This is a genomic window from Arthrobacter sp. zg-Y238 (assembly GCF_024385525.1).
Lineage (GTDB): Bacteria > Actinomycetota > Actinomycetes > Actinomycetales > Micrococcaceae > Arthrobacter_B > Arthrobacter_B jinronghuae.
The window spans coordinates 112861-169827 of record NZ_JANFLU010000011.1; the positions used below are offsets into that span (position 1 = coordinate 112861).

48 protein-coding genes and 3 pseudogenes (2 of these 51 cut by a window edge) are annotated in these 56967 nt (G+C 65.0%); 20 read left to right on the top strand and 31 right to left on the bottom strand.

From position 1 onward, the window contains the following. From NNX38_RS12335 to NNX38_RS12340, 3 genes and pseudogenes are all read right to left on the bottom strand, one after another. A protein-coding gene (locus NNX38_RS12335) for a hypothetical protein (RefSeq protein ID WP_255798268.1) crosses the window boundary here: on the bottom strand, nt 1–241 show its 5' portion. 95 nt of this gene lie to the left of the window's left edge; only the first 241 of its 336 coding nucleotides appear in the window; its start codon is at nt 239–241; the stop codon falls past the left edge of the window. A gap of 633 nt (nt 242–874) precedes the next feature. After that, nucleotides 875–1279: pseudogene (locus NNX38_RS16955) on the bottom strand (DUF6507 family protein); the annotation flags it as partial. Nucleotides 1280–1330: 51 nt separating this feature from the next. Continuing rightward, nucleotides 1331–2461 carry a VIT1/CCC1 family protein gene (locus NNX38_RS12340; protein ID WP_255798269.1) on the bottom strand — a complete coding sequence of 377 codons (1131 nt, stop codon included), beginning with the start codon at nt 2459–2461 and terminating at the stop codon, nt 1331–1333. Between the two features lie 333 nt (nt 2462–2794). Here NNX38_RS12340 and NNX38_RS12345 point away from each other — a divergent pair, with 333 nt between their 5' ends. Next, the gene (locus NNX38_RS12345; RefSeq protein ID WP_255798270.1) at nt 2795–4582 is read left to right on the top strand and encodes a long-chain-fatty-acid--CoA ligase; all 1788 of its coding nucleotides are present in this window, start codon (nt 2795–2797) and stop codon (nt 4580–4582) included. 16 nt (nt 4583–4598) lie between these two features. Next, the gene (locus tag NNX38_RS12350) at nt 4599–5768 is read left to right on the top strand and encodes an AI-2E family transporter (protein ID WP_255798271.1); all 1170 of its coding nucleotides are present in this window, start codon (nt 4599–4601) and stop codon (nt 5766–5768) included. A 7-nt stretch (nt 5769–5775) separates the two neighbouring features. Here NNX38_RS12350 and NNX38_RS12355 read toward each other — a convergent pair whose 3' ends face one another. Beyond that, entirely contained in the window at nt 5776–7308 is a 1533-nt protein-coding gene (locus NNX38_RS12355) for a sodium:solute symporter (protein ID WP_255798272.1), read from the bottom strand. 150 nt (nt 7309–7458) lie between these two features. Between NNX38_RS12355 and NNX38_RS12360 the strand changes: the two genes are divergently transcribed. Then, a complete protein-coding gene (locus tag NNX38_RS12360; RefSeq protein WP_227923078.1) occupies nt 7459–8034 on the top strand; it encodes a helix-turn-helix domain-containing protein in 576 nt (191 codons plus the stop codon). Nucleotides 8035–8058: 24 nt separating this feature from the next. Here NNX38_RS12360 and NNX38_RS12365 read toward each other — a convergent pair whose 3' ends face one another. Beyond that, complete coding sequence (locus NNX38_RS12365) at nt 8059–9756, bottom strand: FAD-dependent monooxygenase (RefSeq protein ID WP_255798273.1); 1698 nt, start codon at nt 9754–9756, stop codon at nt 8059–8061. A gap of 124 nt (nt 9757–9880) precedes the next feature. Between NNX38_RS12365 and speB the strand changes: the two genes are divergently transcribed. The 5 genes and pseudogenes from speB to NNX38_RS12390 form a co-directional block, all read left to right on the top strand. Continuing rightward, entirely contained in the window at nt 9881–10855 is a 975-nt protein-coding gene (gene speB / locus NNX38_RS12370; protein ID WP_255798274.1) for an agmatinase, read from the top strand. After that, a complete protein-coding gene (locus NNX38_RS12375) occupies nt 10845–12527 on the top strand; it encodes a thiamine pyrophosphate-binding protein (protein WP_255798275.1) in 1683 nt (560 codons plus the stop codon). Before speB ends, NNX38_RS12375 begins: the two co-directional genes overlap by 11 nt. A 136-nt stretch (nt 12528–12663) precedes the next feature. After that, complete coding sequence (locus tag NNX38_RS12380; RefSeq protein WP_255798276.1) at nt 12664–13071, top strand: ACT domain-containing protein; 408 nt, start codon at nt 12664–12666, stop codon at nt 13069–13071. Nucleotides 13072–13149: 78 nt separating this feature from the next. Then, entirely contained in the window at nt 13150–13662 is a 513-nt protein-coding gene (locus NNX38_RS12385; RefSeq protein ID WP_255798277.1) for a MarR family winged helix-turn-helix transcriptional regulator, read from the top strand. Beyond that, nucleotides 13659–15311, top strand: a pseudogene (locus NNX38_RS12390) (MDR family MFS transporter); the annotation flags it as partial. The gene NNX38_RS12385 and the pseudogene NNX38_RS12390, both read left to right, overlap by 4 nt. Before the next feature lie 58 nt (nt 15312–15369). Here NNX38_RS12390 and NNX38_RS12395 read toward each other — a convergent pair. The 6 genes from NNX38_RS12395 to NNX38_RS12420 form a co-directional block, all read right to left on the bottom strand. Next, on the bottom strand, nt 15370–16515 hold the full coding sequence (locus NNX38_RS12395; protein WP_255798278.1) for an NAD(P)/FAD-dependent oxidoreductase: 1146 nt from the start codon (nt 16513–16515) through the stop codon (nt 15370–15372). Between the two features lie 43 nt (nt 16516–16558). Next, nucleotides 16559–17290 carry a class I SAM-dependent methyltransferase gene (locus tag NNX38_RS12400; protein WP_255798279.1) on the bottom strand — a complete coding sequence of 244 codons (732 nt, stop codon included), beginning with the start codon at nt 17288–17290 and terminating at the stop codon, nt 16559–16561. Further along, on the bottom strand, nt 17287–18501 hold the full coding sequence (locus NNX38_RS12405) for a type III polyketide synthase (protein WP_255798280.1): 1215 nt from the start codon (nt 18499–18501) through the stop codon (nt 17287–17289). Before NNX38_RS12405 ends, NNX38_RS12400 begins: the two co-directional genes overlap by 4 nt. A 65-nt stretch (nt 18502–18566) precedes the next feature. Then, entirely contained in the window at nt 18567–20237 is a 1671-nt protein-coding gene (locus NNX38_RS12410; RefSeq protein WP_255798281.1) for a RecQ family ATP-dependent DNA helicase, read from the bottom strand. 54 nt (nt 20238–20291) lie between these two features. Next, nucleotides 20292–21071, bottom strand: a complete 780-nt coding sequence (locus NNX38_RS12415; RefSeq protein WP_255798282.1) for a cytochrome c oxidase assembly protein — start codon at nt 21069–21071, stop codon at nt 20292–20294. Next, on the bottom strand, nt 21064–21552 hold the full coding sequence (locus NNX38_RS12420; protein WP_255798283.1) for a DUF2243 domain-containing protein: 489 nt from the start codon (nt 21550–21552) through the stop codon (nt 21064–21066). Before NNX38_RS12420 ends, NNX38_RS12415 begins: the two co-directional genes overlap by 8 nt. 78 nt (nt 21553–21630) lie before the next feature. Here NNX38_RS12420 and NNX38_RS12425 point away from each other — a divergent pair, with 78 nt between their 5' ends. Together NNX38_RS12425 and NNX38_RS12430 are read left to right on the top strand one after the other, a co-directional pair. Further along, on the top strand, nt 21631–21924 hold the full coding sequence (locus NNX38_RS12425) for a DUF503 domain-containing protein (RefSeq protein WP_255798284.1): 294 nt from the start codon (nt 21631–21633) through the stop codon (nt 21922–21924). A 108-nt stretch (nt 21925–22032) separates the two neighbouring features. Then, entirely contained in the window at nt 22033–24462 is a 2430-nt protein-coding gene (locus NNX38_RS12430) for a Tex-like N-terminal domain-containing protein (protein WP_370646467.1), read from the top strand. Nucleotides 24463–24470: 8 nt separating this feature from the next. Here NNX38_RS12430 and NNX38_RS12435 read toward each other — a convergent pair whose 3' ends face one another. From NNX38_RS12435 to NNX38_RS12445, 3 genes and pseudogenes are all read right to left on the bottom strand, one after another. After that, nucleotides 24471–24695: a hypothetical protein gene (locus NNX38_RS12435; RefSeq protein ID WP_229952699.1), complete on the bottom strand. Its 225-nt coding sequence runs from the start codon at nt 24693–24695 to the stop codon at nt 24471–24473. A 19-nt stretch (nt 24696–24714) separates the two neighbouring features. Continuing rightward, entirely contained in the window at nt 24715–25407 is a 693-nt protein-coding gene (locus tag NNX38_RS12440; RefSeq protein ID WP_255798286.1) for an HAD family hydrolase, read from the bottom strand. Between the two features lie 148 nt (nt 25408–25555). Further along, nucleotides 25556–25969, bottom strand: a pseudogene (locus NNX38_RS12445) (very short patch repair endonuclease); the annotation flags it as partial. Nucleotides 25970–26096: 127 nt separating this feature from the next. Here NNX38_RS12445 and NNX38_RS12450 point away from each other — a divergent pair. Further along, a complete protein-coding gene (locus NNX38_RS12450; RefSeq protein ID WP_229952697.1) occupies nt 26097–26333 on the top strand; it encodes a DUF1508 domain-containing protein in 237 nt (78 codons plus the stop codon). Between the two features lie 123 nt (nt 26334–26456). Here the strand turns inward: NNX38_RS12450 and NNX38_RS12455 are convergent, their stop codons facing one another. Then, entirely contained in the window at nt 26457–26600 is a 144-nt protein-coding gene (locus NNX38_RS12455) for a hypothetical protein (RefSeq protein WP_255798287.1), read from the bottom strand. Nucleotides 26601–26794: 194 nt separating this feature from the next. On the opposite strand from NNX38_RS12455, the gene NNX38_RS12460 reads away from it, so the two are divergent. Next, a complete protein-coding gene (locus NNX38_RS12460) occupies nt 26795–28465 on the top strand; it encodes an FAD-binding dehydrogenase (protein ID WP_255798288.1) in 1671 nt (556 codons plus the stop codon). A 78-nt stretch (nt 28466–28543) separates the two neighbouring features. Here NNX38_RS12460 and NNX38_RS12465 read toward each other — a convergent pair whose 3' ends face one another. Next, nucleotides 28544–29077: a hypothetical protein gene (locus tag NNX38_RS12465; protein WP_255798289.1), complete on the bottom strand. Its 534-nt coding sequence runs from the start codon at nt 29075–29077 to the stop codon at nt 28544–28546. Between the two features lie 274 nt (nt 29078–29351). On the opposite strand from NNX38_RS12465, the gene NNX38_RS12470 reads away from it, so the two are divergent. After that, complete coding sequence (locus NNX38_RS12470) at nt 29352–29975, top strand: FMN reductase (RefSeq protein ID WP_255798290.1); 624 nt, start codon at nt 29352–29354, stop codon at nt 29973–29975. A gap of 10 nt (nt 29976–29985) precedes the next feature. On the opposite strand, the gene NNX38_RS12475 is transcribed toward NNX38_RS12470, so the two are convergent. From NNX38_RS12475 to NNX38_RS12485, 3 genes are all read right to left on the bottom strand, one after another. After that, on the bottom strand, nt 29986–30438 hold the full coding sequence (locus tag NNX38_RS12475) for a MarR family winged helix-turn-helix transcriptional regulator (RefSeq protein ID WP_255798291.1): 453 nt from the start codon (nt 30436–30438) through the stop codon (nt 29986–29988). Between the two features lie 108 nt (nt 30439–30546). Then, the gene (locus tag NNX38_RS12480) at nt 30547–30807 is read right to left on the bottom strand and encodes a hypothetical protein (protein ID WP_255798293.1); all 261 of its coding nucleotides are present in this window, start codon (nt 30805–30807) and stop codon (nt 30547–30549) included. Nucleotides 30808–31025: 218 nt separating this feature from the next. Then, complete coding sequence (locus tag NNX38_RS12485) at nt 31026–34343, bottom strand: DEAD/DEAH box helicase (protein WP_255798294.1); 3318 nt, start codon at nt 34341–34343, stop codon at nt 31026–31028. A gap of 261 nt (nt 34344–34604) precedes the next feature. Between NNX38_RS12485 and NNX38_RS12490 the strand changes: the two genes are divergently transcribed. Then, entirely contained in the window at nt 34605–35177 is a 573-nt protein-coding gene (locus NNX38_RS12490) for a GNAT family N-acetyltransferase (RefSeq protein WP_255798295.1), read from the top strand. Here the strand turns inward: NNX38_RS12490 and NNX38_RS12495 are convergent. After that, nucleotides 35174–35947 (bottom strand): alpha/beta fold hydrolase, encoded by a 774-nt coding sequence (locus NNX38_RS12495; RefSeq protein WP_255798296.1) that lies wholly within the window; start codon nt 35945–35947, stop codon nt 35174–35176. The two genes, NNX38_RS12490 and NNX38_RS12495, sit on opposite strands and share 4 nt — an antisense overlap. A 120-nt stretch (nt 35948–36067) precedes the next feature. Further along, nucleotides 36068–37102: a polyphosphate kinase 2 gene (ppk2, locus tag NNX38_RS12500; protein WP_255798297.1), complete on the bottom strand. Its 1035-nt coding sequence runs from the start codon at nt 37100–37102 to the stop codon at nt 36068–36070. 407 nt (nt 37103–37509) lie between these two features. Between ppk2 and NNX38_RS12505 the strand changes: the two genes are divergently transcribed. Then, a complete protein-coding gene (locus NNX38_RS12505) occupies nt 37510–38532 on the top strand; it encodes a DUF1524 domain-containing protein (RefSeq protein ID WP_255798298.1) in 1023 nt (340 codons plus the stop codon). Nucleotides 38533–38601: 69 nt separating this feature from the next. Here NNX38_RS12505 and NNX38_RS12510 read toward each other — a convergent pair whose 3' ends face one another. From NNX38_RS12510 to NNX38_RS12520, 3 genes are all read right to left on the bottom strand, one after another. Beyond that, on the bottom strand, nt 38602–40428 hold the full coding sequence (locus NNX38_RS12510; RefSeq protein WP_255798299.1) for a glycoside hydrolase family 15 protein: 1827 nt from the start codon (nt 40426–40428) through the stop codon (nt 38602–38604). A gap of 23 nt (nt 40429–40451) precedes the next feature. Continuing rightward, complete coding sequence (gluQRS, locus tag NNX38_RS12515) at nt 40452–41369, bottom strand: tRNA glutamyl-Q(34) synthetase GluQRS (RefSeq protein WP_255798300.1); 918 nt, start codon at nt 41367–41369, stop codon at nt 40452–40454. Between the two features lie 458 nt (nt 41370–41827). Then, entirely contained in the window at nt 41828–43201 is a 1374-nt protein-coding gene (locus tag NNX38_RS12520) for an amino acid permease (protein ID WP_255798641.1), read from the bottom strand. Nucleotides 43202–43994: 793 nt separating this feature from the next. On the opposite strand from NNX38_RS12520, the gene NNX38_RS12525 reads away from it, so the two are divergent. After that, the gene (locus NNX38_RS12525) at nt 43995–44579 is read left to right on the top strand and encodes a DUF4352 domain-containing protein (RefSeq protein ID WP_255798301.1); all 585 of its coding nucleotides are present in this window, start codon (nt 43995–43997) and stop codon (nt 44577–44579) included. 94 nt (nt 44580–44673) lie between these two features. Here NNX38_RS12525 and NNX38_RS12530 read toward each other — a convergent pair whose 3' ends face one another. Genes NNX38_RS12530 through NNX38_RS12545 form a run of 4 tightly spaced genes read right to left on the bottom strand, consistent with a single transcriptional unit; the run spans nt 44674 to nt 46477 of the window. Beyond that, nucleotides 44674–45108 (bottom strand): VOC family protein, encoded by a 435-nt coding sequence (locus NNX38_RS12530; RefSeq protein ID WP_255798302.1) that lies wholly within the window; start codon nt 45106–45108, stop codon nt 44674–44676. 9 nt (nt 45109–45117) lie between these two features. Then, a complete protein-coding gene (locus tag NNX38_RS12535; RefSeq protein ID WP_255798303.1) occupies nt 45118–45606 on the bottom strand; it encodes an SRPBCC family protein in 489 nt (162 codons plus the stop codon). Next, a complete protein-coding gene (locus tag NNX38_RS12540) occupies nt 45606–46112 on the bottom strand; it encodes an SRPBCC family protein (RefSeq protein WP_255798304.1) in 507 nt (168 codons plus the stop codon). Before NNX38_RS12540 ends, NNX38_RS12535 begins: the two co-directional genes overlap by 1 nt. Continuing rightward, nucleotides 46109–46477, bottom strand: coding sequence for a helix-turn-helix transcriptional regulator (locus NNX38_RS12545; protein WP_255798642.1), 369 nt, complete (start codon nt 46475–46477; stop codon nt 46109–46111). The genes NNX38_RS12540 and NNX38_RS12545 overlap by 4 nt, the downstream gene beginning before the upstream one ends. Before the next feature lie 170 nt (nt 46478–46647). Here NNX38_RS12545 and NNX38_RS12550 point away from each other — a divergent pair, with 170 nt between their 5' ends. From NNX38_RS12550 to NNX38_RS12565, 4 genes are all read left to right on the top strand, one after another. Further along, complete coding sequence (locus NNX38_RS12550) at nt 46648–47454, top strand: MBL fold metallo-hydrolase (RefSeq protein WP_255798305.1); 807 nt, start codon at nt 46648–46650, stop codon at nt 47452–47454. A gap of 271 nt (nt 47455–47725) precedes the next feature. Next, nucleotides 47726–48877 (top strand): NRAMP family divalent metal transporter, encoded by a 1152-nt coding sequence (locus NNX38_RS12555; RefSeq protein ID WP_370646468.1) that lies wholly within the window; start codon nt 47726–47728, stop codon nt 48875–48877. A gap of 134 nt (nt 48878–49011) precedes the next feature. Then, nucleotides 49012–50229 (top strand): NRAMP family divalent metal transporter, encoded by a 1218-nt coding sequence (locus NNX38_RS12560; protein WP_255798307.1) that lies wholly within the window; start codon nt 49012–49014, stop codon nt 50227–50229. Between the two features lie 29 nt (nt 50230–50258). Then, on the top strand, nt 50259–51095 hold the full coding sequence (locus tag NNX38_RS12565; protein ID WP_255798308.1) for a putative hydro-lyase: 837 nt from the start codon (nt 50259–50261) through the stop codon (nt 51093–51095). Between the two features lie 38 nt (nt 51096–51133). Here NNX38_RS12565 and NNX38_RS12570 read toward each other — a convergent pair whose 3' ends face one another. The 3 genes from NNX38_RS12570 to NNX38_RS12580 all read right to left on the bottom strand — a co-directional run. Then, on the bottom strand, nt 51134–54856 hold the full coding sequence (locus tag NNX38_RS12570) for a P-loop NTPase fold protein (protein WP_255798309.1): 3723 nt from the start codon (nt 54854–54856) through the stop codon (nt 51134–51136). A gap of 240 nt (nt 54857–55096) precedes the next feature. After that, complete coding sequence (locus tag NNX38_RS12575; protein ID WP_255798310.1) at nt 55097–55762, bottom strand: GntR family transcriptional regulator; 666 nt, start codon at nt 55760–55762, stop codon at nt 55097–55099. Between the two features lie 70 nt (nt 55763–55832). Further along, nucleotides 55833–56967, bottom strand: the 3' portion of a protein-coding gene (locus NNX38_RS12580; RefSeq protein WP_255798311.1) for a biotin carboxylase N-terminal domain-containing protein. It continues 608 nt past the right edge of the window; the window shows 1135 of its 1743 coding nt (coding positions 609–1743); its start codon lies off the right edge, out of view — the gene reads right to left on this strand; the stop codon is at nt 55833–55835.

Genomic DNA, 56967 nt, shown 5'->3' on the forward strand with positions numbered 1-56967 from the left:
TTTCCCGCGGCACGGGGAGGGGTTCGGGTGTAACGCCGGCGCCGCCAAAGTCACCGGGCGCCCTATCCGGCAGCGGCTCGAAAGGGATGACTTCGGGCAGCGGCGTCGGCTTGATGTCGATGATTTCGGGCAGCGGCGTCGGTTTGATGTCGATGATTTCGGGCAGCGGCGTCGGTTTGATGTCGATGATTTCGGGCATCTTCGTGATCTCCTGCGGCATTTCGCCGGGAAGACGCTCCAAGTCCGGACCCGAAGGGTCGGCCCAGAAACCGGGGTCTATTCCCGGCCACACGCGGCCCGGGTCGCCTGGATAGGGCGCAGGCTCGGCGATGTTTCCACCCGGGTTGGCCTCTGGGAGGGGCGCCGGCAGCGGATGGAGTACGTTTCCACCCGGGTTGCTTGGGTAATAGGGCGCAGGCTCGGCGATGTGTCCACCCGGGTTGGCCTCTGGGAGGGGCGCCGGCAATGGATGGAGTACGTTTCCTGGACCCGGAAACCACGGCAGATTTCGGACGGGACCGGGCAGGGGATGTCCTGGAATGAGGGGTGGGTTGCCGATGTAGTCGGGAGGAGTGGGGTGTTCATCTCCCGGGGATTTCGGTCCGCAGCAGTCACACCCGGGTTCGCAGCAGTCGGCCGGCGCCTCCGCTGCCGGGCCGGGGGCAGTCGGGGCCGGGGCAGCCGGGGCGGGGGCAACCGGGGCCGGAACTACCGGGCGCACACTTGGTGACGGGGCTGGTGACGGGGCCGGCGCTGGCGCTAGTGCTGGCGCGGGAGCTGGGGCAGGTGTCGGGGCGGGAGTCGCGCTCTTCTCCCACTTGCCGCGGGAGATTGCAGCGGCTCCTGCGCCGATGGCCAGCGGCGCGATGCTCGCTGCCGCTTGCTGGGCATTCGCCACCATCTCCTCGTCGCCCTGGACATATGCGTTCAGGGCCCGCCGGGTTGCCAGGACGGCGTTATCGCTTCGGGTGATTACTGTCTTCGCGCCCGGCATCACCGTCTCTGTAGCGAACGTCGAAAACCCGGCGAGTGCCCCACTCTTGCCGAGTGCGGTTTCAACCCCGTCGATCCGGTCTTGAAGGTCGATGTAAAGACTCTCGTTCTGCAACAGGATGGACTCGGTGTCCGTGATTATCCTGCCTACTGCTGCAGCGTCTATGTCATAGGCGCCCATTTTCTCCCCCTTGTACGGGCCCCGAACCGCAGCAAGAATGCTGCAGTCGCGAGGCGGCGGGAGAGCCGCACTATGACAGTTCCCCCTGAATGTCAGGAAGAACATAACCCGCCGGAAGGAATCCGTACATGGGGAGAACTACCCATGCTTCGTGTCCTAGAGGGCGGTCGTCCCGAAAACCATGCCCAGCAGATACGTGGCGGCGGCTGCACCAAGGCCGATCGCCAGCTGCCGCAGTGCCCGTTTGAGGGGCGACGCACCGGAGAGCAGGCCGACGACGGCGCCGGTCATCAACAGTGCCAGGCCCACCAAGACGCAGGAGAGCACGACGGCGGTCATCCCGGTGAGGCCAAACAGGTAGGGGAGTACCGGAATCACCGCACCGGATGCGAAGAAGCAGAAGCTGGAGGCCGCAGCACCCAGCCCCGTCCCTACGGACTCGTGCTCGTCGCGTTTGTCTTCGGCGTCCGCCTCGGGGTTCAGCGAGAAACTCGGATCGCAGTCGCAGCTGTAAAGGCCCATCCGTTCCGCCGCACGGTGTTCGGCCGCCTCCTTGGTCATGCCGCGTGCCCGGTACACCAGCACCAGCTCGTTGGCGTCAATATCCAGCGACTTCGCGGCCGACAGCGTGATCTGCGTGGGCCGGGAGGCCTCCAGCAGTTCACGCTGGGACCGGACCGAGACATATTCTCCCGCCCCCATGGACAACGCTCCGGCAAGCAGGCCGGCCAGGCCGCTGATGAGGATGAACGTACTGGACACTCCAGTGGCGCCGATGCCCATGATGAGGGCAAGGTTGCTGACGAGCCCGTCATTGGCGCCGAATACCGCCGCACGGAAGTTCCCCGACAGCCGGGTCCGTCCCCGGGTGGCCAGCCCACGGATCACTTCCTCGTGAATCTGTTCATCGGCGGCCATCGCACTGGTGGCATTGGGATCCTGGGCATAGGGGGAGCGGCCCTCGGCGCGCTGCGCCAAGGCCAGCACGAACACCGAGCCGAAACGGCGGGCCAGCAGGCCGAGGACGCGGTTGCGGAAGGAAGCACGTGCCTTGCGCCCGGCGTCGTCGCCCAGCAGCGTGCGCCAGTGTTCTTCGTGGCGGCCCTCAGCCTCGGCCAGTGCCAGGAGGATGTCGCGTTCCTCACCGTCCCGGCGTTCAGCCAGATACCGGTAGGTAGCTGCCTCGGCCTGTTCATCGGCCAGATACTGCCGCCATCGTTTTTTGTCGGCGTTGGAAGGAACGCTGGAATCGCTGAATGCGGGATCCGGCGAGGAAGGGGAATTCACGGTGCTCCTGACAGGGACCGGAAACGGGGGATCCGGTCAGTTCAAAGTAAAAGACAACTCTTCTGACCGAAGGTCTCGCTCGCCCGCGGCCGGATGCCGGCGGGTGGACTGCCGGGACGCCGCGGCGTCCAGTATGTCGACAGGCCTCGGCGGAAACTGAACCATTTGGGCTGACCCATCAAGTCCGCACCGGAGCTACTCCCCTTCGCGTGTCCTAGTCTAGTCGAATCCGGTGGCTGAACCGGTCGGAGATGCGCGATACGCCCGAGCCCGGTTTCGGGCCCTAAGCACCCTGACTTCTTGTCCGTGACGGGCAGGCGCTAGAGTCAGATTGTGAGCAAAAACTTCCCTCTTACGGATCCTGCCCGCCCTTGGACCCGCCACTACAGCGAGGGAGTCCTGGAAGGCTTCAGCCTCCCGGATGAGTCCCTCGTTGACGTGGTGGAGAGCTCGGTCCGCAAATACCGTTCCAAGACCGCCCTGCAGTTTTTCGGTGCCACCACTTCCTACGAGGAACTGGGTGACCAGATCCGTCGTGCGGCGACGGGCTTGATGAAGCTCGGCGTGCGTAAGGGGGACCGGGTGGCACTTGTGCTGCCCAACTCGCCGCAGCACGTGGTGGCGTTCTACGCCGTCCTCCGTCTGGGAGCCGTGGTGGTGGAACACAACCCGCTCTACACGGACAGGGAGCTGCGGCACCAGTTCGAGGACCACGGCGCCACCGTGGCCGTGGTTTGGGACAAGGTTGTGGAGAACGTCCAGAAGCTGCCGGCAGATATTCCGGTGCGCAGCATTGTTTCGGTGGACCTGATCCCGGCCATGCCGCTGATCAACCGGCTGGCGTTGAAGCTCCCCGTTCCCGCCCTGCGCGAGGCGCGGGCAGCCCTTTCCCCTTCCAAGCGTCCGCCCCGCGGGCCGCGGCGCGTGGTGCGGTGGCAGGAACTGCTGGACAACCGCCCGCTGCGCAAACGCCATCCGCGTCCAGAGGCGACGGACCTGGCAGCCATCCAGTACACCAGCGGAACCACCGCCGATCCCAAGGGCGCCATGCTGACGCATGCCAACCTCGTGGCCAATGCGGCACAGGGGCGGGCGTGGGTTCCCGGGCTGAAGCCCGGCAATGAAACCTTCTACGCCGTGCTGCCCATGTTCCATGCCTATGGACTGACCCTGTGCCTTACCACCGCCATGAGCCTGGGTGCCCGGGTGGTGCTGTTCCCCAAGTTCGACGTCGACATGACGCTCAAGGCCATGAAAAAGACCCCGGCCACCTTCCTCCCGGCCGTACCGCCCATTTACGAGCGCCTGGCCGCGGGAGCCAAGGAACAAAACATTTCCCTTCGGGGCGTCCGGTCCGCCATTTCCGGTGCCATGAACCTCCCGCCCCGAACGGTCGAAATCTGGGAAGAGGCCACCGGGGGACTCCTGATCGAGGGCTACGGCCTGACTGAAACATCTCCCATCGCGCTGGGCAACCCGTTCGCCAAGTCGCGGAAACCGGGAACGGTGGGCGTGCCCTTCCCGCTGACAGACATCCGGGTGGTGGATCCCGAGCACCCCTCCGTCGATGTGCCCCAGGGCCACCGGGGCGAACTGCTGATCAAGGGCCCGCAGGTCTTTGCCGGCTACTGGAACAAGCCCCGGGAGACCGAGGCGGTACTGCTCGACGGCGGCTGGTTCCGTACCGGAGACATTGTCACCGTGGACGAGGACCACTTTGTTACCATCGTGGACCGGATCAAGGAGCTGATCATTACCGGCGGCTTCAACGTGTCTCCCTCGGAAGTGGAAAACGCCCTGAAGCGCCACGAATCCGTCGACGACGTCGCCGTCGTCGGCCTGCTCCGTTCCGGCGGCGGCGAGGACGTGGTGGCAGCGGTGGTACCCAAGGCCGGTTCCCGTTTCAACGCGGAGGAACTGCGGGCATTCGTGCGCAAGGAGCTGGCAGCCTATAAGGTGCCCCGCCGGATCGTGGAGATCCAGGAGTTGCCGAAGTCCCTGATCGGCAAGGTCCTGCGACGGCATGTCCGCGACAGCCTGCAGAACGGCAGCGCCGGTACCGTGCAGGCCGACGGCACCGCAGAAACGAATTCCCCTACCGATTCCCAGAGCAAGCCGTGACCAGGAAGAAGCAAACATGAGCGCATCAAGCCCTAACAGGGTTGAACGGGATACCCAGCCGGATCACGCCAGACCCGGACGGTACTGGAGCGGCGCCCTTGGCCATGCCGGGCAGCGCTCCGCCCAGATCCTGCTGATCCTGCTTCTGGTTTCGGTGACGGTCTACGGGCTGCTGCAGGTCACGCTGGTGGTTATTCCCGTGCTGCTGGCATTGATCCTGGGTGCGGCCATCGCTCCGTTCGTGAACTGGCTCCGCCGCAAGGGATGGCCCAGCGCGCTGGCGACAGGCCTGTCCTTCCTGCTGCTGCTCGGGATTTTCGGCGGGTTGGTCACCGGGATCGTATTCGCCATCCGCAGCGAATGGGGCGACCTGGTGGACCAGGCCGTGGCAGGCTTCGACCAGCTCTACGACTTTGTACTTAACGGCCCGCTCCCGATCGACCAGGAGATGCTCGCCAACGCGCGGGACGCCGTTATCGACTTTGCAACCAGCAGCACGGTAAGCAGCGGGGCCATCGCCGGGATCTCCGCGGCCACGACCTTTGCCACCGGGTTCCTGCTGATGGCAGTGGTCCTGTTCTACTTCCTCAAGGACGGGGACCGGATCTGGGCCTTCTTCCTGCGCATGTTCCCCGAGGGCGACCGCCGGGACAAGGCCCGCCTCTCCGGCTTCCGCGTCATGGAGGTCCTCGGCGGGTACATCCGCGGCACCGCCATTGTGGCGCTGGTCGATTCGGTGTGCATCGGTGCGGCGCTGTTCATCCTGCAGGTTCCGCTGGCCCTGCCGCTGACCGTGATTGTGTTTGTCGGCTCGTTCATCCCGCTGGTCGGCGCCACCGCTGCCGGTGTCTTCGCAGCCCTGATCGCACTGGTGGCCAACGGACCGGTTGTTGCCCTGATCGTCGTCGTGGTGATCATTGCGGTGAACCAGCTGGAGGGCAACTTCCTGCAGCCGGTGGTCATGGGCAAGTCCCTGAGCATCCACGCCCTCGTGATCCTGCTGGCCCTGACCGCAGGAACCATCCTCGCCGGCATCGTCGGCGCTATCCTGGCCGTCCCGATCGCCGCCGTGGGCTGGGCCGTGATCAAGGTCTGGACCGGTGAGGACAACGGCGAAGATCTCGACGAGGTGAAGGAAATCCCCGATCCGGAGGACCAGCCGGAAATGGAATCCGCGGAAAAGTAGTACCCGCTTAGACGGCCGGCACCCCTTCCGCCTCGGCGCTGGAGGTGCCGGCCACCCGTTTCTCCCAGGCTGCCCGGACCTCGGGGGCCGTGGGACGGGAGAGCAGCGACACCACGCAGTAGGCAACGGCCGAGGCGGCGAGCCCGTAGTAGATCGGTTCGTTGGCATACACGCCGTCGTACGGGGCGGCCGCCCGGATCTCAAGGTAGATCATGGTTCCGAGGGTCACCACGGTTCCGGCAGCCATGGACACGCCTGCACCCAGTCCGGTGCCGCGCTTCCACACCAGTCCGCCCAGGATGCTCACCAGCAGTCCACCCACCAAAATGTCGTAAGCGATGGTCAGCGCAGCAACCACGTCCTGGACCACGATGGCCACGAGGATTGCGACGACGCCCAGTCCGAGTACCCAGTAGCGGTTGGACGCGATGTCTTCCCCGGCGTCGTCTCCGGTCTCCGGTTGGGTGCCGGCGCTCCGGTCGGTGGAACTGCCGGAACCACGGCGGAACCATCCGCGGACGAAGGGGACGACGTCGGTACGAGCCACGGTGGCTGCAGCAATCAGCGCCCCCGAGGCAGTGGACATCATGGCGGCGACTGCAGCGGCCAGGACGAGGCCGCCGATGCCAACCGGCAGCAGGTTCATTGCGACGTCGGCGTAGACATCGTCCTGGGACTCCACTGCGGAAAGAGCGACGCTGGCGCCCATGCCGATCAGTGCCCCAGCCACGCCGTAGAGGATGCAGTAGATCCCGGCCGCGGTGCCGCCCCAGCGGGCTATCAGCGGGGTGCGTGCCGTAAAGACCCGCTGCCAGATATCCTGGCCGATCAGCAGGCCCAGCGTGTAGACCACGAAATAGGTGATGATGCTCTGCGCGCCGATACCGGTGATGCTGAAGAATTCCGCTCCGGCACGCTCCCGGATACCGTCAAGGCCCCCGGCGGCGGAGAGCGTAAAGGGCAGCATCAGGGCGAAGACGCCGATGGTCTTGATGATGAACTGCGCCATGTCGGCGAGCGTGATGGACCACATTCCGCCGATGGTGGAGTAGATGAGGACGACGGCGCCGCCCACGGCGATGGCCAGCCACCGCTCAAAGCCGAAGAGGACCACGAAAATGGTGGCATAGGCGCCGGTGGAGGTGGCACAGAGCATCAGCGTGTAGGCCAGCATCACGATCGAGGAAACCTTGGTGGATTCGGTCCCGTAGCGCAGGGACAGCATCTGCGACACGGTGTAGATCCGCAGTTTCTGCAACGTGGAGGCAAAGAGCAGGCTGAGGAGCAGGACTCCGGTGCCGATGGCGACCACCAGCCACATGCCGGAGATGCCGTACTTGTATCCGAGCCCCACCCCGCCGACGGTGGAGGCCCCGCCGAGGACGACGGCGGCCATGGTGCCGGTGTAAAACAGCGGCCCCAGGCGTCGGCCGGCCACCAGATAGTCGCTGACGTTCTTGGTGCGGGACTTGCCCCACCAACCGAAACCCAGCATTGCCAGCAGGTAAAGGACCACGATGGTCCCGTTGATGTATTCCATTGCAGTCCTCGAGCTAGGGAACCGGCCTTGAATTGCCTGACAGGCAACAAGTGTTTACTGAAACTAGTGTGCTTTCAGTCACGCCGTCAATTTAGCCGCCTCGCAATACCACCGCATTACGTGCATGTTTCCCTCGGTATGCTCGTAAGCATGAAGGCCTTGCCCGTAGAACCGACCAACGCTCCCGTGGCGATTGGGGTGCGGATCCGCTCCGCACGCCAGGCCCGGCATCTGACCATTGAGCAGGTGGCTGAAGCCACCGGCCTCACCAAGGGGTTCCTTAGCCGGGTGGAGCGGGACCTGACCTCTCCGTCAGTGGCTTCCCTGCTGACCCTGTGCCAGGTGCTTTCCATTTCCATCGGCGACCTTTTTGCCGCGCCGGAAACCAATGTGACGCGCCTGGCCGATGCCCCGCGCATCAGCCTGGGCGGCGAGGGAATCGTGGAACGGCTGGTCACGGCACGGACTGAACGGCGCGTCCAAGTGGTCCGCTCCGTGATTGCGCCCGGCGGGTCCGGCGAAGCCGATCTTTATTCGGTGGACTGCGAGGTGGAGGTGCTTCATGTTGCCCAGGGCAGCTTCGAACTCATCCTGGGCAACGAGCGGATTGAACTAACTACCGGCGACACGGTCACCTTCCCCGGCCGGGAACCGCACTCATGGCACAACCCGTCCGACGAGGAAACAATTGTGCTCTGGACCCTCGTCAGCCCCGGCGGCGCCTAGGCTGCGGAGCCGGGGGCAGCGGAGCTAGGCGGAAAGGGTTTCGCCGGCCACCGGCTCGGCCACATCTTCACCGGTCAGCCGCTGCAGGTACTCCACCGCTCCGGTGATGTCCCTGCCGGAGGACCGGTAGCCCACGTACCCGTCCGGGCGGATGACCAGCAGTTCAGGCCGGCGCGAGCTCAGGCCCAGGCGGTGGAAGGCCAGACCGCTGACGTCCTTGATGATGCCGGGAGTATTGGCAATGAGGCTGCTGCCGACGGTCAGCTGCTGGATATTGAGCAGTCCGGCGAGCTGGGGCAGTGCCGCCCGGAGCTGATGCGGTGCGTCCTGCGGCCAGCCGGGTCCGCTGAGGAGGATGGCGAAGCCGGGCGTGGCCACCAGATCCTGCAGGCGCCGTTCCCGGTCCTGGTAGATGACGTCGGCGTCGGGCAGGCGGTCACCGGGCCGGACGCCGCGGGCCAGGAGCGCCGGGAGGCGGGTGTTCCCGGCGTCGACCATGCTGCTGCCGCGGTAGTTGATGTTCAGCTGCGCCATGGTCCGGAAAAGCCGGGAGCGGAGTCCGTCCCAGCCTATGGCCTTCGGAGCCAGCGCGGGCAGGAGCTTGGTGCGGGGGAGCTTCTTCAGGCCATTGCGACTGGTGGCCAGCTTGAAGATGCGGTCCGTCGTGGACACCACCTCCCGGCCCACGGGCCGGCGCTCGGCGTCGTAGCTATCGATCAGTTCATCGCTGGCGAGGCCGCGGGCGCCGAGGGCGAGTTTCCAGCCCAGGTTCAGTGCGTCCTGGATGCCGGTGTTCATGCCCTGGGCGGCAACGGGGGAGTGGACATGGGCGGCGTCGCCGGCCAGGAACACGGAACCCTGCTGGAAGTATTCGGCCATCTGGTGCGACAGGCGGAAGGTGCTGATCCACTTCGGATCCCGCACGTGCAATGCGCCGTGCGTAAAGGTATCGGCCAGCTCCTGGATCGTTTCAAGGGTGGCCGGCCGGTGCGGCGGCTTCATCGCGATCATCCGCCAGGTGGCTGAGCCGCCGAGCGGGAACAGGAAGAGGAAACCGTCCTCGGTGGGGTAGGAATGCACGGCGTCCGGTTCCGCACCGTCAATTTCAACGTCGGCCAGGATGAAGGTGCCGGGGTAGGCTCCGCCGCGCCAGTCCATGCCTGCCTTGGCGCGGACCGTGCTCCCGGCACCGTCGGCACCAACCACGTAACGGGCACGGATGCGCTCGATGCCGCGGTCCATCCGCTGGACCTTGGCCTCCATGCCGGCAAACGGGTCCTCGGGATCCAGGCGTGCCAGGTCCTGCAGCTCCGCGCCGCGCTCGATGCGCACCCGGCGGGAGAGCAGGTGCTGGGTAAGAATGCGCTCGGTTTCCGTCTGGGACAGGAACAGCAGCTGCTGGAACGCCGAATCCTCCAGCCCGGAGTCAAACAGGTCTACTTCCAGCGTTTCCTCCGGCAGGTGGAGGTGGAGCTCGCGGGCGGGACGCCCAGCGGCAACGAGCTCGCCGCTGACGCCGAAGGGGCGCAGTGCTTCCAGAGTGCGCGGCTGGATGGCGATGGCCCGCGATTCGGTCCCGGGAGACTGGCGCCGGTCGATGATGCGGAAGCTGGCACCGAAAGCAGCCAGCTGGGCGGCCAGGGCAAGGCCCGTAGGGCCGGCACCAACAATCAGGACATCGACGTCGTAGTTAGGGTCTTCGCTGTTATCGTGAGCCGCCATGTCCTCAGCCTAGTCTTGACCCCAACCGCACTTCCACTTTAGCTTTTAGGTAAACTTTTGGTTACCCTCAGGTAACCCTGCACACCGGGCGACGACGCCCATCCCGGAACCGGAGACAGTACCTATGGACAACCTTCCCCGAGTGAACGTGAACGGCCGCATCGGACCCGTGGACGCAGCGCAGATCCCGCGCTACGCAGGGGCTGCCACCTTTGCCCGCCTGCCCCGTCTGGACCAGGTGGAGCACGCCGAGGTCGCGGTGGTGGGAGTGCCCTTCGACAGCGGAGTTTCCTACCGGCCCGGCGCACGGTTCGGCGGTAACCATGTCCGCGAGGCAAGCCGGCTGCTGCGTCCGTATAACCCGGCCCTGGATGCCTCCCCGTTCGAGAATCTGCAGGTGGCCGATGCCGGCGATATGGCCGTCAACCCCTTCAACATCAATGAGGCCATCGAGACCGTCCAGCAGAACGCCCTGGACCTCACCGGGAATGGCACCAAGCTCCTGACCCTGGGCGGGGACCACACCATCGCCCTGCCGCTGCTGCGCGCCGCCGCTGAGCGTGCCGGTTCTCCGGTGGCCATGCTGCACTTCGACGCACACCTGGACACCTGGGACACCTATTTCGGTGCCGAGTACACGCACGGCACCCCGTTCCGCCGCGCCGTCGAGGAAGGCATCCTCGATACCGAGGCCATTTCCCATGTGGGCACCCGAGGTCCGCTGTACGGCAAGAAGGACCTCGAGGACGATCGCCGCTTCGGCTTCGGCATCCTGACCTCTTCCGATGTCTTCCGCCAGGGCGTGGATGAGGTGGTGGCGAAGCTGCGGGACCGGATCGGCAGCCGTCCGTTGTATGTGTCCGTGGACATCGACGTCCTGGATCCGGCCCACGCCCCGGGGACCGGCACCCCCGAGGCCGGCGGCATCACCAGCCGTGAACTGCTGGAGATCCTGCGCGGACTGCGCGGACTGAACCTGGTGGGCGCCGACGTCGTCGAAGTCGCCCCTGCTTACGACCATGCGGACATCACCGCCGTGGCCGCCTCGCACGTCGCCTATGACCTCATCACGCTGATGGGATTGTCGGATGAGCACTGAATCCGCCGCTTCGGGTTCGGGCGACGCTGTCCCCGGCGCCGGTCCCGTCCGCAACGGCGGAGACCTGGTGGTGGAAACCCTCGAAGCCCTCGGCGCCAGCAAGGTATTCGGCATTCCCGGCCAGCACGCCCTGGGACTGTTCGATGCGCTCTCCCGTTCGCGGCTGGAGTTCATCTCCTCCCGGGTGGAGAACAACTCCGCATTTGCGGCCGACGGTTTTTCCCGGGCCACCGGGCAGGTGGGCGTGCTTTTCCTGTCCACCGGTCCCGGTGCCCTGACCTCGCTGGCCGGGCTGCAGGAGGCCTATGCCACCGGAGTGCCGATGATCGTGGTGGCCAGCCAGATCCCCATTGACGGGCTCGGCGCGCGGCGCCGGGGAATGCTGCACCAACTAGATGACCAGAAGGCCTCCGCCGCCAACGTCACCAAGAGCCAGCGCCTGATCCAGCACGCCTCCGGCATCCCCTCCGCCATCCAGGACGCGTGGACCGAAGCCATCTCCTCCCCGGCAGGGCCGGTGTGGATCGAGATCCCGCAGAACGTGCTGCTCAACCCGGTCATGGTGCCTGCCGTAGAAGACGCGTTGGCAGAACCGTTCGACAACCCCCCGCGCAGCGAACTGGTCAAGGAAGCCGTGCGCTGGCTCTCCGACGCCCGCCGGCCCGCCGTCATTGCCGGCGGCGGCGTGCGCCGCAGCGGTGCCGAGGCTGCGTTGCTTTCCATTGCCCAGAAGCTGCATGCCCCGGTGATCTGCACGCCCGGGGGCAACGGAGCCTTCCCGTGGAACCATCCGCTGTCCCTGCAGTCCTGGATGGAGGACCGGCATATGACGGACGTGCTCGAGGATGCCGACGTACTGGTGGTCATCGGCTCCTCGCTCGGCGAAGTGACGTCCAATTACTTCACCATGGCGCCCCGCGGCCGGATCATCCAGATCGACGCCGAACCCCGGGTCCTGGAGTCCAACCGTCCTGCGCTGGGTATCCGCGCCGACGCCCGGCAGGCCCTGGACGCGCTCGACGCCGCCCTTCCGGCCTCGGCCCGCCTTCCCGAGTGGCACGGGCAAAGCGCCGAGGAGCTGGTAGCCGGCGCCTTGGCCCGGGTTCAGGCGCGGCTGGATACCCAGGGCCTCGACATGGAACGCCGCTTCATGGCGGACATCCGCGCCGCGGTCCCCGATGAGATGCAGACCTACTGGGACATGACCATTTCCGCCTACTGGGCCTGGAGCTGCTGGGATGCGAAGTCCGGCCGGTTCCACTCCGCCCAGGGCGCCGGCGGATTGGGGTACGGCTATCCGGGCGCAATCGGCGGCGCGGTGGGCCTGGGGGAGCGGGTGCTTGCCGTGTCCGGCGACGGTTCGGCCATGTACTCCATTTCCGAACTGGCCACGGCGCGGCAGCATAACCTTCCCGTGACCTGGCTGATTGTCGACGACGGCGGCTACGGCATCCTGCGCGAATACATGGAGGACGCGTTCGGCAAGGCGACCGCAACGGAGCTGGCGCGCCCGGATTTCGTGAAGCTCGCGGAATCCTTCGGTGTACCTGCCCGCCGCTGCGCACCGGAAGGCATCCGCGCGGCATTGGAAGGGGCATTTGCCGGAGAAGGCCCCAACGTAGTTGTGGTTGAAGCGCGGATAGGTCTTTTTGCTCCCACCCACCTGGTTTAACCGCCGCTGCTGCGTGATCCGGGTGTCGGCGTGCCCGGGCAGATAGAAGGGGTGGCTCTGGCATGATGAGGGCGTGCGATTGGCGTGGCCCCTCACCTGTCGGGGCCTTCCGCACAAAGCGAATCAGGACCAACCCATGCCCCTTCCAACCGCTCCCTCCGTGGAATTGCACGTTCTCGCCGGCGAATACGTGATCGCACGGCTTCCCCCGGCGTCGGAGGTTCCCGCCGCGCTTATGTCAGCGGCCGACGGCTTCATTTCCGTCACCCGCACCCCGCAGGAGCTTTCGATTGTCTGCCCCGCCGCGCTTGCCCCGGCGGACGCCGAAATTGACGGAACGTGGGCGGCGTTTTATGCCTCCGGTCCGATTCCCTTCGGGCTGACAGGAGTGGTGGCCTCGCTGGTCGCACCGCTCGCAGCGGCCGGCTGCCCGGTGTTTGTCGTGTCGACCTTTGACGGCGACGTCCTCATGGTCCCCTCGCCGCAGTACGAGCAGGCCCTCGCGTTGCTGCGCGCGGCAGGCCACACGCTTCCAGGGGTTTAGTTAGTTGACCTAGGCAAATTTCCGCGTATAGTTGCCTAGGTCAACTATCAGTACACAAACCTCCGGAGACCCATCCCCATGCCCATGCAACAGGAAACGGCGGATGACCTGATCCGGAAGATCTTCGCCCTGCAACGGACGCTGCGGTGCGTGACCCAGCACAGCGCCGACATCGGCGGACCCGGAGTAGCACTGCAAGGCGTCATGCGGATGATCGGCGAAGACGGCGAGCTGCGGGCGACCGAGCTTGCCGCCAAACTCGGTGTCGGCCCTGCCGGACTCAGCCGCCACGTCGCAGAACTGGAAGAACTCGGTTACGTCCGGCGTCGCCCGCATCCGCAGGACCGCCGCGCCTACCTGATCAGCCTGACCGAGCTGGGGGAATCAGTCCTCCGCGAAGCACTCAATGGCCGGGCCGTCCTGCTGCAGGAAGCCCTTGCCGCCTGGTCCGAGGACCAGGCACAGCTCGCGTCCGACACCCTTGGAGCGCTCTCCGACGCGCTCTTCACCTCCATCCGCCGAGCGCCCGGAGCCCCCGAGCCGACGCAGGAAACCCCCGTATCCGATCCGCAGGAGTTAGCAACTAAGTGACCGATTCCAAGACCGCCCGGAAGAAACACGTTCCCGGCGAGATGAGCCATCGACAGATCCTGCAGGCCCTTACCGGCCTGCTTGCTGCGTTGTTCACCGCAATGCTGAGCACCACCATCGTGGCCAACGCACTGCCCACCATCATGGCCGACCTGCACGGTACGCAGACCGACTTCGCCTGGGTGGTCACGGCCGCCCTGCTGGCCAACGCCGTGAGCACCCCGATCTGGGGCAAACTCGCGGACCTGTTCAACAAGAAGCTCCTGGTGCAGCTGAGCATCGTTATCTTCGTTGCCGGTTCCGTCCTCGCAGGCTTCGCCCATTCCATGGAGCTGCTGCTGACCGCACGCGTCATCCAGGGCCTGGGCATGGGCGGCCTGACGGCACTGGCCCAGGCGATCATCGGTTCCATCATTCCGCCGCGGGAACGCGGCAGGTACTCCGGTTACATGGGTGCCGTAATGGCAGTGGCCACCGCCGGCGGCCCGCTGCTGGGCGGTTTCATCGTGGACAGCCCGCTGGGCTGGCGCTGGACCTTCTTCCTGTGCGTTCCGCTCGCCGTCGTCGCCCTCTTCCTGCTGCAGGTCACGCTGCACCTGCAGCATGTACGCCGTCCGGCCAAGATCGACTGGCTCGGCTCGATCCTGCTTACCGCAGGCGTCTCCCTGCTCCTGATCTGGGTCTCCTTCGCCGGCAAGCCCGACTACTACGAATGGTGGTCATGGGAAACGGCTGCCATGGTGGGCGGATCCGTCATCCTGCTGGCCCTGCTCGTGCTGGTGGAATCCAAGGTCGCCGAACCGATCATTCCGCTGAAGATCATCAGCCAGCGGACCACCGCCCTGGCCATCGTCGCCTCCGTTGCAGTGGGCATCGCCATGTTCGGTTCCACCACCTTCCTGGGCCAGTACTTCCAGCTGGCACGGGGCTTCACTCCCACCGAGGCCGGGCTGCTTATGCTGCCGATGATTGCCGGCAACCTGCTCGGTTCCGTAGGGTCCGGCCTGCTGATCACCCGCTTCGGCAAGTGGAAGCGTTTCCTGATCATCGGCACGGTCCTGGTGATCCTCGGGACGGCGCTGGCCGGCTTCATCAACCATGAAACCGACATGATCCTCGTCAGCCTGTTCATCTTCATCCTCGGCGTGGGCATGGGCCTGCTGATGCAGAACCTCGTGCTGGCCGTGCAGAACACGGTCAAGGTCACCGACGTCGGCTCCGCCAGCGCGTCCGTTGCATTCTTCCGCACCGTCGGCGGCGCCATCGGCGTCTCGGTACTGGGCGCGGTCCTTTCGAGCTCGGTCAGCCGCCGGGTCTCGGAGGAACTGGACAAGGCAGGCATGCCGTCCGAAGGCGGCGGCACCACAGCCACGCTGGACCTGGGTGGGCTCCCGGCAGAGGTCCAGATGTTCTTCCGGATCGCCTATGCGGAGGGTACGGCGGACATCTTCAAGATTGCCGCGGCGGTGGCCATCATTGCGCTGGTTGCAGTGCTGTTCATCAAGGAGAAGGCACTGCGCCGGACCCTGGACATCAAGCCCACCTCCTCCAACCCGGTTGAACCCGGTCTGGCCGGCGGTGCGGAAATACTGCACACCGGCGCCATGTCCACCGTCGAACCGGCTACCGTGCCGGACACCGGCAGCCAGGAATCCGTACCGCGGACCGACGGCACGGAAAAGGCCGGCACCACCCGGCCGTAAGCATCTACTGCATGGTGAAACGCCGTGCAACGGCTCCGCCCAGCGCCGGGACCTGGAACATCCGTTCCAGCCCGGCGTTGCGCAGGGCCATCACCCCCGCAGGGAGCGGCCGGCCCAGCACCATGTTGATCTGTGCCTGGGCGGAGGCGACGACGGCGTCCCGGCGGCGCCGTCGTTCGAATTCCCGCAGCTTGCTGCCCACCGGTTTACCGTGCAGGGATGCTGCCATGATCGGGGCAACGGCAGCGGCATCCAGCCAGCCCAGGTTCATCCCCTGCCCGCCGATCGGGCTGATCTGGTGTGCCGCGTCCCCGATCAGGACCGTGCGTCCGGAAACCAGCCGGTGCGCCCGGCCGATCTGTACGCCGAAAGCACTCAGCATGGAGTTTCCGGCAACCTGCAGCCGGTGCCCGGTCCGCCGGTGCACCAGCTCAGCGAGACCGGACGCGGTGGGATCCTGCTGCAGTGCGTCGGTATGGACCACCCAGCGGCGCAGGCCTCCGGGCAGCGGAAAAGACTCCACGATCCCCTCCGGCTCGAGGTAAAGCACGCCCAGCGTCCCGTCACCGGTGTCATCCGGGAAATCGCCCATCAGATAGGTATCCGGCAGTTCGCGTGAAGCCCAGCCGCTGCCCAGCGCTGACCGGATCGAGGACCGGGCGCCGTCGGCCGCCACGAGAAGGCCCGCCTGTGTGGTGAAGGGTTCTCCGCCGCGAACGCCGTGCACTCGGACTGCGGCGCCGTTGTCGCTGAAGGTTTCAACCCGGGCACCGCGGACCAGCGCTCCCGGGTCGAGGGCTCTGAGACGTTCCTCCAGCAGCTGTTCGGTCCTCACCTGCGGCAGGGTCAGCACAAAAGGGTACCGGGCCGACGCCGCGGCGAAGTCCAGGCGGGCCACGGTCCGCCCCGCGCTGCGGGCTTCCCCGTGGGCGATCCGGATTCCTTCCCGAGTCATGGCATCGGCGATGCCGGCCTGCGCCAGGGACGCCAGGGCCGGAGGATGCACCCCGATGGCCCGCGAATGCCTGCTCCGATTCAGCCGCTGTTCCAAAACCTGGACGGATACCCCCTCCTGCAGCAGCAGGACGGCCAGATACATGCCCACCGGCCCGCCGCCCACCACAACCACTTCGGAAGAGCTGCGGGGCACGCTGTAAGGAGCGGGGGAGGCAGGTTGTTCCGCGGGCGGCAGCTTAGCCCGCACGGCGGTCGTCTCCCCGGGCGAACGGTGGATAAACCAGCAGGTTCTGCCACGGCCGCTGCTGCAGGCTTTGCCAGCCCTGGGGCGTCACCTCGGCAATTTCCGCCGCGGTGAAACTGCGGCGGATGGAGGTCAGCCCGTCCGCCCGGATGAACGAGCCGGGGAAAAACGGCAAGGTGCCGACGGAGAACAGGGCGTAGGCCCAGCGGCTGCGCTCAATGTCGCTGTGCAGGCAGAGCTTGCGGCCCAGCCGCCTTGAGTCCGCCAGCAGCGCCTGCAATTCCGCCGGGGCCAGATGGTGGAGCATGTGGTTGGAAATCACGACGTCGTAGGAACGCCCCTCCGCAACCAGCTCGCTGCTGTAGGCCTGGCGGAAGGACAATCCCGGCAGGGCCGGCAGCGCGGAGGCGAACGCATGTGCCCTCGGATCCGGGTCAATGGCGGTGATTTCCAAGGCAAACCCGTCCCTGCGCGCCCAGCGGGCAATGCAGCGGGGAACGTCCCCTCCGCCGGAACCGATATCCAGCAGGGTGCCACCGCCACTCGCCGCGAAGATCGGACGGAGGTACCGGATGTAGTTGCGCCGCCACCCCGAGACCACCGCATTGACCAGCCAGAACTGGGCATAGGTGCGCTCGAGGCGCTGCAGGTCGGCGTCGGGCCGGTCCATTTCCTCCACTGCGTCTGCTGCCCGGGTGGCCAAGGAGGGAAAAACAGCGATCATACTGCGGCCGGGACCCCCGCTGGTACTGCCCCCGCCGGCGCTGCCAGTTCCGCAGACGCCGCTGCCGCAGGCTGCACCGGGCCGCCGACCCGGGTGAACAAGCCCGTCTCCACGGTGAGGCCCGGGCCGAAGGCCATGGAGCAGATCCGTTCGTTGCCTCCGCTGAAGGGTTGTTCCAGGATGTACTTGAGCACGAACAGCACAGTGGCGCTGCTCATGTTGCCCACGGTGCGCAGTGTCTCCCGGGCCGGCAACAGCTGCTGTTCGCTCAGTTCGAGTTTCGCCTCGACTTTGTCCAGGATGCTGCGGCCGCCGGGATGGATGGCCCAGTGCTCGATCTCCCGGTAGGGCCGGACGCTTACCGATTGGTCGTGCGCCAGCAGGGGTTCCAGGGCGCCGACAATGTGGTCGTCGATGATGTGCGGGACGTAGGTGCCCAGCACCATCTCGAAGCCTTCGTCGCCGATATTCCAGGCCATGGCCTCTTCGCCGACCGGGGTCAGGATGGTTTCAAAGTGGTCCAGCTGGATGGCCGGTCCAGAGTCCGGCAGGTCTTCGCGGGCGGTGATGATGGCGGCGGCGGCGCCGTCGGCGAACAGCGAGGATCCCATGATGGCGTCCGGGTCATTCGACGTGCGGACGTGCAGGGAGCACAGCTCCGCACTGACCACCAGCACCACGGCGCCGGGATCCGACTCGCAGAATGATTTGGCTGCGCGCATCGCCGGGAAGGCTCCGTAGCAGCCCATAAAGCCCAGGTGGTAGCGCTGCACGGACGGATTCAGCCCCAGCGCGCGGGTCACTTTGTAATCCGGGCCGGGGTTGAAGAAACCGGTGCAGGACACAGTGATGACATGGGTGATATCCGACGGAGAGATACCGGCGCAGGCATCCAGTGCCTTGGACGCGGCTTCGATGAAGAGTTTCGTGGCCTCCACCGCAAAGATGTCATTCCTGGTCTTGGTGCTGGGCCGCAGCAACAGGCCGCTGCGGGCATCGTAGAACTTGGGATTTTCCGAGGTGTCGGTGAGTGAGAGTTCAGCCAGCGCCGTACGGCGAGTGTCGATGGCCGCCGAATCGAAGCAGGTGCGCACCAGCCGCTCACCCAGCCGGGTCAGGCCGGGCTGGGCTGCGAACGTGTCGCGGACTTCGGACTGCACCAGAATAGTGGGCGGGATCGCAGTTTCCAGGGACCTGAGGGTAACCGTCATAGTCCATTGTTAAGGGATGGCGATGCTCTGCACAATGGTTGGGGTTACTGAACGATTAGCCCCGGCTACTGGTTTCGCGGCTTGAGGAGTTCCTTTTCGAGCACCAAGTCGATCGACAGGGTCTTGTAGCCCTCCGCTTCGAACAGGACGGTCACCGTCTCCTCCTCGTAGCTCATCACGACGCCGGGTCCCCACTCCGAGTGCGTGACGGTGGACTGCAGGGGGAAGGGCAGATTGGGTGCTTCCGCGGCCGCCAGCACCTGCAGCTCCTCGACCGGGATGTCTGCCTCCGCCGCGGCCTTCTCGCAGTTATCGCAGTTGCCGCAGGGCTCCGGCAGGTCCTCGCCGAAGTATCCAAGCAGGAACTGCCGGCGGCAACCGGATGTTTCGGCATACTGCCGGGCCATATCCACCCGGGACTGGTCGATGCTCTCCCGCCGCTCGGCGTAGTCCACCGCCGCTGCCACTGCCTCGTCGGGTGCCATCCTGCGGGCCCGGTAGCCCTTCTTGGATGCGGTGACGGCTCCGGCAGCATTCAGCAGGTTAAGCAGGCCGGACAGCCGTCGGGAGCTGACGCCCAGCTTCTGGCTCAGGTGGGCCTGCGTCACGGTGCCTCGCTCGGCGCGCAGTGCGGCCAGCAGCTGGCGCAGGGACTGATCATCGGCGCGTTTGCTGGCGAAGAAGCGCCGCAGGCCCAGATCCTCCGGACGGTAATGCAGCACGGCGGCTGCCGGCTGCCCATCGCGCCCGCCCCGTCCGATCTCCTGGTAATAGCTGTCGATGGAGTCCGGTATGCCGGCGTGCACCACGTACCGGACGTTGGGCTTGTCGATGCCCATGCCGAAGGCGGTGGTGGCCACCACTACGTCCAGCTCGTCATTGAGGAACTGCCGGTGGACCTCCTTGCGCTCCCCGGCGGGCCGGCCGGAGTGGTAGGGCGCGGCGCGCAGCCCGGACTTGGCAAGGACCTCGGCGTATTCCTCCGTTTCCCTACGGGTGGCCACGTAGACGAGCCCGGGATGGGTCAGTCCAAGGACGCTCTCCAGGACGGCCTGCCGTTTATCGTCGGCCTCCACATGCATCTGCACGGACAGGTAGAGGTTGGGGCGGTCGAACCCCTGGGCAATCAGGAAGGGATCCTTCAGGCGAAGCACCTCGGCAATCTCGGTCCGCACCGGGGGAGCGGCGGTAGCGGTCAGCGCCACCACCGGACGGTCCAGGGCTTCTGCGAGCGAGCCCAGCTGGAGGTAATCCGGGCGGAAGTCGTGGCCCCATGCGGAAACACAGTGCGCCTCATCGATCACCAGGATGGAAACATCCAGTGCCTTGAGCCGCTTGAAGACTTCTTCGCGGGCCAGCTGTTCGGGGGCCAGGAAGAGGAACTTGGCCCGCCGGTCTTCGTCCTTGTCTTCAGCGGCCGCCCAGGCGGCATCAACGGCGCTCTGTGGCTGGGTGGAGTTCAGGACATAGGCACGGGTAGCCCCGGCTGCGGCGTTAATGGCGTCCGCCTGATCGCCTTGAAGTGCAATCAGCGGCGAAATGACGACGGCGACGCCGGGCAGGGCGAAGGCGGGTACCTGATAGACGGCGGATTTCCCGTGACCGGTGGGCATAACGCACAGGACGTCCCTGCCGGCAGCCACGGCCGTCATGGCTTCCAGTTGCCCTTCGCGGGCTGTGTCCCAGCCGAAGATTTCCGAGGCCGTTCGGGCCAGCGTTTCCCGCGTAACGTGCATTGCTTATCCTTCAGCGAACCGGGCCGGCCTCTGCCGGCAATCACATTAGTAAGCTTACTGAGGATGGATAGCGGACGCGACTTTGCCGCGTGGCCGCGCTGACGCGTACCACTGGCGGCACAACAGCACGATCAGCACCAGTTCGAGGATGCCGCCGCCGTAGTACATCACCAGCGCTCCGGTTTCCGCGGCAGCGGCCGGGATCCCGGGAGGCGGGTCGGCGTAGATGCCCTTGGCGAGGATATTGTGGGCGGCGATGGAAAGCACCAGGACGATGGCCCGCAGCCGATAACCGGCCCGGTGCGGGGAAGGATCCCGCCCCACTATGGAAGCCGTGAACAGGTAGCCGGCAGCCAACAGGTGGAAGGTCACCAGCCAGTGCACCGGCATGGACTCCTGCATTGCCTGCAGCAGTCCGGTGCGGAACATCAGGATCATGCCGCCGGTATTGAGCAGTGCGGCGGTGACCGGGAAGGACAGGAACCGGGCGAACCTGCTGCGCAGCACCCGGGAGAGCCGGCGGGCCGGAAAAACGTCGAGGGTGCGCAGTGCCAGGGTGAACGGCCGGGAGAGCACCAGCAGCAGCGGGGAGAGCATCCCGGCCAGGAGATGCGAAAAGCTCAGTACCGCGAAATCCCGATGGGCCAGTTCGGCCAGGGGGTTCAGGACCGTAACCAGCACGGCTGCCACACCCAGCGTGAAGAAAGCCGTCCGGTACCAGGGCCAACGGCCGGAGCGCGGCGAACGCGCACCCGCCCAGTAGGCGACCAGGGCAACTACGGCGGGGATGAAGAACAGCGACTCTACGGGAAAGTCACTGCCGTGGTTATGCATCGGCCGGAGCCGTTGATTCCCGCGGGACGGCAGTGCGGGTGCGGTAGGTGAGGAACGCCCCGGCAACGATCAACAGCAATGCGATGACGTTCCAAACCGTGTCGTACACCAGCAGATCCACCTCATAGCGGATCTGGTGAAGCCCCATGAGCTTGTGCTGCACCGTGCCGTCATAGAGCTGGAACACACCGGCGCCCAGCAGGACACCGCCGGTCCACCGCTTCAGGAGAGTCTCATGCCACCGGCGCAGATCGGCGAACAGGAAGAGGCCGGCTACAACTGCGAACCAGCCGAAGGCGTGGAACAAACCGTCCGAAAACAGTCCAACGGATGTAGTGGAGCGGTCGTAGAAATGATGCCACTGGAGGAGCTGGTGGAAGATCACTTCATCGACGAAGGCAGCAAGTCCGATCCCGAAAAGCAAGCCGGACACCAGGTTGCGCCGCCGCGGAGAGCGGCGCTCGCGGAGGGGAGAACTCATGCTTCGAACATAACACCGGCACGGCGCCGGCCGCAGGGGTGCGTGACATGCCCGACGGCTGCGGCAAGGATGGGAGACATGTGGATTGGGGCGCTTGAGCTGGACCTGTTGCTGGGGGACGTGCATTCCCTCAAGGGGAAACGGTCGGTTGTCCGGCCCATCCTTGCGGAGCTGCGGAGGAAATTCGATGTCTCCGCCGCGGAGGTCAGCTCCCTGGACCTGCACCGCCGGTCAGGAATAGGCGTGGGCGTTGTGGCGGCGGACCGTGCCCATGTGGTGGATGTGCTGGATGCCGCCGAACGGCTGGTGGCGGGCCGGCCTGAAGTGGAGTTGCTGAGCGCCCGGCGTCAATTGTTCACCGAGCAGGACTAGCCAGCGCGCTCCGTATCCGCCCATCCGCCGGAGAAATGGGGAACAATTGGCCGGGTGAGTCTTAGCACCGTAGAACCAGTCAATGTTTCCGGATCCATCGACGAGCAGGTGATTGCCCAACTGGCCGCCGAGCTGGGGGTAGCGCCGTGGCAGGTCCGGGCGGCGGTTGGCCTGCTCGACGGCGGCGCCACGGTTCCGTTCATCGCCCGGTACCGCAAGGAGGCCACCGGCACGCTGGATGACGCCCAGCTGCGGGACCTGGACGAAAGGCTGCGGTACCTGCGCGAACTGCAGGACCGGCGGCGGGCCATCCTCGAGGCCATTGCTGCCCAGGGGAAGCTGACCCCGGAACTGCGGGCCGCCGTCGTCGGCGCCGAAACCAAGTCCCGGCTGGAAGACATTTACCTGCCGTACCGCAGCAAACGGCGAACCAAGGCGCAGATAGCCCGGGAAGCAGGACTGGAACCGCTCGCGGATGCGCTGCTGGCCGATCCCCGACGGTCCCCGGACGCTGAAGCCGCCCGGTACGTGCGCGAGGGGATCCCGGACGCAGCCGAGGCGCTCGCCGGAGCACGCGCCATCCTGATCGAACGGGTCTCCCAGGACGCGGACCTGTTGACCGAACAACGCGAGAAGCTCTGGCGCCAGGGCCGGATGCGCTCGCAGGTGCGCCCGGGAAAGGAAGCCGAAGGGCGCAAGTTCACCGACTACTACGACTTTTCCCAGTCGCCCTCCGGAATGCCGTCCCACCGCGTTCTCGCCCTGTTCCGCGGCGAGAAGGAAGGCATGCTGGAACTGGCCCTGACGGAGGGGGATCCCGCTGACGCCGATGCCCTGGCCGCAGCCCGCGCCCGCTACGAACGCTCCGTGGCCGCCCGTCTCGGGGTCGCGGACCGCGGGCGTCCCGCTGACGCATGGCTGATGACCACGGTGCAGCTGGCCTGGCGCCGGATCCTGGCCAAGCTCTCGGTGGATCTGCGTGTCCGGCTCTTTACGGAAGCGGAGACCGAGGCGGTGCGCGTGTTTGCGGCCAACCTTCGGGATGTGCTGCTGGCTGCGCCTGCCGGGAACCGGACCACCCTGGGGCTCGATCCCGGGCTGCGAACCGGTGTCAAGGTTGCCGTGGTGGACGGCACCGGCAAGGTGGTTGCCACCGATACGGTCTATCCTCATGCGCCCGTGCGCCGCTGGGATGACGCCCTGGCCACGCTGGCCGGTCTGGTGAAGCAGCACGGGGTGGAACTGATTGCCATCGGCAACGGCACCGCTTCCCGCGAAACGGACAAGCTGGCTGCGGAACTGATCCGCCTCGTCCCGAGCGCGTCGGTGCGCAAGCTGGTGGTCTCCGAGGCCGGTGCCTCGGTGTACTCGGCGTCCGCTCTTGCCTCGGCCGAGCTGCCCGGCATGGACGTGTCCCTGCGCGGCGCCGTGTCCATCGCCCGGCGGCTGCAGGATCCGTTGGCGGAACTGGTGAAGATCGATCCAAAGTCCATCGGCGTGGGCCAGTACCAGCACGACGTAACGCCGGCGAAGCTGGAGCGTTCCCTGGATGCGGTGATTGAGGACTGCGTGAATGCCGTGGGGGTGGATGTGAACACCGCTTCCCCGTCGCTGCTGACCCGGGTGGCCGGCGTCGGTCCGCTGCTCAGCGAAAATATTGTGGCCTACCGCAATGCGAACGGGCCGTTTGCCCGCCGGCAGGACCTGATGAAGGTGCCTCGGCTCGGGGCGAAGGCCTTTGAGCAGTGTGCGGGGTTCCTGCGCGTCAGCGGGGGAAAGGAACCGCTGGACGCAACCAGCGTCCACCCGGAGTCCTATCCGATTGCCCGGAAGATCCATGCTGCGGCCGGGACCACCATGAGTGCGTCGGGAGCGGTCCTGGAGGGTGTGGACCCGGCAGCGTTCGTAGACGACCAGGTAGGCCTTCCCACCGTCCTGGATATCATTGCCGAGCTGCGGAAGCCGGGGCGGGACCCGCGGCCCGCTTTTGAAACAGCCAGCTTCTCGGAGGGTATCGAGAAGATTTCGGACCTGCGTCCCGGAATGATCCTCGACGGTGTGGTCACCAACGTGGCTGCCTTCGGAGCCTTCGTGGACGTCGGAGTGCACCAGGACGGGCTGGTCCACATTTCCGCGATGTCGCATACCTTCATTTCGGATCCGCGCGAGGTGGTGCGGTCCGGCCAGGTGGTGAAGGTCAAGGTGTTGGAGGCGGACCCGGAGCGGAAACGGATCTCACTGACGCTACGGCTTGACGACGACGCCGCGGAGCCGGGCGGGCGGTCCGGACGCCCTCCGCAGGGGAGCCGCAAAGCGGAGAAAGCCAAGTCGGCCAGCCCCACCTCAGGCAACGGTCAGTCAGGCAGCGCCAAGACAGGCACTAGTCAGTCGGGTGCGGCCAGGTCCAACGCCTCGAAGCCCGGTGAGCCTAGGACCAAAGCCCAGAAGGCCGGCGCACCCAAGGCCAGCGCACCGAAAACCAGCGCGCCCACCGGGGCCATGGCAGACGCGCTGCGGGCGGCCGGGCTGCTGAAGTAGCCGGACCTTTACTCCGAGTCGGAGGGTGCCTCGGCGTCGGCTGCTTCGTCCGCCTTGTCCTGTGCGGCAGGCACCGCGCCGGCGGGCGAGGTCCCCTGATCGTCACGGATGTTGCCGGCCGAATGCGAGGCGCTCCCTGGCCGCCGGGGTTCGCCGGTTGGCCCGGGCTGCGGGGCGCTGGGGCCGAGGGGATCCTCGGCGTCGTTCGCGGGGCCGGTGGGTTCAGTAGTCATGGTGTCCTCTCGGAAACGGTTAGCCCTGGGCGAGGAGTTCGCTCAGCAGGCTGGTGTCCATGGCGGCAAGAAGTGCCCGCGGGTTTTCGTAGACTTCCTGGGCGCCTGCCTCGCGCAGTTCGGCTTCGCTCGTGCCGCCGCAGGTCAGGCCGATAGTGGGAATGGAGAGCTTCCCTGCTGCCTTGACGTCCCAGACCGAATCGCCCACGAACACAGTGTTGGAGGCCTCTAGGCCACCGGCCTCCAGTGCAGCTTCGAGGATGTCCGGTGAGGGCTTGCTGGCTTCGGCATCTGAGGAACTTGTGGCGCCGGTGATTGCTGAGTCGGCCTCAATCACGGTGCGCAGGAACTTCAGTTCGGCCGCGGAGGCGGAGGAAGCAAGAACCACGGTGAGGTCCTTGTCCGAGCAGGCGTTCAGGAGTTCGCTGGCACCGTCGAAAGAGCGCAGCGACGGCCACCAGGTGGAGAAGATGGCGCCGTGCGTCGCATCGAGCTGCTCATCCTCGTCCTTGTTGCGGTCTTCGCCCAGCAGGTGCTCCACGAGCTTGTCGCCGCCCATGCCGATGGCACGGTGGATGGCGGACATCGGGACATCATGCTCCATCCGGCGGAAGGCCTGCCACCATGCGACCGCGTGCAGGTAGTTGGAATCCACCAGGGTTCCGTCTACGTCGAAAAGAACTCCGCGCTTGGCGTTGCTTGAATCACTCATGCTGTGTGCCTCAGTTTTCCTTGGAGCCGATGTCTGGTTCGTCTGGTTCGAAGTCTAGTGTCCGTGCCGACGACGACGCAGCCTCCGCCGGCGTCTCGCCGTCCGATTCGGCGGTTGCCGGCGTCGCGCGAACCCGCCCTGGCGGGCCTAGGAAGGTACGCAGCTGTTCTTCGAGAAGGCTGCGGTCCCGAAGTTCGCATTCCCACACGACCAGGACATCCCAACCTCCGGCCGCCAACCGTTCCTGGGCCGCTGCATCCCGCTCGACGGTGCGTTTGCGTTTCGCGGACCAGAATTCGCTATTGGTCTTTGGGGCGTGCTGCCCCGCCCGGCAGGAGTGGAAGTGCCAGAAACACCCGTTGACGAAGAGGACTTTCCTGCGCCCGGCGAAAACCAGGTCAGGCTTGCCCGGGAGGCGGGTCTTACCGAAGGAGCCGTGCAGCCGGAACCGGTATCCCGCGGCGTGGAGGATGCCGCGGATCAGGAGTTCAGGCTTGGTGTTCTTTCCCCGGATGCGCGACATGTTGCGGCTGCGCTGCTCCGGACTGACGGTATCGGCCATGGGTCCAGTCTAGGAACAGATCACAATTGCATTTCGCACTACTCGATTCTTTGGGCAGGGGATCCAGAAACTCATAAGGTGACTTAGCATTGAAGGCACTGATAGACCCCTTACAAGGAGGTAAGTGATGTCGGGCTACTTCAAGCTGGTGGACGCCCACGAGGGAAGTTTCCGCATTAAGCTCATTGCCGGCGACGGAACGCTGATGGCAGTGTCCACGACTTTCGAAACCAAGCGGGAGGCAGCGGCCGGCATCGCGCAGCTGCGGGAGATCGCAGGAACGGGTCCGGTAGTCGACCAGAGCCGGGATTCGGATGTGCTGGGCGAAGCGAAGGAATCGGCCCCCAAGGCAGCAGCCAGCTGACGAGACGACGAACATACGTACATACAAACAGGCCTCCGGCTCCCTCACCGGGAACCGGAGGCCTGTTCCGTTGTAGCAGCGCTGCATTACTGCGGGGCGCGGGGCCGGGCCTAAAAGCCTCACTCAGGTCTGGTCTTCGCCACCTTCGGCCGGCTCCTGGGTGTGCTCGCGCTGCTCGTTCTTCTGGTCGTCGGTATCCCCTTCGGACGGCTCCTGCGGATGTGTCCGGTTGGAGTCCTTTTCCTCGTTGGCACTCTGTTCGCTCATGCGGTTTCTCCGATTCGTATCCAGCCGACACCGGCATCCGCCGGTTCTCCTTCAGAGCGGCCCTACATCCAGTCTAGAAACCTCTGCCCGAGTCTAGAACCCCTGGCGGCCGCACACGGGCTCGAGGGACGGGTGAGGACACGCCTGTACCAAACTGCTGGCCAGTACCCGGCGTCGCCGGTAGCGTGAGCCGGATGCAGCCAAAAGACGCGGACGTCATTGTCGTAGGAGCCGGACTCGCCGGCCTGGTAGCCACAGCCGAACTTGTGGACGCCGGGCGCTCGGTGATCCTGGTTGAGCAGGAGGGACCCCAGGGGCTGGGCGGCCAGGCATGGTGGTCCTTCGGCGGGCTTTTCCTGGTGGATTCCCCTGAACAGCGCAGGCTGCGGGTGAAGGACTCCGTGGAGCTTGCCTGGCAGGACTGGCTGGGCACCGCGGGCTTTGACCGCGAGGAGGATTTCTGGCCGCGGAAGTGGGCCGAAGCGTACGTGCATTTCGCCGCAGGGGAGAAGCGGGCCTGGCTGCAGCAGATGGGGCACCGCATCTTCCCCGTGGTGGGCTGGGCCGAACGCGGCGGATACGGCGCCAACGGGCCCGGCAACTCTGTCCCGCGCTTCCACATCACCTGGGGCACGGGGCCGGGGATCACCGCGCCTTTCGAAGCCAAGGTGCGCGACGGCGTCGAACGCGGGCTGGTGCGTTTCGCGTTCCGCCATCGCCTGGATGACCTGGTCCTCACCGGCGGTGCCGTGACCGGCGTGCGCGGCAGCGTCCTGGAGCCGACGACGGCGCCGCGCGGCACCGCTTCCAGCCGCACCGTCGTCGGGGACTTCGAATTCAGTGCCTCCGCCGTGGTGATCACCACCGGAGGCATCGGCGGAGACCATGACGCCGTCCGGGCAGCGTGGCCCCGGAGAATGGGACCGGCGCCTACGAACATGCTCAGCGGGGTGCCGGAGCATGTGGACGGACGCGGCATCGGAATCGCCCAGGCCGCCGGCGGGCGGGTGATCAACCCGGACCGGATGTGGCATTACGTGGAGGGAATCCGGAACTGGGACCCGGTGTGGAAGAACCATGGAATCCGCATCCTGCCCGGTCCGTCCTCGCTGTGGCTGGACGCGGCCGGAAACCGTCTGCCGGTGCCGTTGTTCCCTGGCTTCGACACCTTGGGCACGCTGGAGCACCTGCGCCGCAGCGGCTCCGACTACAGCTGGTTCATTCTGAACAAGGCGATCATCCGCAAGGAATTTGCGCTTTCCGGTTCGGAACAGAATCCGGACCTCACCGGAAAGTCACTCCGGGACGTGCTGAAGCGGGCCACCGCCGGAGTGCCTGCCCCCGTCCAGGCGTTCCTGGACCACGGCGAGGATTTTATTACCGCCAATTCGGTCGAGGAACTCGTTGCCGGCATGAACCTGCTGGCCAAGGGCTCGTCCGTGCATGGCGACGTGCCGGAACTGTCGGCTGAGTCGGTGCGGCTTGAACTGGAATCCAGGGACCGGGAAATCCGCAACCCGTTCACGAAGGACTCCCAGGTGACCGCCATCCGCGGGGCACGCACCTATATGGGAGACCGGCTGATTCGTACCGCTGCACCGCACCGCATCCTGGATCCGAAGGCCGGCCCCCTGATCGCCGTGCGCTTGTCCGTACTGACCCGCAAGACCCTCGGCGGGTTGGAGACGGACCTGCAGTCCCGCGTCCTGGCCGACGACGGCACACCGGTCCCCGGCCTTTTCGCAGCCGGGGAGGCCGCCGGCTTCGGCGGCGGCGGAATGCACGGCTACCGCTCGCTGGAAGGGACCTTCCTCGGCGGGTGCCTGTTCAGCGGGCGGGCTGCCGGCCGGGCTGCGGCCGGCTAGCCAGCGGGTCTCCCAAAGACCACTGGCCGGGACACCTTCTTTGAGGTGTCCCGGCCAGTGAAGCTGCAGTTTTACGGTTTAGCCGGCATAGCCCAGGGACTTCGCCTGGCGGTACTGCTTCATCTGGTTGAAGTAGGCAGTGGCCGGGGCGGTAAAGAGCATCACCGCGGCGGCAATGATCAGCAGGATGGAAACGAGGCTGAGGATACCCTCGAGGGAGCCGTTGACCTGGAACAGACTCAGCAGGGAAAGCCCGGCGAACACGGTGATGACGATGCGTGCCCAGTTGTGCCCCTTCCGTGCAAACACGGCGAACAGGACGCTGACCGCAACACTGAGCACGCCGATCACGACGCCGGTAACAATTCCGATGGTTACTGCAGTGTCCGCTTCAGCGGCGGTGAGCCCGCTTACCCGGGCAAGCTCACTGCGGCCCTCATCGGACATCAAGTTGACAATGGAAAGGATCCCGGCAATGAGGCTGAGAACGGCAGAGGCGATCAGGAGCCAGAACCCACGCTCCACTGCGGCCGGACGCTCCGGCGCGGCAGGGGCGGCAGCGGGTTGCCCTCCGCTGAAGGCGTTGTAGTTGTAGTTCGAAGGCGTGCTCATTATTCCCCTTAGATACTTTTGACCAACGGTTCCACGATCGCGAATGACAAACGGCCGTTTCGGCATAGCCTAACCAAGACTTCGCCTGTTGTGCCTCCCCACTTCGGCGGAGATCCAGGGTGTTTTTGACCGGATGGACCCACGCCGGTTCCGCCGAAAGGATTACTCCGGGGCTGGCCCGGAGACGCCGGAGCCGAGTCGGTGTCCGCACAGGAATAACGCCTTCCCCGCCGCAGTTGAGATAAACATGCAAACGCATGAAGAGGAGTCCAATATGGTGGATCGCAGGATTGTCGTGGTTTCGGGCGGACTGGGTGTTCCGTCGTCGTCCCGGATGCTTGCCGATGCCTTGGCGTCGGCGGCCAAGGCTGAGATCGAGGGACTTGGGCTGAGCGCCAGCGTCAGCACCTTCGAACTGCGTGAATACGCCGTGGATATCGCCAACAACATGGTGACCGGTTACGCCGCGCCGCGGCTGGACGCAGCGATAAACGAGCTTATTGCGGCTGATGCACTTGTTGCGGTGACCCCGGTGTTCACCGCTTCGATGAGCGGGCTGTTCAAGTCCTTCTTCGACGTCATCGACAACACTGCCTTGGACGGCAAACCGGTACTGCTCGGCGCCACCGGCGGCAGTGCCCGGCATTCCATGGTCCTGGACTATTCCCTGCGGCCGATGTTCAGCTATCTCCGCGCCCGGGTTGCTCCAACCGCTGTCTACGCCGCACCGGGCGACTGGGGAACGGGCGAAACCGGTACCGGTTCCCTGGACCAGCGGGTCCGCCGTGCCGCCGGAGAACTGGTGGCACTGCTGGGGGATGCACCGGTGCAGAAGCGCCGGGATCCGGCGCAGTCGCTGCCCTTCGAGGAATTGCTCGCCCAGACGCAGCGCAAGTAAGCGCGAACTCCTACGTGTCTACGCGGGGGCCGGAGGCGACGTCGCCGTCCCACCCCAGATTGCTGGCCATCCGCTGCAGGACGGCAAGCAGGGCGGTGTATTCCTCTTCAGTGATGTTGTCCGTCATCAGTTGCCGAATCCGGTCCACCGCACCGCGGAGGTTCTCCAAGCTTCGGCTGCCGAGGTCGGTGAGCTGGTACTGGCCGTCTTCCAGCAGCACCCAGCCGGATTCCCGCAGTTCCTCGATAAGTTCCGCGGAGGTGCCGGTTTCCACGGCGGGAAAGAAGGGGCGCAGGCCGTCTGATAACTCTTTTTGGGTAGCGGGGCCTTCAACCAGCAGGTTCATCATTTGCCACTGCCGGCGGGTCACGCCGTGTTCTTCGAAACTGGCGCCAAACTGGTCGTCGACCAGTTGGTCGACGAGCTTGAGCCAGAATCCGATGGGACGCTCCTGATTCGCCATCACTCCACTGTACAAATCAAACCCCGTGCAGGGAATGGCAGCGGTGCAGGCAGCCGGCCGCAGTCGAAGCGGGCTTGGGGGCCGCGTCGGACCAGGTGGGGGTTCTGCTCAGTCGAAGCGGGCCTGGGTGCCGCACCGGGGGCAGGGGGCGGACCGGGCGAGGTCCAGGCACACCGCACACACGGGAAGGTCCCCGGTATCGTCCTGCAGCGGACGGTTGGGCATCTGTTTACCGCAGTAGGGAACCGGGCGGCGTGCACGGCTGCGTGCCCGACGCTTGCAGGGGGTGCAGAAAATGTGCACCAGATCGTCTTCATCCTTGGGGCGGGTCCCGACCGGCCGGACCAGCGTTGATTCCTGGACGCTCATTGCCTTTCCTTGGTACGCATGTTGCTCGACCCGCGGCCGTCCGACGGCGGAAGCGGGCCATGTTTCCAAAGTAACCGGTTCCACGTGCCATGGAATTTGGACGGTCCCGGCGCCGGCGCGGGATTGAGCGGGAGTCCGCAGACGCAGGGTGCCCGAATTCACGTCCGGATCCGCTGCAGATGCCGGTCCGCTACTGCAGCGGTTCCAGCGCAGGTCCGTTACTGCAGCAGTGACCGGATGTCGTCGGCGGTGAGCGCGGAACTGAAGACGGCGTCGTCGTCCATCACGGACGAGAAGAGCTTCGCCTTTTGCTCCTTCAACGCCATGACCTTTTCCTCGATCGTGTCCCGGGCGACCATGCGGTAGACCATCACGTTGTTCTTCTGCCCGATCCGGTGCGTGCGGTCCACTGCTTGGGATTCCGCTGCCGGGTTCCACCACGGATCCAGCAGGAAGACGTAATCCGCCTCCGTCAGGTTCAGCCCGAATCCGCCGGCCTTGAGGCTGATCAGGAACACGGGAACAACGCCGTCCTTGAAGGAAGCAATCACTTCGGCCCGGTTGCGGGTGGAGCCGTCGAGGTAGGCGTACTTGATGCCCTGCTCGTCCAGGCGCTGGGCGGCCTTTTTCAGGAAGGAAGTGAACTGGCTGAAGATCAGGGCCCGGTGGCCCTCGGCAGTAATGTCTTCGAGCTGCTCAAAGAGTACGTCCAGCTTCGCCGAGGGCACGCCGTCGTACTCCTCCGCCTCGACGAGTGACGCGTCCAGGCTGAGCATGCGCAGCAGGGTGAGGGAACGGAAGACGATCATGCGGTTCCGGTCCATGTCCTGGATGAGGCCCATGAGTTTCTGGCGTTCGCGCTGCAGATGCGTCTCGTAAATCTTGCGGTGCTTCGGATGCAGTTCAACCTCAAGGATCTGTTCCTGCTTTTCCGGCAGGTCCTTGGCCACGGCTTCCTTGGTGCGGCGCATCAGCAGCGGCCGAATGCGCCTGCGCAGCCGTGCCAGCAGGTCGGGGCTGTCGCCGCGTTCGATGGGCCGCTGGTATTCGTCGGCGAATTTGCGGGCGGAAGGGAACAGGCCCGGTGCCACGATGGCGAACAACCCCCAGAGCTCCATCAGGTTGTTTTCCATCGGGGTGCCCGTGATGGCCAGTTTGAACGGCGCGGGCAGGTCCCGAGCGCACTGGTGGACGCGGGTCACCCGGTTCTTGACGAACTGCGCCTCATCGAGAATCAGGCCGTCCCAGTCCAGTTTCCGGTAGGAGGCGAAGTCCAGCCGGAACACCGCGTAGGAGGTGAGGACGACGTCGGCACCTGCCACCACTTCGGCGAGCGGTACGCGGGACTTGCCGCTGGTGTCGGAGACTGTCACCACCTTCAGCCCGGGTGTGAAGCGTGCGGCCTCGGAGGCCCAGTTGGGAACCACCGAGGTGGGGGCAACCACCAGGAAGGGATGAGCCGGTTTAGTCCCGCCCTGTTCACGGGCATGGGCAAGCAGGGCCAGGGTCTGCAGGGTCTTGCCGAGCCCCATGTCATCGGCCAGGATCCCGCCCAGTCCGTGGTCCCAGAGGAACGCCAGCCAGTTGAAACCGTCCTGCTGGTACGGCCGCAGGCTGGCCTGGAGCCCGGCCGGCAGCGGCACCGGGTCCACGGACTCCAGATTCAGCAGTGCCGAGACGGATTCCCGCCAGGCGACGGCTTCCTCGGTTTCCTCCGCCAGTTCCTCCAGCTCGGACCACAGCCCGGCCTGGTAACGGCTGATGGACAGTTCTCCGGTATCCCATTCCTGCAGGCCCTGTGCCTCGTTGATCAGGGCGTGCAGATGTTCAAACTCGGGACGGTCCAGGGAAAGGTAGGTCCGGTCCACGAGCAGCAGCTTGGTTTTGCCCTGCGCGATGGCCTTGAAAATGTCCGCGAACGGGACCAGCCGGCCCTCCACCGTGACCATCACCGCGAGGTCGAACCAGTCGCGGCGTTCGGTTTCCACCGTGGTGATCTTCAGCTTCGGCGCCTCGAGCAGCTCCCGGTAATCGGGCCGGGTTCCTTCGATTTCCACCCGCACCCCGTCGAGCTTCTCCAGCTCCGGCAGGACATGTTCGGTGAATTCGGCTGCTTCTATCTCGCGCAGGGTCCGGTTGCGGGGTACCGCGTGCAGGGTTTTCCCCGCGGCGGCCAGGAGCGCTGCCTCGGCGGGGATGTCGCGGTAGGAGGTATCGCCGTCGTCCGCTGTCCCTGCCTTGGCGCTCTGCGGTGCACGGGTGAGCGGCAGCCGGGTCTGGGAACTGCCGTGCTGGTAGACCCAGTTCCAGGTCAGGGTCAACTGGTCCTCGGGGCCGAAGGCCGCGGTGAGAACCAATGCGGGCGGCTCGATCTCAGGGAACTCCACGGAGTCGTCACTGCTGGTGACCGGCAGGACCTGCCGCAGCCGCGGGTAGAACTTCTCGAGGAACACGGCGGCATCTGCCTTCGGCACCATTACCGGGGCGCCTTGGAGCAGCAGGCCCTTGTCCTGTTCCGTCAGGGTCTTGGCCGTGGGCGCCAGCGTGATGGTGTTCTGCGGCGAGCGGAGGTAAATACCGTGGCTGCCGATAATCCCGGCATCTTCCAGCGGGACCGGCGAGCCGTCCACTTCGAGTGTCGGCAGCAGCTGCAGGGGTGCCGGAGTGTCCCCGCCGGCGGCCCGGACGTCCAGGGACAGGGTGGCTAGTTTCCCTACGCGGACGGCGGCGTCCTTCTTGGTGCCGACAAACGGGATGCCCAGCCGCACCGCTTCATCCAGCAGCTGCCAGAGCAGGGGATTGGCGAAGTCATCGAGATACAGCCATGAGTCATTCTGCCCGAAGTAGCTCACGCCGTTGGAACGGTGCAGGGCCGGGAACTGGGAGAACCAGCGGTGCTGGTCCGGATCCAGCCGCAGCCCGTAGGTCTGGTAGCTGATGTTGCTCCACGCCAGGTTGTTCTTGACCCAGTTGCCCTTGGAATTGCGCACCACCGGACGCACCCCCAGACGGAAGGGCGTGGCCCGGTGCCGGCTGCGCGGGGTAGGAGCACCCCAGCGGGACGCCGCTGCCGCGGCAAAGTTCCGCAGTTCGAACTGCAGTGCCAGGGGAGTGGTTTCCGTGGGTTTGGTGCTGTCCGCCAGATCCGCATCGATCAGGGTCTGCAGCGACTGCTGCCAGGCCGGCACGGATGGCCGTAGGGCGGGGGCGGAGAGCTCCTGCCGGGAAATCAAATGTTCGGTGTTGCTCTGCAGTGCTGCTGCGGCAACATGCTTGCAGTCGAAGCCGAGGGGGCAGCTGCAATGGTTATCCAGCAGGCGGTAGTCGCCCTGGCGTTTGGCGCCGAGCTGCAGCATGGTCCGGTAGGGGACGGAAGCGCTGCCGCGGACAGACGCGCGCAGCACCTCGCTTTGCGCATCCCACTCCAGGGCCTCCACGGCCCCGCCCTTGGCGTAGGTCTGGCCCCGCTGAAACGCTGATCCGCCGACCACGCGGATGACGTCGGTAACGTCTACGAGCGGAGGGGTTTCGAGCATGGTTTTATCGTCTCACGCAGTACTGACGGTTTCCGCCGCCCGGTTCCTTCGGGGGATTTGGCAGGCTCCGGGGTGTCCTGTTTAGGATGTTAGTAGCGCGGGTCACAATGGCGTGATCTGCGTTTCACATTCCTTGTCGGGTACCTGCTTGGAACCGCCGTTTTCACACGCCAGAGCCGGCCGCCGTCGTCGTCCGCCCTCCTCCGCGTTAAGCCCCGGTGCAGTCCCGGCCCCGAAATACCCGTGCGCTATTATCGCCGCATGAATGATTCCGCTGGCCTCCAGGAATGGTCATCGTCAATGCTCAGCGGCGAGCGGGTCCGCTTCCGGGAGCTTCGGGAACCCGACCTCGCACACCTCGCCGAGTGGTGGAATGACCCGTCCCAGGCGATCCTCCAGCAGGACCGGGTCACCGTCCGTCCGCAGGAGACCGCGGCGGCCATGTTCCGGACCTGGAGCAAGAATGAGTCACCGTCAGGTTTCGGTTACAGCATTGTCAATCCGGCCGAAAAGCTGATCGGTCATATCAGTGTCTGGGGTATATCCGTTCCGGAACGGATTGCAACCATGGCGATCATCATTAGTCCGGAATTCCAGGACCAGGGCCTGGGCCGGGAATCCCTGCAACTCGGACTGCGGATTGTCTTTGATGAAATGGGTGCGCATAAGGCCGAACTGCAGACATGGTCCTATAATTCGCGAGCCATCCACCTGTATCGCTCGCTGGGGTTCCGGGAGGAAGGGCGACGCCGCGCGGCCGTGTTCCATCGTGGAGAGTTCCACGACCAGGTGCTGCTCGGGACGCTGGAAGAGGAATACCGGGCCGCGGGCTAGGACAGTCCGGCGGATGAACCGGAACCGCCGTGGATTTCAACGCGCTCAATCCAATCCCGAATCAGTGCTGAGACCAGCGCCGGACGTTCGAGGTGGAGGTTGTGCCCCGCGGCATCCAGCACGGTGAAGGTGCCGCGCGGGTAATGCTCCCGCACTGCCCAGCCGTCTTCATACCCCGTGACATGGTCCTGCCGGCCGAAAATATGCAGGGACGGTGCTTCGAACGGCTGCGGGTGGGCGAGCTCGGGCTCCGCGTCCAGTGCGTAGTTTGCGGCGATCTGTTCCATAAGTGCCTGATCCGCACCCTGGAGGCCAGGGAACACGTATTCGGAGAAGCCAGCAAAAACGTCGGCTGTCTGCAGGACCGCCTCGTCCTCGAAGTCGGATGAGCCCTCTGCCGCTGCCTTCATTAGGGCAGGCTCCCGGTGAATGATTTGCCGGGGCGGCAGGATCCGGTCTTCGTGAACTGCCGTGAACACCGACACCAGGGTTGCCAGCCCGAGCACTTGGTCCTTCAGGGTATGGGCAACGTGCCGGGCCACCATGCCGCCGAAGGAATTTCCGATCAGGGCAAACGGCTCGTCGCCGAGCCTGTTCCTGATTTCGTCGACGACGCCGTCTGCCACCTCTTGGGCGCCGGCAGCGGGCTTCCGGGAGCCGTTCTCGGCCCACGGAAGGTCAAGATAAATGCGACGCCAGGCAAGGTCGCCGAGGGCGCTTTCCAGGGGCAGCAGGATCCGGTGGTCCACGCCAAACCCATGTATGAGCACCAGGGGTTGGCCGTTTCCTATTTCGCGGGCTATCACCCCGCGATCCTATGCGTGCTCCTGGTCTCACCGGCGGAGCGACTGGCCGTGGTCTGAGTCGTGAGCGGCACGGCGACTCGGCGGCTACCCCGCGGCCTGCGTCGTAGCGTTTCCCTGCGGTTTCACCACCGGGAAACTGCCGTGCGGTTCGTCGTCCTCTTCAAAATGGTTGTAGGCCCGCCCGACAATCAGCGGGTCCGGTGCATGCGCAATGGATTGGTCCTTGTTCGGGTATTCCACTGTGCTGAGCACATGGCGCATCGCTTCGAGCCTGGCGCGTTTTTTGTCATTGGACTTCACCGCGGTCCAGGGAGCGTCTCCTGTGTCCGTGTAAAAGAACATGGCTTCCTTCGCCTCGGTGTACGCGTCCCATTTATCCAGGCTGGCCAGGTCGGTGGGGGAGAGCTTCCACTGCTTCACCGGGTCCGTTTCCCGGGCAGCGAACCGGGCCAGCTGCTCCTCCCGGCCTACCGAGAACCACAGCTTGTGCAGCAGGGTGCCGGAATTGACGAGCATCCGTTCGAGCTCCGGAACCTCCCGCATGAACTCCAGATACTGGGCCGGGGTGCAGTACCCCATCACGCGTTCGACGCCGGCCCGGTTGTACCAGGAGCGGTCCATCATCACGATCTCTCCGCCGCTGGGCAGAGTACGGACATACCGCTGGAAGTACCACTGGGTCTGCTCCTCGGAGGTGGGCTTCTCCAGCGCTACGACGCGTGCACCGCGGGGATTCAGATGCTCGTCGAACCGTTTGATCGCCCCGCCCTTTCCCGCGGCATCGCGGCCTTCGAAGATGATGAGCATTTTCTGCCCGGTTTCCTTGACCCAGAGCTGCATTTTCAGCAGTTCGATCTGGAGCCGGCGTTTCTGCCGGTCATAGGTGCGCCGGCTGAGCTTGGTGTCGTATGGGTAGTTCTGGCGCCAGGCCTCGTCGTCGACCTTGATCTTGAGCTTTTTGCCCTTCGTTTTCAGTTCCTGCAGCTCGTCGAGTTCCTGGGCATAGTCTTCCGCGACCGCCACGCGCTGGCCGTCCAGGCTTTGCTCATCCGCCGCAAGTCCGTTGGCTGACGGCCGCCGGGCGGAAACTTCCTTGGTGCCGTTCTTATTGGTTGCCATGACATCTCCTGCCGGAGGTTTGGAACGGGATTCCGGTTGGCTTACGAACCTACTTGGATGCAGCGGGGGAGGGAAGAGGTTTCCGGTTGCCGGGCACCGCCGCTCGTGGGGTGCAGGAAGGGAGGCCCGGAAACCCGGACCTCCCTTTCATCGTGCCAGCCGGCGTAGTGCCGTCAGCGGCCGGAGTCGTAGCGATTCATGAAGGCGGCCATCGCGTCCCGGTTTACCGGTTCGTAGGGGTGGCCGGCCCGGAGACCCGTCTATTGACGCGCGTCCAAACTATAACGGATGTCTGAAAAACCCTCCTATCCGCGGCCTGCTGCACCACGGACCGATTCAGTGGGGGTATTGGACAATCCGGCGCGCCTGAGCGGGAGGCGGCGTCGTGCCGCCGATAATGGATCGCGATGACTTCACTACGCACCAAAGCTCTGTCCCTCGTTGCCCTGCTCGCCCTAGGCCTAGTCGGCTGCACCCCCGTTACCGATGACGGTTCCGATCCAGCCCCGTCCTCCGCGACCCAGCCTGCGACTGGGTCCGCCGAACCGGCGGACCGGTCCGCCCCTGCTGAACCCGCCGCACCTGCCGAGCCCGCCGCAGCCGGCACCGCGCTGGACCAGCTGGCAGGCATCCCGATCAAGGGCCGCGCGCCGAAGACCGGGTACGACCGCGAGCAGTTCGGGCCCGCCTGGGCCGATACGGACCACAACGGCTGCGACACCCGCAACGACATCCTCGCCCGCGACCTCGTGGACATTGTGTACAAGGACGGAACGCAGGAATGCGTGGTTGCCTCCGGCACGTTCCTGGATCCCTACACGGGAACCACTATTGCGTTTGTCCGCGGCAACACCACCAGCACCGCGGTCCAGATCGACCATGTGGTGGCCCTGTCCGATGCCTGGCAGAAGGGGGCGCAGCAGCTGTCCGCCGAAGAACGCCGGCAATTCGCCAATGATCCGCTGAACCTCATGGCCGCAGACGGCCCCGCGAACGGCGCGAAGTCCGACGGCGACGCCGCCACCTGGCTGCCGGCCAACAAGGCTTTCCGCTGCGAATATGTGGCCCGCCAGACCGCGGTCAAGGCCGAATACCGGCTGTGGATGACGCAGGCCGAGCACGATGCGATTGCTGCCGTCCTGTCCGGCTGCCCGGATGAGCCGGTTCCCGCGCGGGACGGCTCAGTGCCTGCCGCAGTGGCTGCTGCTGCCGGTGCCGGGCAGTCAGCCGAGGCAGCGCAGCCCGCACCCGCCGTCGAGCCCGCACCTGCCGCTCCGGCGGCGGAACCCGCTCCCGCTGCACCCGCCGGAACCGTCTATGCCAACTGCACTGCCGTCAAGGCCGCGGGAGTGGCACCGATCCGTCCGGGAGATGCCGGCTGGGATCCCAAGTTCGACGGGGACGGCGACGGCGTGGGCTGCACGTCTTAGCGGTTGACCCACCAGCAGGCTCCGGATCCGCACCACTAGCGGAAACGGGGCCTGCTGCCGTTGCAGGACCTACCGCTCCTCCGCGAGGGTCAGCGCGGCAGTAATCAGCGCCAGATGGGACAGCCCCTGCGGGAAGTTGCCGAGGAAGGAGTGATCCTCGGCGATCATCTCGGTGAACAGGCCAACGTCGTTTGCCAGCGGGACCAGTTCATCCATCAGTGCGGTGGCTTCCTCCCGCCGGCCCACGCGGTCCAGGGCCGCAGCCATCCAGAACGCGCAGGCCACAAAGGTCCCCTCTTCCTTCTCGGCGCCGCTGAACCGGTACAGCAGCGGCCCGCGGCCGAGTTCGCTGCGCAGGGCATCCAGGGTGGAGGACATGCGTTCACCGCGGTCGAAGCCGCTGATGGCGTGCAGCAGGATGGAGGCGTCCAGCTGGTCCGTGCCGGGATACCAGACGTAGCTGCCCCGCTCCTCGGACCAGCAGTTGCTGGCCACCCAGTCGCGGATGCGTTCCTGTTCGGCGCGCCAGCGTTCCGGATTCCCCGGAATCTGCCCAAGGTCGGCCAGGTGCGACGCGCAGCTCAATGCGTGCCAGCAGCCAAGTTTGGAAGTGGTGTAGTGCCGTTCCTCGTCCAGCTCCCACATGCCCGAGTCTTTCCGCTGCCACACATCACAGGCCAGGTCCGCGAGGTCTGCCAGATACCGGCCGGTTCCGGTGTCCAGGACATGCCCGGCGTCCACATACATCTGGACAATGTTGAACAGGTCGCCGAAGACGCCCATCTGCAGCTGCTGGGCGGCGTCGTTGCCGTTGACCACCGGCCCGATGCCGCGCCAGCCGGGCATGTCGAGGATTTCTGCGCCTTCGGCCCGGTCGCCGTTCAGCCGGGTGAAGACCTGCAGGTCCTCACCTTGCCGGCGCACGCTCTTGAGCATTCCCGACACCGCGGCGTGGACCTCCTCGCGCAGCCCGAAACGGATCATGGCGTGCAGGGTGTAGGCGGTATCCCGGACCCAGGCGTAGCGGTAGTCCCAGTTCTTGCCGCCGTCGAGGTTCTCGGGCAGCGACGTCGTGGCTGCAGCTGCAATGGCGCCGGTGGGGCTGTGGAGGAGCAGCTTCAGGGCCAGTGCGCTGCGTTCGACGGCGTCGGCCCACGGCCCGTCGTACTGGAACTCCCGGGACCAGGCCTGCCAGTTGGCGATGGTGCGGTCCACGCCGTCGTCGATAGTGTCCAGCTCCGGCAGAGGCAGCGGCTCTTCATGGGTGGTAATCAGGGCCAGCAGGTGCCGGGAACCTGCCCGGGCGGTGAACGTGCCGCTGATTCCGCGGTCCGAAACCTCATGCGTGCCGAGGTCGGCATCGCGGGCGTCCGCGGCATCCTCCGTGCCCTCAAAGCCGATGCCTTGGCCGCGCACGGCCATGGTGGTGCCCTGCACCTGCAGGACGGGGCCGTGCACCGAACGCTGAACCCACGGTGAAGCGGTGTTGAAACTGCTGCCCGGGGTTACCGCCCAGCGCATCGGAACCTCGCCGTCGAGTCCCTCAATCCGCCGCGCCAGTTCGCCCCACGGAAGCCTTCCCGCCACCCCTGTGTTCAGCGAGTCCGTGACCCGGACACGTCCGGTCCCGGTGGAAAACGTAGTGGCCAGGACGTTGGTGCCTTCCACGTACGCCCGCTCGACGGTGAAGTCCGCGACGGGACGCAGTTCAATCTGTCCGCCGTGCGCTGCGTCGAGCAGGCGCGCAAAGGCGGGCGTTGAATCCAGGTCCGGGGTCGGGTACCAATCGATCGATCCATCCAGTGCAACGAGTGCCACCGTCCGGCCATCGCCTATCGCGCCGTAGGAACGCAGGTCTACGTAGCCGTCGCGGCGGTCGGGGGAGGGCAGGCTCATGCAGGACTCCTAGGGTCGAGGGTTCACCAATGACGGGGAAGGGGTGCGGTTTCCAGTGCGGGGTCGAAGATCCACGGCTCCAACGGGATTCGAGCGGGGTCGAATCCGGCCAGGGCGTCGCTGAGGTTTCCGGGCAGGCCCAGCGACCCGAGAATCAGGGTCCGGACCGCGTCTGCGTCCAGCCCCGCAGCGGCGAGGTCGGGGAGGGTGACGGCGCCGTCGCGCTTGGCCAACCGCTGGCCCGCAGTGTTCAGCGCCAGCGGAACATGGGCGTAGCTGACCGGAGGCAACCCGAGGAGGGAACCGAGGTACGCCTGGCGGGGTGCCGAGCTGAGCAGGTCATCCCCGCGCACTACCTGGTCAATGCCCTGCAGCGCATCGTCGAGGACCACCGCAAGGTTGTAGGAGGGGACGCCGTCATTGCGCAGCAGCACCAGGTCATCCACCGCCGAGGTGTAGCTGCCGTGCAGCTCATCGGTCACGGTGAACTCGTTTACCTCCGACCGCAGCCGCAGAGCGGCGGGACGTTCCCGCCGTCGTCGGGCGCGCTGCTCTTCGGTGAGATGGCGGCAGGTGCCGGGGTAGGCTCCGGGCGGCGCGTGCGGGGCCGACGCCGCTTCCGCCACCTCGCGCCGGGTGCAGAAGCATTCATAAACGAGTCCGGCACGGCGCAGCCCGGCGATCGCGTCCAGATAGATTTCGGTGCGTTCGGTCTGCCGGATGATCTCGCCGTCCCAGTCCAGGCCGACGGCGGCAAGGTCGCGCAGCTGGGCCGCTTCGGCGCCGGATCGCACCCGGTCGAGGTCCTCCATCCGCAGCAGGAACCGGCGGCCGGTGCTGCGGGCAAAGAGCCAGGCCAACAGGGCGGTGCGCAGGTTTCCAACATGCAGCTCTCCAGTGGGACTGGGAGCGAAGCGGCCGGCGGCGGAGGAAATAGGCACAGCTTCAGTCTATTCCGGTGCCGTGTAGCCCGGCGCCTCGGCCCAGCCGCAGGGGACCGGACGGAAGTTTGGTGATGCGGCTTCCGGAGGCCGCAGATGGTCCCCGGTGTTCCGGACCGAAGGTGTCCGCAAGGCTGTGGCGTGCGTGCCGGAGCGGTGCCTAGCGTTGCAGGTATGGGACTCATGGAGCTCGAACTTGCCCGGCTGGAACACAGGCAGCGGCAAGCTGAAGCGGAGCAGCGCCGCCGCTTCAGGCAAACCCTGCTGGAGCGGGAGCAATCGGACGGACAGGAGTGCGTCCAGACCGATTGGCCGCTGATCACGCTCCGGTTAGGTCGGTTCAGCCTGGCTCTGTTCCGTACCCTCCGGCTGCCCGCTGCGGGTGTGTCTTCACACGGGACGTCCGGACTCCTCCCGGGTTGACCGGGCGGGGCGTCCTGCGAAAAACGGGGGAGGGATCAGACGCGGCTTTCCGCTGCCCCGTGCGCTCCGGCGTCACCCGTTTCATCTGCCAGTTCCGCACGTACCAGGCCGTCGCCGCGCACCCACAGCCGGTACGCCGCAAACAACAGCACAATCCACACGGCGCCGACAATCAGCGCCACCCGCGTGTCCGGCATGATGCCGAGCAGCACCACGATGAACACCATGAAAGCCAGTGCCGCATAGGATGCGGCCGGCCAGAACGGCACGCCGAATTCCGACGCGGGCAGGTTCCGGCGCTTGATTTCCCGCTTCATGGCGATGTGCGAGAGCAGGATCATCAGCCACACCCATACGGTCGCGAAGGTGGCGATGGACGCGATGATCGTGAACAGCGATTCGGGCAGCAGGGCGTTCAGTACGACGCCGACGAGCAGCACCACCGCCATGGTCGCCACGGTCATCCACGGCACCCCGTTCCGGGAAATCCGAGCGAACGACGCCGGTGCCTGGCCTTCCTGAGCGAGTCCGTAAAGGACGCGGCCGGCACCGAAAATGTCGGAGTTGATGGCGGAGATCGCTGCGGTGATGACCACGGCGTTGAGGATGTGCGCTGCTGCGGGGATGCCCAGGGTGTCGAAGATCTGCACAAACGGACTGGTTTCGCCGTTGATGTCCTGCCACGGGAAGATCATCATCAGGATGCCCAGGGCGCATACGTAGAAGAGCAGGATGCGTACCGGCACGGTGTTCACTGCTGCGGGGATGGCCTTCTTGGGGTTGTCCGCTTCGCCTGCGGTGATGCCGATGGTTTCGATGCCGCCGAAGGCAAACATCACAATCGAGAAGGATGCCAGCAGGCCCCAGAATCCGTTGGCGAAGAACCCTCCGGAGCCGAGCATCGTATCCAGGCCGGGGTTCGCGGCGTCGGGCAGTCCGAACCCGAAGACCACGATGGCGGCGCCGCCTACGATCATTGCGATGATCGCTGCGACCTTGATCAGTGAGAGCCAGAACTCCGTCTCGCCGAAGACCTTCACCCGCATGAGGTTCAGTGCGGCAATCAGCAGGATGACGGCGAGGATCCAGATCCAGCGCGGCACGTCTTCAAACCAGAAACCCATATAGATGCCGAAGGCGGTGACGTCGGCAATGGCGACGATGGCCATTTCAAAGGCGAACGTCCAGCCCGTGATGAACCCGGCGAACGGGCCGAGATAACGGCTGGCGTAGTGGCCGAACGAACCTGTCACCGGATGCCGGACTGCCATCTCGCCGAGGGCCCGCATAACCAGGAACACAGCGGCTCCACCGATCATGTAGGCCAGCAGGACGGACGGTCCGGCGGACTGGATGGCCGATGCGGACCCGTAGAACAGGCCGGTGCCGATGGCCGAACCGAGCGCCATGAAGCGGATGTGCCGGACGTTCAGCCCGCGGGCCAACGCCTGGGTAAAGGAGGACTTCAAGAAAACGCACCTTGGAATGTGGGGGTAGGCCCAGTTCAGGGGCCAATCCATATTACGCCCGCTGGAGCCACCGGGATTTTTCGTTACGTCCCAGCCCGGAGTCTTTGGAGGACAGGGTGAGCCATCTCATGGCGCAGCCGTCGCTCTGCGTGACCGATCTCATAGAGCCTCAACCGTTGACGAATTAATCTTTAACCGTGCAAGCGAAAACACGCGCACACATGGGTACGTTGGGTGTATTCGGCGCTGATGAGCGGTATTCGACGGTTGACACGTACCCGTCATGAAGCTGTCCAGTGTCGCTGACCCGTGAAGATACCCCAACCTCCACCCCTGTTTGAAACAAGGAAGTTCAGCGCCGCGGGGCCTTTCCAGAGTTGAAGAGCGGGACCCCGCAGACGTGGCGCATTCATAGGACTGTTTCACGACATGGGGAGAATTTTCAATGGATAACACCTCGTTCAAGCAATACGCTCCCGCCCGGCAACATGACGAAGGGTCTGTTCCTCAGGGCCCCCCCACCGGCGGACCCGAACCACCCGGCACACCTGTCCGTAACCCGGAAGCCGGAAAGGGATTGGCCATCACGGCGCTGGTCATCGGGCTTGTGTCCCTGTTGCTGTGTTGGGTTCCCATCGTCAATAACCTCGTATTCCTCCTTGGCCTCATCGGACTGGGATTCGCTATCCCGGCGGTGGTGGTTGCCGTCAGGAACAGGTCAAGATCCAAAGGGATGTCGATTGCGGGCCTTATCCTCGTGGTCCTGTCCCTGGTCGGCGTGGTGGCGACACAGGCGTTTTACGGGCAGGTGATTGATGACGTCACGGAATCCGTCGCTGGCAGCGAGCACTCCGCTGCAGATGACTCCGCTGCGTCCGCCGGTTCCAGCCAGGCCGGGCAGACCGAAGCACTGGGTGAAACGGCGCGGGTGGGGGATTACAACGTCACCGTGACCGGCGTGGATACCGCCGCCACCCAGGAGATATTGGCCGTCAATCCGCTCAACGATGATCCGGAGGGAGAGTATGTGCTGGTTGACCTGACGGTTGAATATGTGGGCAACGAGGAGGGAGATCCCTGGCTGGATCTGCAGACCAAGTTCGTGGGATCCGATGCCAAGCAGTATGACTCGGCGACCGGGGCAGTGGTAGCGCTGCCCGACTACGATGTACCGACGCTGGAAAAGGGCGGCACCGCCCACTACCAGGTCTGCATGGACGTTCCGGCTGAAGCGGCGTCCACTGCAGATGCCAAGGTCCTGGTGGAGCCGACCTTCTCGATGCATGACAACGACGGCGTGTACTGGGCTGTGCGGTAAATCTTCCCTTCCCGCGACAAAACGGCGCGTACTAGACGACGGGGCTTCCAGCACGGAAGCCCCGTCGTCACAGGTTAAAGACTCGGCTTAGCCCCTATTGCTCCGGTGGATAGCTAATCCGCGCCTCGTGCGGAATCAGGGGCTTGTCCGCCCGGACCTTCATCTCCTGCACGGTCCAGGCGTTGCCGTCCGGATCCGAGAAGCTGAAGAACGTGCCGCCGTCGCGCTCATCAAAGACGGTCACGTCGCCAACCTCCACCCCGCGGTCCAGCAGCTCCTGCCGGGCGGCCTGCGCATCGGAAACCACCAGTTGCAGTCCCCGCAGGGAGCCCGGAACCATACCCTGCTGGGAACCCGTATCCCCGAGCACTATCGAGCAGCCCGAGCCCGGCGGAGTCAGCTGCGCGAAGTCCATCTGCTCGGTCGACGTGCGGTGATCCAGGTTGAAGCCCACCTGGTCGCGGTAGAAGGAGATCGCCCGGTCCTGGTCGCTGACCGGGACGATCACCACCTCAAGGGTCCAATCCATGATCAGCCCCTAGCTTCCGGTCCGGACGGAGGCGAGCAGATCATCCAGCTGGTCGTAGCCGTCGGACATAACGTCCCCCATGCCGTTTGATAGAAATTCATCCCGGAATTCGACCGACGGATACAGGGAACGGCCGGTCAGCCGACTCCTGCCGCCGGGTAGCCCGGCGAAGGTGCTGTATTCGAGAGTCACAACATCCGGGTAGCCCTCGAACTCGAAGGTCTGCAGCAGGAATTCGTCCTGCCGCACGCTGTGGAAGACACCCCGCATGGCGTACTCCGCGCCGTCGTCACCGGCCTGAACCCAGCGGTACGCTCCACCGGACCGCGGCTCGAAAAGGTCAAACCGCGGCGGCGTGGGCCCGGAGCTGTTCCAACGGGCATACAGATCCGGATCGGTGTGGGCGGCGAAGACGGAATGGACCGGGAAATCGAACTCGCGGTGATACTCGATCAACGGTTGCCCCGGGGGAGCATCAAGGACCAGCGGGTTGCTCATCACGCACCCCTTCCCTGCAGTGCCTCCGGCTGGAGCTGGGAGAGCAGCTCATCCATCCGGTCAAAGCCCTCGGCGACGCCGGACTCCATGCCGGAGGCCGCCATCCCGTCCCGTGCCTCCATGGAGGGGTAGACGGCGTGGGCGCTGATCCGGGTGCGGCCGCCGTCGAGCGCCTCGAGCGTCATGAATTCCAGGCTGGTGACGTCGGGATAGCCGGAGAACTCGAAGGTCTGGATCGCGGATTCATTTTCCCGCACGGTGTGGAAGATGCCGCGGAATTCGTAGGGCACTCCCTCCGGCCCGGTATGGATATAGCTGTAGGAGCCGCCGGTGCGGAAATCGTAGTGGTTGATGTCCATCTTCATTCCCCGGGGCCCCAGCCACTGGGCCAGCAGGTCCGGTTCGGCGTATGCCCGGAAGACCTGCTCCACGGGATAGTCCACCTCGCGGGTGAAATCAATGAAGGGGACGCCGTCCGGGACGGTGAGCTGCAGTGCGTTGGTCATGATGAATCCTTTGCCTGCGGGCCGCCTTTCGCTGCGGCCTGTGCGTTGAGCACGGCGTCAAGGCTGCGGAACTGCTCCTCGCGGACCAGCCGGTACTGGCCGATCCATGCGGTGAGTGCCTCCAACCGTGCGGGATTCAGGTGGACGGGCCGGCGCTGGGCGTCACGGCTGCGCGTGACAAGCTGCGCCTGCTCGAGGACCTGGATGTGCTTCGAGACGGCCTGCTTGGAGATCTCGAAGGGTTCCGCCAGTTCGTTGACCGTGGCAGGGCCCCGGGAAAGCCGGGCAATGATTTGGCGGCGGGCCGGATCGGCCAGGGCCAGGAAGGCCTTGTCCAGAAGGGGTTCGTCGCTGTGGGAGTCCATGCGGTCGGTCAGCTTCTGTCGATGTGTAATCAAGGTGCTGGTTGTTCAACCTTTCGGTTGATTACGAAGGTACGACGACGCCGGGGGAGGGTCAAGGGTTTTTCGATAATTCCGGTCGGTTAGGGTGGGCGGAAAGACCGTCTGGGGGCGGCACCGTATGGGGGTAAGCAATGAGCGCTGCGGCGCTGGCTACCAGTGTCTGGGAGGCGGACATGAAGCGAAGGTATGCCGTTACCGAACCTGCTGCCGGCGTCTTTTTCGTGGAGGGGCCGGCATCGAATTGGGTGATCCTTCGCCGGGACGCACAGTTCACGCTGATCGACGGCGGCTACCGGGGCGATCTGCCTTCGGTCCTGGCGTCCATCCATGACATCGGGCTCCAGCCGCGGAACGCCGTCGCACTCCTCATCACCCACGCGCACACCGATCACACCGGTGCAGCGGCTCATTTCGCACGGGAGTACGGCACACCCGTTCTCAGCAGCGCGGCCGAACACCGCCAGCTGCTGGGGCTGGAGACGTTTCAGGTCTCACCACTTCAGGTGCTGGTCCGGGCCTGGCGGCCGCGGGTCTTCCGCTGGGGCATCAGGGCACTTCGGGCCGGCGGAGCCAGGATAGTGCCCGCACCGGCCGCCGCGGTCTGGGACGTCGACCTGCTGGCTGCGCTCCCCGGCGGTCCGGTGGCCGTGCCCACACCGGGACACACGCCCGGACACACTGCCTTCTACCTGCCGGACGCGAAGGCCGTCATAACCGGCGATGCGCTGGTGACCGGGCACGCCCTCAGCACCCGGACCGGCCCGCAGCTGCTCCCTCGGATGTTCCAGCACGACGGCGTCCGGTCGGTCGGTGCGCTCGCGGTGCTCGCCGGGCTCGATGCCTCACTGATCCTGCCCGGGCACGGCCCCGCTCAGAGCACCGGAATCCGTGAGGCTGTCGACGTCGTGCGCCGCCTATCGGGTGACGGGGCGAAGTAGGGCGCTCGCGTCCTGCCGCCGGAAGCGAAGCGGGACGGGCGTTGCCTTCACGTGGTTTCCCCGCGCCCGTAGACTGACGGCGATCCCCACCGGCCGCGAAAGGGATGAGCACATGGACGAGCAGCCGTCTGATTCGCCAAAGGAACGTTCGGAGGCCCCGGGGGAGTCCGGAGGAGCATCCGGGGAGCCCGCCGCCGCAGGCGCTTCAGCGGCATCCGGACGCAGACCGCGTAGGAAAGTTGATCCCAAACGGTCCGCCATCCTCGGGGCCATGTTCCTTATGGCCACCAGTGCGATCGGGCCTGGCTTCATCACCCAGACCACCGTATTTACCGTCCAGCTCGGTGCTGCCTTTGCCTTCGCCATCCTGGTGTCCATTCTGGTGGACATTGCCGTCCAGCTGAATGTCTGGCGGATTGTCGGTATTTCCGGGCTCCGCGCCCAGGTGCTGGGAAACAAGGTGCTTCCCGGTGCGGGACTGGTGCTGGCGATCCTGGTGTTCATCGGCGGCCTTGTCTTCAACGTAGGCAACGTGGCCGGGACCGGACTGGGACTGAACGCCATGCTTGGTCTGGATCCGAAGATCGGGTCCGCGATATCCGCCGTGCTGGCGATTCTGATCTTTCTTTCGAAACGGGCCGGCCTGGCACTGGACCGGGTGGTGGTGGTCCTTGGCGCCCTGATGATCCTGCTGATGCTTTACGTGGCCATCGTTGCCAACCCGCCCGTCGGCAGTGCCCTGAAGAACACGGTCCTGCCGGAGCAGGTGGATTTCCTGGCCATCACCACCCTGATCGGCGGGACGGTGGGCGGCTACATCACCTACGCCGGGGCTCACCGGATGGTCGACTCGGGAAACTCGGGCCTGGAGAATATCCGCCCCATCACCCGTGCTGCCCTCTTAGGCGTGATCGTCACCGGAGTGATGCGGGTATTGCTGTTCCTGGCCGTTCTGGGAGTGGTTGCCGGGGGAGCAGTGCTGAGCGGAGAGAATCTGGCTGCCGATGCCTTCCGGATAGCGGCGGGCGAAGTGGGAATCCGGCTCTTCGGGATCGTTTTCTGGGCCGCCGCCCTGACCTCGGTGATCGGCGCTTCCTACACTTCGGTTTCGTTCATCACCAAGCTCTCCGGCAGCGACCGGGTTCGAAACCTGCTTACGGTTGCCTTCATTGCCGTGTGCGCGGCGGCCTACCTCCTGCTGGGCCAGCCGCCCCAGACCTTGCTGGTCTTTGCCGGGGCTTTCAACGGGCTCATTCTGCCGCTCGGATTCGCCATCCTGCTCTGGGCTGCCTGGCGGCGGAGTGACCTCCTGTCCGGGTACCGGTATCCGCGTTGGCTGCTTGCCGTCGGTGTCGTGGCCTGGCTGCTGACCCTGTATCTGGGGTGGAATTCGCTTGCCGGCCTGCAGGCCTTGTGGGCGTAGCCGGACCGCCCCGGCGAGCAGTCAGTTAACAATCGCAGGATCGTTCAACAAAACTCTTGTGGATTGTTCAACAACCCTTAGACTGCTGGAAGCCCCTGTGGCGCGCCCCACACCTCCCAGCGAACGGAATCACCATGGACAGCACGCCTACCAAGGTAAAGGTCCGGCCCAAGGCCAAGCGCACGGCCTTGCTCGGTGCCATGTTCCTGATGGCCACCAGTGCCATTGGCCCCGGCTTCATCACGCAGACCACGGTCTTCACCGTCCAGCTCGGTGCTGCCTTTGCCTTCGCCATCCTGGTGTCGATTCTGGTGGACATTGCCGTCCAGTTGAACGTCTGGCGGATCATCGGTGTCTCCGGCCTGCGGGCCCAGGTTTTGGGCAACAAGGTCCTGCCGGGAGCCGGCTGGGTCCTCGCGGGACTGGTCTTCCTGGGCGGGCTGGTCTTCAACATCGGCAACATTGCCGGCACCGGCCTGGGGCTGAACGCCATGCTGGGCCTGGACACCAAGATCGGCGGGGCCATCTCTGCCGGCGTCGCCATCTTCATCTTCCTGTCCAAAAAGGCCGGACTGGCCCTGGACCGGATTGTCGTGGCACTGGGCGCGCTGATGATCCTGCTTATGCTCTACGTAGCCGTCAGCGCAGCGCCGCCGGTGGGTGAGGCGCTGAAGAACACGGTCCTGCCCGAGCAGGTCGACTTCCTGACCATCACCACCCTGATCGGCGGCACCGTGGGCGGGTACATCACTTACGCCGGCGCGCACCGGCTGCTGGATTCGGGCACCACCGGTCCCGGATATGTCAAGGACATCACCAAGGTCTCGATGCTCGGCATCATTGTCACCGGCGTCATGCGTGCCCTGCTGTTCCTGGCCATCCTCGGCGTAGTGGCCGGCGGGGTTACCCTGGCAGGCGACAACCTGGCCGCCGACGCGTTCCGGCACGCCGCCGGCGAGATCGGGTTGCGGATATTCGGCATCGTGTTCTGGGCGGCGGCCCTGACCTCGGTGATCGGCGCGGCCTACACCTCGGTGTCCTTCGTTACGACGCCGGCCACCAAGGACCGCACGCGCAGCTGGATCACCGTCGGGTTCATTGCGTTCTGCACCGTGGTGTATCTGTTCCTAGGCCAGGCACCGCAGACCCTGCTGGTCTTCGCCGGGGCGTTCAACGGGTTGATTCTTCCGCTGGGCTTCGGCATCCTGCTCTGGGCGGCCTGGCGGCGCCGGGATCTGCTGCAGGGCTACGAATACCCCAAATGGCTGCTTATCATCGGTGTGCTGGCGTGGGCGCTGACCCTCTTCCTGGGCTGGAACTCCCTCTCCGGGCTCGCCGCACTCTGGCAGTAGCGGTCCCTTTCGGAAAGGTTGAAGCGACTATGGAAAACCTAGCTGATGCCCCCGCCGCAGGCCCGGCCCAGGATCCTGCAGCCTTGAACCCGGCCGGACTGTCACCGGCCGCAGCCCGGGCGCTGTTCCGGGACGGACTGGTCACCCCGACGGCGGGCTGGTCTGCCGGCTACGCGCAGGCCAACCTGATCATCGTGCCCAAGGCGCAGGCCTTCGATGTCCTGCTGTTCGCCCAGCGCAACCCGAAGTCCTGTCCCATCCTGGGCGTGCTCGACGCCGGGGAAACCGCCGGGCCGCTGCTGGCCGGCGGCGACATCCGCACCGACGTACCCCGCTACACCGTGTACGAAGACGGTGTGAAGGTCGCTGACCCCACGGACATCAGCGGATACTGGCGCGATGACCTGGTGACCTTCATTGTCGGCTGCAGTTTTACCTTCGAGGCGGCCCTGCAGGAGGGCGGCATCCGGATCGCGCACATTGACCAGGGCACCAACGTGCCGATGTACCGCACCTGGGTCCGCTGCGAGCCGGCCGGGGCCATGGCCGGGCCGCTGGTGGTCTCGATGCGCCCCGTGCCGGCCTCACAGGTGGCCGACGCCGTGCGGATCACCTCCCGCTACCCGGCGGTGCACGGCGCTCCCGTGCACGTGGGTAACCCGGCGGAGATCGGCATTACGGATCTGGGCCGGCCCGACTTCGGTGAGCCGGTGCGGATTGCCGACGGGTACGTGCCAGTGTTCTGGGCCTGCGGCGTGACCCCGCAGGCGGCGGTCATGGAGTCGAAGCCGGCGCTGGCCATCGGCCACGCGCCGGGGCACATGCTTATCACCGATGCGCGGGACAGTTCCTACCTGGTGCCGTAACTGCGTTGGATACCGAGTGACGAAGTCATGGGTCTAACTTAGGGTGTCGTGTAGTTCAGTCGCTTTCTTTTGTTTATCTTCCCCTTCAAGGAGATCGAGTATCCGAGTTGAGACAAGACTCGAAGAGCATTGTTTTCGAGTGATTCATTCTTTTCCACCGCTGATTTCACCCGTTCGCCCAGCGCTCCCTTAACACCGTGGGGCAAAGGTCTGCCGAGATTGCTGAGTGCGCTGAGGGCGAGGTCCACCGCACTCACGTTACTGGCACCTGCTATATGGAGATCGAGAAGGCCATAAACGACCGTCTCAATCAGCCTTTTTCGCGATGCGGCATCCCGAATTACGGCCTTCGCCCATAGGTCGATTACAGCCTTACGTTGACTGTTGTTCGTTGTTTGGGAGAAGCGGCGACATAGGAGGTCCGCTGCTACTTCGTCATCGGCGGAGGTAAAACCGATCGTCGTCAGTACCAGATCTGCAGGAATTTGAGAATCGGCAGGTGCCAGGTACATGTCCAACAGTGCTCTCCTTTGGTCGGCGGTCCAAAGAATTTGTGCTTCTCGTGCAGCACTGGCGAACTCGTCTGTCAGCACATCTTCAGCCATCAGCCGATTTAGGATGGGTAGAAAGTCGTCGAGGCTGGGCTTTACCAAGTCTACCCACATGGTCGCTGCAGAAACGGCGTCGCCTGCATAGTTATAGACGATAGAGGCAACTTCCTGTGCCGTAGGAATTGCAGTCAAATCAGCTATGGCTTTTCGGCTGCTTTTGGCTAGGAGGAGGGTAACTTCCACATGTTCCACCTCTCCCAGCCACGGGCTCTCCGCCGCTTCGGTCAGGATACTTTTGAGCTGTTGTTCGCTGACTGAATTAGCGGAGATATCTAGAGCTGCACAGCCATCAACGACGACATACTGAAATAGCGCGTCGTCGCGGTCCGCCAAGACATGTGTTTGAGCAAGAGTGTCCTGAAGCGTCGAAACGACTGCATCGGCAACGCGCGGGGCATCAACGAAATCGGCATTAATGAACCCTGCCGTGTGACTCAGGAGTGTGCGACGGGCTGATGCATCGTCCTCATCGACGACCGCTGGGGCGAGTTTTTCGAGAACATCGTCAGTAAGGGTGGGTCGCGTATCCTTCGGGAGGACGTCGACGAGCTTTCGCAGGGCCGTGAAAGTTCCCTCTGCGACTGTGATGGACGGGTCGTTCCACAACTTGGTCAGCAGTCGGCGGAGCAGCTTCCCGTGGGCCGGGTCGATAGCATTTGGGGATACTCCTTCCAACCAGGTCGGCCATTCAGAGAGTGTCCGGCGGTGGACTGCCTCGAGCATCAGTCCGGCCACCTCAGGCGCCCTTACAGGCTCGGTCTGACTGATGAGTCTCAGCGCAGCAGCCCGGCCCGCCTGAGTATCCACCTCAAGTAGGAGCCGAAGGGTCTCGTGCTGTATGGGAGTCTCCCGATTACCGGCTGCTTCCACGAGGGCAGAGAGGAGGATCTCCGGATTATATGGCTCATCATCACTGGACGTTGACGCGGATGCTTGAGCCGCACCGCGCGTCCGTGTTGCTACAGATGTGGCGGGTTCCCCTGTGTCCGTCCACGCGGCATGTGTTTTTACGGCGGCTCTAATACCTACGGCCAGCGTTGTCCGAAGTATTGCGAGTATCTGCACCACATCTTCATCGTTGGTTGCGAAAAGATGACGAAGCGCCTCGTCGCCATCCTCGGAAACCAGCAGCGACCCCAAGTACGCTTTTACCTCAGCAGGTTTCAACTCAAGAGCAGTCAAGGCATCCCGTAGTAGGAAATCCGGGGCCGTGCTAGAGGGCGAAGAGATTGCTGTAGTGATTACACGGTCACGAAGCGCTGACGCTCCAGCCTCGTTTCCACCTGCAGCGAGGTCCCACGCTGTAGCGATGGTATCAGCATCAAGAACACTCCCGTCGTTGTCCTCGTGAATTAAACAGATAGCTTCAATGACGGAATCGATAACGCGATCAACATTCAGGTCAGGCACAGCTTTCCTAAGAAGCAGGAAAGAGCGAGCCGTGTTCGGCCCGGTAATTCCGTTTCCGGTTCGTATTTGTTGGGACAGGAGTTCTAGAACTCCGCCAATTTGTTGATCGTTGAGCTCGTCAATACGTTGCTTGATGGTGTCGATATCGATATCCTCTGCAGCCCGCTCGATAGCCAAGGCTAGGTCCCCATCGAGCCCGAAGATCGTCCCGGTGCTCTGCATGTAGATCAGATGACGTGAAGGCCCCTGTACTTGGCGGGTGCGGCGCAGGTAATTCAGCAGCTGTTTGTTATGCGCCCTAGCTGTTGGTGATGCCTCATTGACAACAAGAGAATCTTCCTTTTCCTGATCTGAAAATTCAGTAGATGCGACCGAATCTTCATCGTCATTCAGGAGGGTTGCTGGCGAAGCCCCTTCGAGCGCATAGCCGTGCGCTAATTGGTGCACTCGCTCCGACACACTTGACGGTAAATTGGATTTTGGTTCTTGGACCAGCTGGAGAACTAGGTTCGGAAGGTTCGCATCTACTTCCAGATGGCGTGAGAAAAGCGGGAACTCGACCCGTAAGCAAGCCAATTTTGCTAACGCTGCGGCACTGTTGCCAGGGCTTTCTGCGAGCAAGCCGGCACCATGCCGCTCCTCTGCAAGACGGTAGGTGAGTGCGAAAGTGTTTAGCAGGTGTTTGACGCGGCGGGGACTTGTCACGTGGGTGGGGATGAGCACAGAGAGTACATACTCCAGATTGATTTCACCCCATACTCCCGCACGCCCCTCAACGAGCGTGTGCGCGTAGTTGCTGATGCTTTGGGCCATGAGCGGCGGAAGACTGACTTGGTACTGAAATACCTTGTCAAGGTAGGCGCTGCCAGTGCTGTAGTACGGGTTAGCATCGTTCGTCGGCGTTTCTTGTTTAGCGGCCTGGGTGAGCGCTTCTTCCAAGACGTTCTGATCTGCAGCGATGACGAAAACGCAGCCATCGATACCGAGAAACGTACGAACCGTGTCCAACGTCGCTACCACCTCCGTGGCAGAGCAACGATCTAGCTCATCAATGAAAACAACCAACCTCTTCGCGCGAGTGTCCCTTACAAGGTCACGGAAGAGCTGTTCGAACTGCTCGTCGCTTTCCGGCTTCGCTAGACTCCGATCGACGCTCAGTGTCTTGCTAGCCAAGGCGATCAATGCCGCGAGGAGCGAGGCGGGAAGGAGTCCCGCTTTCATAGCCTGCGCCATAAGCGATCCGAACGACGGCCACAATTCCCCCTGTTGTAATGCAGCTACACCAATAAGGATCGTGCTCAGGATTAGGGTTAGACCACCCATGAGAAGCGTGAAAGCTCCAAGCAGTCTGAAAACGGTGGCCGGGGGGACGCTGATGTCCGTCTTGGTTCGCCCGCTGTAGAGGTCGGCGTGGTATCGCACGTTTTGTTGGCCCAAGCCTTCGGCCACTGCGCTTATGAAATTCCGACGTAGGGGTACGTCAGCATATTTGAATGCGTCAAATCGAACGAATCTGATACCGTCCACACGGTCAATTTTCGACCTTAGCAAGTTTGCGATACCCGTCTTGCCCGAGCCCCAAGGGCCATAAAGTGCAATGTTGGAAGGTGTGTTCACCGACTTCACTAAGGCAGCCAGCTGATTAACGATGCCCTCATGCGCGAGTCGATCATCCGTCGCTGCGGCAAGTTCGCGGTCCTCGATTAAATCGTCCCGGTGAAGAGCCGTCCCCCGGACCACGTCATTAGCACACCTTGACATCCAGCACACCCCCATAAATCGATCGTGAGGCATCGCCTCCCGAAGCAATCATGTCTTACGTCTTGATTTACGGCCTCGATCCGTGCGCTCGTGTCGCATGGCCATTTCGGGGTCGTAGGAGAAGCGGATTACGGATGGATGCAGCTCGGCGCGTTGTTTTAACACGAAGGTATTAGTCGAATAGGCCACCCGTGGATAGCCATAATCACGAGCCTGCGGCTACGAGCCCAGGTGCGCCAGGAGCTCGGCCTCCGCCGCATCCAAGTAGGCCTGCAGGACCTTCGTGGCCTTGGCGCGTTTGCCCTGCCGCAGCAGTTCCACCAGCCGGGCGTTCTGCTCCACGTAAGTAGAGTGGAAATCCGGCTGGCTGCTCATGGCATGGAACACCAGCCGCATTTCGGCCAGCACCCGGCCCATCACCTGCTGCAGCTGCACGCTCCCGGACATAGCCACAATGGCTTCGTGGAAGGCCTGATTCGCAGCCGCCATTTCGGTTACCGCGCCGCGCGCCTTGGCCTCCCGCGCGTCGGCAATGACCGCATCCAGCCGGGCCAGGTCCAGCTCCGGACCCCACAGCACCGCGGAGGGTTCCAGCATCCGGCGCACCCGGTAGATCTCGCGGACGGCCTCCGCGCCGGGGGCTGCAACGAACACCCCGCGGTTGGGATAGCGGGTGACGGCGCCTTCAATGCTGAGCATGGTGAACGCCTCGCGCAGCGTATTGCGGGAGACCTGCAGCGAGGCGGCCAGCTGTTGTTCGGAGAGTTTGGTGCCGGGCAGCAGCTCACCGGCGGCAATGCTGCCGCGCAGCACGTTCGCCACCCACACGGTGGTGTTGGCGTGGTCGGCGCGCTCGGTGGTGACATCCCCCAGGTTCACAGGCATCTCCCTAATCTAGCCGCAGCGGCAGCTAAACGGAGGCCCGGCCACAGGGGGACGGCCGGGCCTCCGGGCTTTAGTCGCCGATGGTGCCCAGGGACTCACGCCGCCCGACGGCGGCGCCCGGTTCCAGCCCGGCGCGCGCGAAAGTGCCGGCGCGGTGGGCGCGGACGGTGGTTTCCATCTTCATCGCCTCCAGCACGGCCACCGGATCGCCTTCGGCCAGCTGCGCGCCGTCGTCGGCCACCCACTTCACCAGGTTCCCGGCCATCGGGGAGGCAAGAACACCGTTCCCACCGGCTCCGGCTTCGTCTGGAGCCGGAGCGGAAGCAGCGGCCCCGCCGCCGGACCGCAGTGCGTTGAGCAGCGCTGCCGGCACGCCCAGGGAAACCGCCCGGCCGTCGACGTCGATGGTCAGCGTTTCCCGTTCGGCGCCGGGCAGGGACGCGGCGATTTCCGGTGACGCGGCCAGCGGTTCAGCGAACTCGGACTCAATCCAGGTGGTGTAGACACCCAACTCGTCCTCCCGGGTGAACGCCGCCGAGCGCACCACGGCCCGGTGGAAGGGCACCACCGTGGGAACACCGCGGATCACCAGTTCATCCAGGGCGGCCCGGGCCCGGCGCAGCGCCTGCGGCCGGTCTTCGCCCCAGACAATCAGCTTCGCCATTAGCGAGTCATACTCGGCGGGCACCACGGAGCCGGACCGTACGCCGGAGTCCATCCGGATGCCGGGGCCGGTGGGCGGCTCGAAGACCTCCACGGGTCCGGGGCCGGGCAGGAAGCCGCGGGCCGGATCCTCGGCGTTGAGCCGGAATTCGAACGCGTGCCCGTGCGGCGCGGGGTCCTCGGTGAAGGACAGCGGCAGTCCGTCCGCAATGCGGAACTGTTCGCGGACCAGGTCCACGCCGGTGGTTTCCTCGGTCACGGGATGCTCCACCTGCAGCCGGGTGTTCACTTCCAGGAAGCTGATCAGTCCGTCGGGGGACACCAGGTATTCCACCGTGCCGGCACCGGTGTAGCCGGCTTCGCGGCAGATGGCCTTAGCGGATTCGTGGATGGTGGCCCGCTGCTCGTCCGTGAGGAACGGTGCCGGAGCTTCCTCCACGAGTTTCTGGTTCCGGCGCTGCAGCGAGCAGTCCCGGGTGCCGACGACGACGACGTTGCCGTGCGTGTCGGCCAGCACCTGGGCCTCCACATGGCGGGGCTTA

Coding starts and splice junctions, on each gene's coding strand:
- NNX38_RS12350 (WP_255798271.1), top strand. CDS start 4,599: ATGAGCGCATCAAGCCCTAACAGGGTTGAACGGGATACCCAGCCGGAT.
- NNX38_RS12355 (WP_255798272.1), bottom strand. CDS start 7,308: ATGGAATACATCAACGGGACCATCGTGGTCCTTTACCTGCTGGCAATG.
- NNX38_RS12360 (WP_227923078.1), top strand. CDS start 7,459: ATGAAGGCCTTGCCCGTAGAACCGACCAACGCTCCCGTGGCGATTGGG.
- NNX38_RS12365 (WP_255798273.1), bottom strand. CDS start 9,756: ATGGCGGCTCACGATAACAGCGAAGACCCTAACTACGACGTCGATGTC.
- speB (WP_255798274.1), top strand. CDS start 9,881: ATGGACAACCTTCCCCGAGTGAACGTGAACGGCCGCATCGGACCCGTG.
- NNX38_RS12375 (WP_255798275.1), top strand. CDS start 10,845: ATGAGCACTGAATCCGCCGCTTCGGGTTCGGGCGACGCTGTCCCCGGC.
- NNX38_RS12380 (WP_255798276.1), top strand. CDS start 12,664: ATGCCCCTTCCAACCGCTCCCTCCGTGGAATTGCACGTTCTCGCCGGC.
- NNX38_RS12385 (WP_255798277.1), top strand. CDS start 13,150: ATGCCCATGCAACAGGAAACGGCGGATGACCTGATCCGGAAGATCTTC.
- NNX38_RS12400 (WP_255798279.1), bottom strand. CDS start 17,290: ATGATCGCTGTTTTTCCCTCCTTGGCCACCCGGGCAGCAGACGCAGTG.
- NNX38_RS12405 (WP_255798280.1), bottom strand. CDS start 18,501: ATGACGGTTACCCTCAGGTCCCTGGAAACTGCGATCCCGCCCACTATT.
- NNX38_RS12410 (WP_255798281.1), bottom strand. CDS start 20,237: ATGCACGTTACGCGGGAAACGCTGGCCCGAACGGCCTCGGAAATCTTC.
- NNX38_RS12415 (WP_255798282.1), bottom strand. CDS start 21,071: ATGCATAACCACGGCAGTGACTTTCCCGTAGAGTCGCTGTTCTTCATC.
- NNX38_RS12420 (WP_255798283.1), bottom strand. CDS start 21,552: ATGAGTTCTCCCCTCCGCGAGCGCCGCTCTCCGCGGCGGCGCAACCTG.
- NNX38_RS12425 (WP_255798284.1), top strand. CDS start 21,631: ATGTGGATTGGGGCGCTTGAGCTGGACCTGTTGCTGGGGGACGTGCAT.
- NNX38_RS12435 (WP_229952699.1), bottom strand. CDS start 24,695: ATGACTACTGAACCCACCGGCCCCGCGAACGACGCCGAGGATCCCCTC.
- NNX38_RS12440 (WP_255798286.1), bottom strand. CDS start 25,407: ATGAGTGATTCAAGCAACGCCAAGCGCGGAGTTCTTTTCGACGTAGAC.
- NNX38_RS12450 (WP_229952697.1), top strand. CDS start 26,097: ATGTCGGGCTACTTCAAGCTGGTGGACGCCCACGAGGGAAGTTTCCGC.
- NNX38_RS12455 (WP_255798287.1), bottom strand. CDS start 26,600: ATGAGCGAACAGAGTGCCAACGAGGAAAAGGACTCCAACCGGACACAT.
- NNX38_RS12460 (WP_255798288.1), top strand. CDS start 26,795: ATGCAGCCAAAAGACGCGGACGTCATTGTCGTAGGAGCCGGACTCGCC.
- NNX38_RS12465 (WP_255798289.1), bottom strand. CDS start 29,077: ATGAGCACGCCTTCGAACTACAACTACAACGCCTTCAGCGGAGGGCAA.
- NNX38_RS12470 (WP_255798290.1), top strand. CDS start 29,352: ATGGTGGATCGCAGGATTGTCGTGGTTTCGGGCGGACTGGGTGTTCCG.
- NNX38_RS12475 (WP_255798291.1), bottom strand. CDS start 30,438: ATGGCGAATCAGGAGCGTCCCATCGGATTCTGGCTCAAGCTCGTCGAC.
- NNX38_RS12480 (WP_255798293.1), bottom strand. CDS start 30,807: ATGAGCGTCCAGGAATCAACGCTGGTCCGGCCGGTCGGGACCCGCCCC.
- NNX38_RS12485 (WP_255798294.1), bottom strand. CDS start 34,343: ATGCTCGAAACCCCTCCGCTCGTAGACGTTACCGACGTCATCCGCGTG.
- NNX38_RS12490 (WP_255798295.1), top strand. CDS start 34,605: ATGAATGATTCCGCTGGCCTCCAGGAATGGTCATCGTCAATGCTCAGC.
- ppk2 (WP_255798297.1), bottom strand. CDS start 37,102: ATGGCAACCAATAAGAACGGCACCAAGGAAGTTTCCGCCCGGCGGCCG.
- NNX38_RS12505 (WP_255798298.1), top strand. CDS start 37,510: ATGACTTCACTACGCACCAAAGCTCTGTCCCTCGTTGCCCTGCTCGCC.
- NNX38_RS12510 (WP_255798299.1), bottom strand. CDS start 40,428: ATGAGCCTGCCCTCCCCCGACCGCCGCGACGGCTACGTAGACCTGCGT.
- NNX38_RS12520 (WP_255798641.1), bottom strand. CDS start 43,201: ATGGCGCTCGGTTCGGCCATCGGCACCGGCCTGTTCTACGGGTCCGCA.
- NNX38_RS12525 (WP_255798301.1), top strand. CDS start 43,995: ATGTCGATTGCGGGCCTTATCCTCGTGGTCCTGTCCCTGGTCGGCGTG.
- NNX38_RS12530 (WP_255798302.1), bottom strand. CDS start 45,108: ATGGATTGGACCCTTGAGGTGGTGATCGTCCCGGTCAGCGACCAGGAC.
- NNX38_RS12535 (WP_255798303.1), bottom strand. CDS start 45,606: ATGAGCAACCCGCTGGTCCTTGATGCTCCCCCGGGGCAACCGTTGATC.
- NNX38_RS12540 (WP_255798304.1), bottom strand. CDS start 46,112: ATGACCAACGCACTGCAGCTCACCGTCCCGGACGGCGTCCCCTTCATT.
- NNX38_RS12545 (WP_255798642.1), bottom strand. CDS start 46,477: ATGGACTCCCACAGCGACGAACCCCTTCTGGACAAGGCCTTCCTGGCC.
- NNX38_RS12550 (WP_255798305.1), top strand. CDS start 46,648: ATGAGCGCTGCGGCGCTGGCTACCAGTGTCTGGGAGGCGGACATGAAG.
- NNX38_RS12555 (WP_370646468.1), top strand. CDS start 47,726: ATGTTCCTTATGGCCACCAGTGCGATCGGGCCTGGCTTCATCACCCAG.
- NNX38_RS12560 (WP_255798307.1), top strand. CDS start 49,012: ATGGACAGCACGCCTACCAAGGTAAAGGTCCGGCCCAAGGCCAAGCGC.
- NNX38_RS12565 (WP_255798308.1), top strand. CDS start 50,259: ATGGAAAACCTAGCTGATGCCCCCGCCGCAGGCCCGGCCCAGGATCCT.
- NNX38_RS12575 (WP_255798310.1), bottom strand. CDS start 55,762: ATGCCTGTGAACCTGGGGGATGTCACCACCGAGCGCGCCGACCACGCC.